The following is a 57,671-nucleotide window of genomic DNA, read 5'->3' on the forward strand; positions in this document are numbered from 1 at the left end:
CTGAAGGGTGCTCCTGGCTTCTGCGTGTATTCAACCTTCGACAAGTCGAATTATCGCAGGTCGGAGCACCCTTCTTCGGCATTCACGCACGGGTGTTCCTCAAAGCGGTGAAAGCCCGAGGCTAGGTGCAGGCGACAACCTTTACGCCATGGGTAAGCTGCTGGACTTGCCATCGCCGATGCTGGTATCGCCAGCGGTTCTCGCACGCGCGACCGCAGAGTACGCCAGTCGCGCTTACTACCTCGCTGACGCGTCCGAGTCTCCATACCTGCGCATGTCCAAGATGGCAGCTCTCATTGGAGATGGTTTCAAGAGCTACAATATCCATGGCGCCACGGCGGAACCCGAAGAGACTGCTTTGGCAAAAGGAATTCGCGATTGGAGGTCGGCGAACCCAACTTTGCCCAAAGCCAAGGTTCCGCAGTCTTATCAGTCTCTAGTCGATAAGCTTGCACCAGGTCTCGCGCCGAGGGAGTTTCCGCTGCTTCACAGACTCGTGCATGCAAATGCAGTAGCCATATCGATAACGACGCTGTCCGCACAAATGAACTCTCATACGAAGGTCACGGAATCTTGGAGACACGGCCTATTCGCTTCGTTGTGCGGACTGATGGCAATCGCAAAAGTTTCCGAACTGTGGCAATGCGATCGGGAAGCGATACAACATTGTGTCACCCTATATTATGACGCGGAACGCACCTACAACCGCTTCTTATGGGATCTCTCGCATTTTCAGGGGTTCGCACCTTCCGAGCCCAGGCCGTGATCAGACCTGGATTTTCGCTACTAACCTATGGGCGACGCCGACAACAAGCGGTAGTGAAGTTTCGAACTGGAGGCTCTCGCGTTTCGGGACCTGACGAGCGCGGAGTCACCCTTGTCATAAGCCGAACTAGAGGCGCGCGGTGCCCCGACGTTGTGTTCGACGAACAACCCGGGCTACGGATTCAAAACTCGCCGTTCAGTGCTGGTCTGGGCGGCAACCGACTTTAGGCGCGGATCAAGTCCCGGGCTAAACAGTTCACGGTGCCCGCTCGACCCAGCAACCTGCACGCAGTCGTCCGTAACCTCCAGTACCATTGACTGTCACTATCGAGTATTGGCATTTCAGGAGTAAACGGGCTGGCAGGAGTCAATCAGTGTCGCGGTCGCAAAGTGTATGTCGGTTTTTCCTTCAGTCGAGCGATGGCCACGCACGGTCTAGCGTCTGGCGGGTCTGGCTAGGCAAGTGCGGGGAGGACGTATATGTTGCGCCTTCGCGCCTAGCCGGTGAGCTCAAGCTTAGTATCCACCGAGACGGTATGAACCAAATCGGATACTACGGCAACATTCGTTCGCAGATCAGGGCAGCTGACAAGCATTACTTAGATCGCTGGCCGCGAGATAACGTTCCGTTCTTGGTCGACGGCTGGAATATCATCTGCACAATCGTCTTCAATGCATCCGAGTTCGAGTCGGTCTCGTTAGACGAACGAACGCTCAACCAGGCATGTATTCTCAACGCGCCACCGATTGATCAGGACGTCGTGGTATTAGTGTTGACTACCGACAATCGAAATGAGGCGGGCCGTCTTACTTCGCCAATAATAAAAGAGATGCCCCGTGGGGCGAGCGGAAGTGTCGTCGTCACCGCTGCGCCGATTCCGCACAATCCGTCACTACTTGTTGCCATCGACACCGACAGTCGGGGCTTTGGATGGCAAGCACCTGGACGAAAGGGGTCCGATGAACCGTACGGCTTTGTCTGCGCGATCGGGCCTTTCCCTAGATTTACAGAGTATTCGTCTCGCCGCCATTTACCCCCGCCACTGGTGCGAAACCTGCCGAACTCGCTAGCCGAGATACGTCCTTGGACAGACGCGCCCGAACATTTTGCCGGGAGTGAAATCTTTTGCGGTGTGGTGGCGTGCGACAGCAGGACCGCGATCTTGTATATCGATGATCGCGCGCACTGCAACCATGATCACCTAATTTCAGACGCAAACGATCTGATCACCGCGGTCAGGACAAATAATGTCGACCCGCAGTGGGTTTTGTTACCAAACGGCCTTCTAGCCACCGGGATCACGATGGCGGCAACCGCCGATTCCGCAGGCGTGACCGGCTACCTACCCAATCCCCTAAAGTAGCCTCATGTTAACAGACTCGGGAGATTGTCCTTGAGCGGCGCATTTGATATCCCGCTGACCCAGCGGCGAAGGGTCGACCGCCGGCAAGCCACGCACCACGGCTGACACAACGGTCGGCCGCCGCCCGTAAATCGGCTGCAGGGAGTCGCCCGGTCACAGCGCTTCAGAGATATCAGCCATCCGTTCGAACGGCAGTTATTTTGACTTGTGACATTCTGTGACATCGAACCGGGTGTTCGAACGTCCACTCACGTCCGCCACCACCTCTGAGCTGCGCCTTAGTGGTGCCCCCAGTCGGACTCGAACCGACACTGTGCGGATTTTAAGTCCGCTGCCTCTGCCAATTGGGCTATAGGGGCGACCGCTGGAGCCTGGGCTCCAGCGGTGACGATCATATCGGCCCAGCCCTACCCCGGGATCACCGGCGGCACGAACTGGAATGTCGTACCCAGCAGCCAGACGAGCAGCAGCACCACCGGGAAGTGAAAGATGAACTGTAGGAACGTGAATCCGATCAGATCACGTGCCCGCAGGCCCAGTACGGCGAGCAACGGCAGCATGAAGAACGGGTTGATCAGGTTCGGCAGAGCCTCGGCGACGTTGTAGATCTGGACGGTCCAGCCGAGGTTCATCTGCACGTCCGTCGCGGACTGCATGACGTAGGGCGCCTCGACGAGCCATTTGCCGCCACCCGACGGCACGAACAACCCGAGCACGACGGTGTAGATCGCGATGACCACGGCGAATCCCCCGCCGCTGCCGACGTCGGTGAAGAAGTGCGCAAGGTGCTCGGAGATCGTGACGCCACCCCTGCCCTCGGCCTCCGTCAGAATCGCCGCCATCGCGGCGTACAGCGGAAACTGCACCAGGATGCCTGCCGTCGCCGGAACTGCCTGCGCAACGGAATCGAGGAAGCGTCGCGGAGTCCCGTGCAGCACGAGGCCAAGCATGAGGAATACCAACAGGTAGCCGTTCAACGACGACACCACAGTGAGTACCGGCAGTGTCAACAGCTGCGACACAAGCCAACCCAGCGTCATCGCACCTGCGAACCACGGCAGAATGCGACTGTATTCCAGCCACTCACCGGGGCGACTGCGTGGCGCGGGCTCGGCAACGGTGTCGTCGAGATCGACATTCATCGACTCCGCGGTCTTGATCGCCGCACCCTTCGGCGCGGAGAAACGCGCGATGACGACGGTCAGCACGGTGATGATGAAACACGTCAGCAGCGACTGCCACGTAAAGATCGTCTTGCCGAAATCGAGGACGCCGGTGATCTGCAGCAACGACGCGGGCAACGAGCTCGCGGTGGCCTGCAACTGCGCGGCCGACGACGACATGCCGAGCGCCCAGACCGCTCCGAGCCCCATGAATGCGGCCGCGCCGAGGGCCCGGTAGTCGACCCGAAGATCGTCCCGACGGGCGATCGCTCGCGCCAGCAGACCACCGAACACCAAACTGAGTCCCCAGTTGAGGAACGACACCGAACACGACAGCAGTGCCACGAAACTGACTGCGCTGCTGGGAGAATTAGGAATCCGCGCGAGGCGCGTGATGAGCCGAGCAACGGGCGGCGACGTCGCCACCACGTACCCGGTCAGTACCACCATCGCCATCTGCAGCGTGAACGCCGTCAGATCCCAGAAACCGTTACCGAAGGCATCGACGACATTCTGCGGCGACGACCCGTTGACGAACGCCGCCACGGCGACGACGACCACTCCGGCGAGGGCGAAGATGTAGGCGTCGGGGAACCATTTCTCGGTGGCGCGGGCAAGAGCCTGCGCCGCACGCGCCAAACCTTTTTCGGACGGAGCCTGCGTCGTTGTCATCTATGATCCTCGCTTCGGAAGTTGTGACCCCCAGCACAGAGAACACCGAAACGTCATGCGATGCAAGGCACACCGCCGCAGACCCAATCTGCAGTTTTGCAGCTACGCTACCCGTGCGCACAAAATTGGCACAGAGACCAACTATCCGCGCACGGATGGCGGAGCCACACTGAGAGCGATGCCGTCGAGAATGTCGTGCTCACTGACGACGAGTTCGTCGATCGCTGCGCGCCGAGCGAATTCGTCGGCAAGCGCTAGCGTGACCAACGATCCGCCGCCGATGACGTCGACCCGCCCCGGATGCATCGGGCCGAGCGCGGCACGTTCGTCGTGCGTCATGTGCAACAGTCCGTCGCAGACCTCACGCAACTTCGCGAAAGAGATGCGGGACAGGTGAATTGCGTTCGGATCGTACTGCTCGAGTTCGAGGCCCAGCGCGGCCAGCGTCGTCATCGTGCCTGCGACGCCGACCCACGTCCTCGCCTTCTCGACGGGCACGGCATCGAATGCGACCTGCAGTCGCTCACCAGCGAAAGCCCGTGCGGCAGCGATCTCTTCGTCGGTCGGAGGATCGGACGGAAGGCACCGTTCGGTCAGTCGAACACAACCGATGTCCGCGGAGTACGCCGCCTCGACACCGTCGGAATCGCCCAGGACGAGTTCGGTCGACCCACCACCCAGATCCACCACCACGAAAGGCGCGTCGCCCGAACTCAATTCGCCGACAGCACCCGCGAACGACAGCCGCGCTTCCTCGTCGCCGGTGATCACCTCGGCGACGGATCCAGGCACGATAGGGTCGAGGATCTCGCGCGTCATCGCGAAGAAGTCCTCGCGGTTGGACGCGTCGCGCGTCGCTGAAGTCGCCACCATCCGCAATGCGGAAGCACCGGAGGAACGGATGATCTCGGCGTACTCGGCCAACGCAATCCGCGTGCGCTCGATGGCTTCCGGCGCAAAGGATCCCGTTGCGTCGACGCCCTGGCCGAGCCGGACGACGCGCATCTCGCGGGCGACGTCCGTCAGGACAACGTCGTCGATATCGGCGACCAGAAGCCTTATGGAGTTGGTACCGCAGTCGATGGCGGCGACGCGAGTCATGCTGTCTCTCCGCGTAGTTCGGCGATGGTGGGCCAGTCGGCTGGAATCGCGGTGCCGCGCAACGACGATTCGGCAGCGAGCGCCACAGCCTCGTCGCCGAGTGGATTCAATCCCGGGCCTTTGGCCAGAGAATGCGCGATGAGCACGTGCAGGCACTTCACCCGGTCAGGCATTCCGCCGCCGGTGAAATCCGTTCCGAGAGACTCGATCTCGTTGCGCTCGGCGAGGTAGGACTCGTGGGCACGCCGGTAGCCGGCCGCGAGGTTTTCGTCCTCGGCCAAGCGAGACGTCATCTCCCGCATCACACCCGCCGACTCCTGCCTGCTCGCCTCTGCGGTGAGCCGCGGATCGGTCAGGTAGTACAGAGTGGGGAACGGAGTGCCGTCGGGAAGCTTCGGCGCAGTCTTGACGACGCCGGGCTTTCCATCCGGCGACCTGTATGCGATCTCCAGAACGCCGCGCGGTTCACGCCCGAGCTGGGCTGCGACTGCGTCGAGATCTTCTTGCGAGACTGCCGGACTCACCCGACCGGTCCTCCTTCTGCTGCTGGAGCAGGTGCAGGCACGAGCGCCGGGAGCGGAGGGGTCTCCGGCTCGTCGGTCGGTTGCGGCTGCACTGCCGATTCCCACAGGTCTCGATACCACGGACCCGCAGATTGCTTGTTTGCTTCGTCTTCTCGATCCGACTTCGCGACGTCGCCGGGCAGCTGCACCGTGTACGGCGTCTCCCCCGGCATGACCCAGAACAGCCGGGTACGAGCTGCGGCAGCGATGCGCGCAGGCTCGTTCAGCTGAGACTTCTCGAGCTCCAGATTTCTGACGTCGTTCTCCAGATTCTCGCGTTCGGCGAGCACCTGCTGAAGCTCGGCGCGCTGCGAGAAATACGTGCGCAGCGGCATCGCGAGCGTCAGAGCCAACGCACAGACGACGACGGCGAGAACGACGGCTCGCCCCGTCGACAATCCCAGAAACGTGCGGTCACTTCGTGTCGACTTCCGGGCGCCGACGCGTTTCGGCGCTGCCCTACCGGCAACGACGGCGTCGCGCGCCTGCTCGGATGTTTCCGGTGCGGGTGCACCGGAGCTGCGCTGGTCGCCCGACGCAGCTCCGGCCTGCCGATTACGGGCGGTCGACGTGCGGCCACGAGGCCTGGGATCCCGTCCACCTGGACTGGTCCCCGGTCTTCCTCGTCGTGCCGCCATGTCCCACCTTCACTGTCGAGCCGAAAACTATCCCTCGTAATTGAACCGGGGGAAAGCCAGCTCGCCCGCGTAACGCGCCGCGTCACCGAGAGCTTCTTCGATTCGCAGCAACTGGTTGTACTTGGCGACGCGCTCGGAACGAGCCGGGGCACCGGTCTTGATCTGGCCGCTGCCGACAGCAACCGCGAGGTCGGCGATGGTGACGTCTTCGGTCTCACCGGACCGGTGGCTCATCATCGTCTTGTAGCCGTTGCGGTGCGCGAGGTCGACGGCGTCGAGGGTTTCGGTCAGCGTTCCGATCTGGTTGACCTTGACCAGCAGCGCGTTGGCCGCACCCTTGACGATGCCGTCCTCGAGACGCTCCGGGTTGGTGACGAACAGGTCGTCGCCGACGAGCTGCACCTTGTCACCGATGGTGTCGGTCAGGGCGACCCAACCGTCCCAGTCGTTCTCGTCGAGCGGATCCTCGATCGACACCAGCGGGTACGCGTCGACCAGCTGTGCGTAGAACGCCGACATCTCCTCGGCCGACTTGGTCTCACGCTCGAAGGCGTAGCCGGTGCCAGCGGTGTAGAACTCGGTCGCGGCGACGTCGAGAGCGAGCGCGATGTCGCGGCCCGGCTCGAGTCCGGCCTTCTGGATCGCTTCGAGGATGAGGTCGAGTGCCGCCTTGGTGCCGGCCAGGTCGGGAGCGAAACCGCCCTCGTCACCGAGGCCCGTCGACAGGCCCTGGGCCTTCAGCACGGACTTGAGCGAGTGGTAGACCTCGGCGCCCCAGCGCAGGGACTCCTTGAACGTCGGCGCGCCGAGCGGCGCGATCATGAACTCCTGGACGTCGACGCCGCTGTCCGCGTGCGCGCCGCCGTTGATGATGTTCATCATCGGGACCGGCAGGATGTGCGCGTTCGGTCCACCGAGGTAACGGAACAGCTCGAGCCCAGCCGACTCGGCAGCAGCCTTGGCGACGGCCAGGGACACACCGAGGAGCGAGTTCGCGCCGAGGCGGGACTTGTTCGGGGTTCCGTCGAGATCGAGAAGAGCCTGGTCGACGGCACGCTGCTCGATCGCGTCGAGGCCGATGACGGCCGGTGCGACCTCGTCGAGAACAGCGTTGACGGCCTTCTCGACGCCCTTGCCCAGGTAGCGGTCGCCACCGTCGCGCAGCTCGACGGCTTCGTGCTCACCGGTGGATGCACCGGAGGGAACTGCCGCGCGGGTCAGAGTTCCGTCGTCCAGTGCGACCTCGACCTCGACCGTGGGGTTGCCACGGGAGTCGAGAATCTCGCGAGCTCCGACCTGCTCAATGATGGCCACGAATGCATCTCCTTGTAACGGGGGCGGGCTGATGTCTGCCGGGTGTCAGACTAGCCGCTCGACGACGACCGCCGCATGTCACGCTCGCGTGCCCACGGAATATGCCGCGGCCGCGTCGCGCACGTCCCGTAGATAGACCCCGGACTGGTTGTAGGCCATGAGGGCTCGCTCCCATCCCTCGGGAGTGCGGAGGTTGCCGCCGCGCGCGCAGAGGTAGCGAGCCGCGGTCAGGGCCGCGTCGTCGAGATTGTCCGGGTTGGCTATGCCGTCGCCGTTGGCGTCGACGCCCCACTTGCGCCAGGTCTCGGGGATGAACTGCATCGGGCCCATCGCGCGGTCGTGTTCGGGGTCGCCGTCCATGAGACCGCCGTCGGTATCGGGGATCTCGGCGACGCCCGGTGCGCCGTCGAGCGGGATTCCGCGGATCGGCGGGGACACGGTCCCGTCCGGTGCGACCGACGATCCCTGAAAGGTGCCGTGCCTGCTCTCGATGTACCCGATGCCGGCGAGCGTCGTCCACGCGATGCCGCAATCCGGTGACGTCGCCTCCATGATGGCCGCGGCATGCGCATACGCGGCGAGGGCCGGTGCCGAGATGTTCAACTCGGCCGACTGCGGTTCTGCCCACGCGAGCAGCAGGTCGGCGGTCCGGCCGGGCGCATTGAAGTCGATCATCGGCACGGGGGTGCCGGGACCGGGCGGGATGCCCTCGGGGATCTGACGCGGCGGTTCGGTCGAGCCACAGGCAGCGGCCACGAATCCCACCGACACGACGGCGGCGACCCAGCCCAGACGGTTCTTCACTCAATCCATCCTGCACATCAAAAGTAATAGAAACCTAAAGCGGGGAGAATGCGCAGTTCAAGGGGGTTTTCTGGGCCGAAAGAGGGTGTATGTTGCTCACAACCGCATGTAGGGTCGCCTACCCTTGTTTAGCCGTTCAGGAGCACCAGACGTTGTCCGTACTCGCCGCCTCAGGATCCGCTCCGTCGATCGCCACGCAGATGTTCGGGAGCGGACTCATCGGACTCCGTGAAGGACTGGAGACGGGCATTGTCGTCATGATCCTCGTGGCGTTCCTCGTGAAGGCTCAGCGCCGCGACGCCCTGAAGTGGGTCTGGATGGGCGTGGGCATCGCGGTGGCGATGGTTGCGGTCATCTTCTTCGTCATCCACTACGGCACCTCGACCGTCACCGGTCTGACCGCGGAGGTCATTGCGGGCCTCGCCTCGCTGGTCGCCGTCGCGATCGTCACGACGATGGTGCTGTGGATGCGGACGGCCGCCAAGGACATGTCCGGGGAACTGCGCAGCGGCATGGAACGCGCATTGTCCGTCGGACCCATCGCGGTGCTGACGCTGTCGTTCTTCGCCGTCGGACGTGAAGGCGTCGAAACTGCGTTGCTGATGGTCGGGTACGCCGAGAACGCACACGGCAGTTCGTGGCCGTTGCTCGGACTGCTGCTCGGCATCGTCGTCGCCGCAGTACTGACGGTATTGCTCTACTTCGGTGCGATCCGCATCGATTTCGCCAAATTCTTCCGGTACACCGGCATCTTCCTCATCGTCGTCGCCGCGGGCATCCTCGCGTACGGCATCCGCGCACTGCAGATCGGCGGGCTACTCCCCGGCGGCGGCACAGTCGCATTCGACATCACCTCGCAGTTCGACGCCTCGAGCTGGTACGGCACCGTGCTCGCAGGCATCTTCAATTTCCGTCCCGAACCGACCGTGTTGCAGGTCGTCGGCTGGGCGCTCTACCTCGGTGTCGTTCTGTTTCTCTTCCTGCGTCCGGTTCGAGTTCCCGAACCCGCACTCACCTCATGAAAGGCGTCGTCTCGATGCGTCGTACCACCTACGCTCTCGCCGCTGTCGCGGTTCTGCCCCTGGCGCTCGCCGGCTGTACGGAGAAGTCGTCCTCCGAAGCCAGCGCAGGAGACATCGCGGTAGCAGCGACCGACACCACGTGTGACGTCGCCAATACCGAAGGCGCGACGGGCAACTCGACGTTCCAGATCACGAACAACGGAACGAAGGTCACCGAGTTCTACGTCTACGGCGAGGGCGACCGCGTCATGGGCGAAATCGAGAACATCGGCCCCGGGCTGACGCGTCAACTGATCGTGTCGCTGCCCGACCCGGGCACGTACCACACGGCATGCAAGGCAGGCATGGTCGGCGACGGCATCCGCGGCGACTTCGTCGTCACCGGCGACGCGGTCCGCCAGGCCGACGACGACGGTCTGCTCGAGGAGGCCGCGTCGGGATACAAGCGCTACGTCGTCAGCCAGGTCGACGCGCTGCAGGAGACCGTCGCTCAGTTCGTGACCTCGGTCAAGGCCGGTGACATCGACGCCGCAAAGGCTCAGTTCCCCGTCACCCGTAGCTACTACGAACGCATTGAGCCTGTGGCCGAGAGCTTCCCCGACGACCTCGATCCGCGCATCGATCTGCGCGAACCCGACGTCGAGCCCGGGGACACGTGGACCGGTTTCCACCGGATCGAAAAAGACCTGTGGGCGCAGGGAATTCAGCCCGACACGAACGCCATGGCCGATCAGCTGCAGGCCGACATCGCCGAACTCGCCGAGAAGGTGAAGGCCGACGACTTCACGGTCGATCCGATCCAGGTCGCCGGTGGTGCACAGGGCCTGCTCGACGAGGTCGCGAAAACCAAGATCAGCGGTGAAGAGGACTTCTTCTCGCACACCGACCTGTGGGACTTCCAGGCCAACGTCGACGGTTCGCAGGCTGCCGTCGCCGCGGTGCGTCCGATCATCGATCAGCGTGACGCCGCACTGGGAACGCAGATCGACGCCCGGTTCGCCGAGCTCGATGCAGAACTCGCCCAATACCGCCAGGGTGACGGCTTCGTCTCCTATGACACCGTCACCGAACCCCAGCGTCAGGAATTGTCGAACAAGATCGACGCCCTGTCCGCAGAAGTGAGCCAGGTGCAAGGTGTCGTCGCAGGAACCTAGGAACAACGGCTTTTCCCGACGGCGCCTCTTCGGCGCCGTCGGGGCGGGGGCAGCTCTCGTCGGAGCCGGGGCCATCGCCGGCGGTTGTGCCGGGCCCCGTGAGGAAGGCGCGGCGTCGGACGTCGTCGCCTTTCGCGGCGACCACCAGGCAGGCATCGTCACGCCTGCACAGGACCGCATGCACTTCGTCGCCTTCGACGTCACGACGGATTCGCGCGACGACTTCGTGACAATGCTCCGTGAGTGGACACTCATGGCCGAGAGATTGACGCGGGGCGAAGAGACGTTCGACGGCGGCGCAGTCGACGCGGGCGAATACAAGCCGCCGACGGATACCGGTGAGGCACTCGGCCTTTCGGCCTCGTCGTTGACGTTGACGATCGGGTTCGGGCCGGGATTGTTCACGCGGTTCGGACTCGACGACATGCGGCCTGCGTCGCTGGCCGATCTGCAGCACTTCCCCGGCGACAATCTGGATCCGACGCGGTCGGGGGGCGACCTGTGCATCCAGGCGTGCGCCGACGATCCGCAAGTTGCGGTGCACGCGATCCGGAACCTCGCGCGCGTCGGCTTCGGCACCGTGTCGGTCAAGTGGTCGCAGCTCGGGTTCGGCCGGACGTCGTCGACCTCCACGTCACAGGCGACCCCGCGAAACCTGTTCGGGTTCAAGGACGGAACGGCCAACTTGAAAGCCGAGGACCCCGGCGCCCTGGACGAATTCGTGTGGGTCGGCGACAGCGACCAGGAGTGGATGCGGGGCGGGTCGTTCCTCGTGGCGCGACGCATTCGCATGCTGATCGAATCCTGGGACCGCACCGTGCTGAACGAACAGGAACGAGTGATCGGCCGCAGCAAGGGAACCGGTGCACCGCTGGGTCTTCGCGACGAGTTCGACGACCTGGATCTGGAGTCGAAAGGGCCGCACGGGTTTCTGATCGACAAGGACGCGCACGTACGGCTGGCGTCGAAGGAAGAATTGGGTGGGGTGCAACTGCTGCGCCGCGGCTACAACTTCACCGACGGATCCGACGGCTTCGGCCACCTCGACGCCGGACTGTTCTTCATCGCGTACTGCCGTGACCCGCTGACGCAATTCGTGCCCATGCAGTTGAACCTCGCTCGCCACGACGCGATGAACGAATACATCCAGCACGTCGGGTCGGCTGTGTTCGCCTGCCCACCTGGATTGGGTCAGTCGGACTATTGGGGTTCCACGCTGTTCGGCTGACAGCATCGAGCTCCCAGGTTTCTCCCAGCTGAGCCCCAGGGTCCTCACCGGTTCGAGTACGAACATTGGCTCTACCAAACCGACAGCCCCGGCAAGGAAGAGACCGAAGATGACCCGTTCACCAGAACCCACAAACACTCCCGATGGTCCGGAATACGAAGGGCGCCTGCTGGATCGGCCCGACGAAGACGTCGTCGATCAGGGTGCGGGCTTCGACATCACCACACTCGTCACACGTCGACGAGTGTTGGGCATAGTCGGCGCCGGAGCCGGCGCGCTGGCGCTCGCCGCCTGCTCCAACTCGTCCGATGCGAGCACCTCGACTGCATCGACGACGTCGGCCACCTCGTCGACTGCCGCCGCGACCAGCGAGATCCCGGACGAAACGAACGGCCCCTACCCCGCTGACGGATCGAACGGCGTCAACGTGTTGGAAGAATCGGGGATCGTCCGCAGCGATATCACGTCCAGTCTCGACGGCGGCGCGGTCGCGGACGGAGTGCCTCTCTCCTTCACATTCACTGTCACCGACATGGCGAACGGTAACGTTCCATTCGAGAACGTCGCCGTGTACATGTGGCACTGCGATGCGGACGGCAAGTACTCGATGTATTCCGAAGGAATCGAGGACGAGACCTACCTTCGGGGCATCCAGGCCACCGATTCCAATGGCACCGCGACGTTTCGGACGATCGTGCCCGCCTGCTACTCCGGTCGGTGGACTCACATTCACTTCGAGGTGTACCCCGATACCGCCTCGGCGACCACCGCGGACAACGCAATTGCCACGTCCCAGATCGCATTTCCGCAGGACATGCTCGAGACGATCTATCAGCTCGACACCTATGCGGGGTCCAGCGAGAACCTCGCACAGATCGGCAGCCTGGACAACGACAACGTCTTCGGCGACGGGTACGAGCTCGAGATGGGAACGTACTCCGGGGACGCCACCTCCGGGTACGTCGGATCGCTGGCAGTTGCGATCGACACCACCACCGAGCCCACGGCAGGCGCAGCTCCCAGTGGCGGAGGACCGGGTGGCGGCATGGGTGGCGGCATGGGCGGTGGCCCCGGCGGTGGGCAGCCCCCGATGGGCGGCACTCCCCCCTCGAACTGACCCTCTCCACTTCGAATTTCGAACCACACGTAAGGAAACATCATGTTGCACAATCTCACTGGGTGGCACGCGCTCATCGTTCTGGCGATCCTCCTGCTCATCTTCGGTTCGACCAAGCTCCCGTCACTCGCCAAGGGCGTCGGCCAGGCGATGCGCATTCTGAAAGACGAAGTGCGAGAGGACAAGGACTCGACCTCGGCACCGACTGCGCCGGTCCGCGACGTGGACACGAACGCAACGGTTCCGTACCGCCACGCGTCATGACCGCAGCCACTGCCGCGCGTGGAACGATGCCGATAGCCGGACATCTTCGCGAGGCACGCCGCCGCGCGACTCGCGCGGCGGTGTCGTTGCTCGTCGGCGTCGTCCTCGGGTTCCTGCTGACCGTTCAGATACTCGACATCCTGCGCGCACCGGTCGAAGAACTCGCCCAGTCGCGCCAGGCCAGTCTCAACTACGACACCGTTACCGGCGCGTTCGACCTCGAATTGCGGATTGCCCTGTTCACCGGAGTCATCGTCTCGAGTCCGGTGTGGCTGCGCGAGTTGTTCGCGTTCCTCACGCCCGGACTGACGCGTCGGGAAAAGAAGTACGTCCTCGGATTCTCCGCTGCGGCTGCGCCACTCTTCGCTGCCGGGTGCGTGTTCGGGTTCCTCATCTTTCCCCGCATGGTGAGTGTGCTCGCAGGCTTCTCGTCAGACCAGGACAGCACGATACTCAACGCGTCGTATTACGTGGACTTCGTCATGAAGATCGTGCTGGCCACCGGCATCGCCTTCGTCCTGCCTGCCCTGCTGGTGATGCTCAACTGCCTCGGAATCGTGCCCGCACACAAGCTCCGGAGCAGCTGGCGCATCATCGTCGTCGTCATCGCACTGTTCAGCGCTCTGGTGACACCGGCTGCGGATGTCATGTCCATGTTCATCGTCGCGTTACCGATGGCCGTTCTGTTCGGCGCCGCTGTCGCCATCACCACGCTGCACGACAAGCGAGCCTCCAAGCGCGCACTCGCAGACACTTCATCGACCTTTTGAAACGCGGAGCCATTCATGTTCGGCTTGTCCTTCGAAAAGCTGTTTCTGGTAGCCATCATCGCCGGGTTGGTACTCGGCCCACACCGACTACCCGGATACGCACAGCAACTCGGCCAGTACGTCCGTAACCTACGCAACTTCGTCGACGCCACCCGCAGCGCAGCGGAACGCGACATGGGAATTCCGTTGCAGCGCACCGAATGGGAGTCGTTCGACCTTCGTCAGTACGACCCCCGCCGCATCGTCAGCGACGCACTCCAGGAGCCCGATGCCGGACGACCGGAAATCGTGGTCACGCAGGAGCTACTCGACGAGGCCAGCCGTGTGAGGCCGGGCCAGAAGTACCTGATCACGGGCACGTCGTCGCATCCGCGGCGAATATCGGTCGACTCGCTTCCGGTCGACGACCCGAGACGTATCGCCGCTCAGTCGGTGCCGGTAGCGCCGTCGGAGTGAACCTCGACCGCCGATGAGTTTCGGGTGCCTGCTCGGTCCATTTCCCGTACTTCAATCATCTACGACGGGAGCGCACGTGCTACAGCTAGTACGAGTCCAGAATTTCAACGTCTCCAGCGACGGCGTCGCGGCGGGGGTGAATCAGAGCTTCGAGAGCCCGTTCGGATTCGACCACTCCGGCATGTTCGCGTGGGCCGGTGCCACCGCAAGCTGGCCGAATCGCACCGATCCGGGCGGCACCCGCGGTCTCGACGACTATTTCACACGGGACTTCGCGCACAACATCGGCGCCGAGATCATGGGCCGCAACAAGTTCGGGCCGCAACGGGGGCCGTGGGAGAACCTCGAGTGGGAGGGCTGGTGGGGTGACGAACCGCCCTTCCACACACCCGTTTTCGTTCTCACGCACCACGAACGCCCGTCGATCACGCTCGGCGAGACGACCTTCCATTTCGTCGACGCCGACGCCGCAACCGTGCTCGACCAGGCGAAGAAAGCGGCCGACGGCCGGGACGTGCGATTGGGTGGTGGCGTCACCACCATCCGCGAGTTCCTCGACGCGGACCTCGTCGACACCATGCATGTAGCCGTGTCCGACTTGGAGCTCGGGGACGGACTGAAGCTCTGGGAATCGCCCGACGAGCTGAACGACCGTTTCGAACACGAGATCGTCCCCAGCCCCAGCGGCGTCACGCACCATCTGTTCTGGCGTAGGTAGTCGGGGCCGCGATCCCTTGAATGGTTCATCCATACGATCTGATGGCTTGGAAGCGCCATCGATGCGGGGGTGGCCGCGCGCCCGGCCGGAGCGAGGGCGTCCCTTGGTCACTCCGAGTGACCGAATGTCACCCTCGCTCCGGAAAGCCCGGGGAAAGCAAAAGCCCCTACTTCCGGCCCCAATTCTCGATCCACTCGATGGCGGTGAGCTTTCCCGGCTGCGCGCCGTGGAGCTTGGCGGATTCCTCGGCACCTCGGACGCGCCGGGCGAAGTCGAGGACGTTCCGACGCAACAGGTCCTCGGCGCTCTCGCCGCCGTGACTGTGGTCGACCCCGATGTGGACGGTGCGCAGGTCGTCGGGGACGAGTTCGTCGGGCAGCCCGGCCTTCGTAGCACGCGCAACGACCTTCTGCGCCAACGCGAGTGCGGGCTGGGCCATCGCGATGCCGTCGAGGCAGGATCCGCGGGCCTTCTCGGCCGCCTTGCGTTCCTCCCACGCCTTCTCCTGCGTGGCGACGTCGATCGGACCCGTCGAACCGTCGGTCAGATGGGGTGTCCGGTGGGTCAGTTTGGTCACCAACCCGGCGGCGACGTCGTCGACGTCGAACGCGTTCTCCTCGGCGTCCTGCGCGATGCGCGAGTGGAAGAGTACCTGCAGCAGGATGTCGCCGAGTTCCTCCTTCAGATCGACGAGGTTGCCGCTGTGGATGGCGTCGAGCAGCTCGTAGGTCTCTTCGAGGAGGTAGCCACTGAGCGACGCATGTGTCTGCTGCGCTTCCCATCCCCCGATCGTGCGGAGGCGATCCATCAGCACCACAGCTGCGATGAGGTCGTCGCCGGGTAGCTTGGGCGACTCGACGACGCGGTCACCGCGCCTGATCCGTTCCAGCACATCGGGATTGCGGGGATCGGTGCTGACGAGCACGGCGGCGGACCCGTCGGCCCGCGCGGTCCCGGAGAAGAGCCATCTGGTCCGCACCGGTACTTCCTCGGTGAATTCCACTACCCCACTGAGGAATTCGATTGCCTCGGCCGGGACCATCGTCGGCCGGGCCGGATCGAGCAGCACTACCGTCATCACACCCCCACAGTCTGCTCCAGCAGCACCGATCGAGACGGCTTGCCGTCCAAGGACAAGATCAGATCGGCGATGAACTGGACCAGTTCGACGTCGCGTACACGGGCGGCGCCGACGCCACCACCCTCGACCCGCGGCAGTGGCAGCTGCACGACGCCGGTGGTGGCACGGTACTGCGCGTTCGGGTAGAGCCGCTTGAGGCGAATCTGTTTGGAGTCGGGAAGATCCATCGGAGCCAGCTTGACCTGGGTTCCCGCGACAGTGATGTCGGTGAGGGCGTACTCCTTCGCGATGAGCCGAAGTTTCGCGACCGACACCAACCGTCCGACTTCCTCGGGCAGCGGACCGTATCGGTCGGTCAGCTCGTCGACGACAGCCTTGATCTCGTCGGAATCCGATGCGGCAGCGAGCTTTCGGTACGCCTCCAGCCGAAGCCGATCGCTGGTGACGTAGTCGGGCGGGATGTGCGCGTCGACCGGAAGATCGATACGTACCTCCTTGGGCGCCTCGTCCGTCGTGATGGGCTTGCCGTCGGCCGCCGCGCGGTAGGCCTCGACGGCCTCACCGACGAGCCGCACGTACAGATCGAATCCGACGCCTGCCACGTGACCGGACTGCTCGGCGCCGAGAACGTTACCGGCGCCGCGGATTTCGAGGTCCTTCATCGCGACGGCCATACCGGCACCGAGATCGGAGTTCTGCGAAATGGTCGCGAGCCTGTCGTACGCGGTCTCGGTCAACGGCTTCTCGGCCGGGTACAGGAAGTACGCGTATCCCCGTTCCCGGCTTCGCCCGACGCGTCCTCGCAGCTGATGCAGCTGCGACAGACCGAGGGAATCACTGCGTTCGACGATGAGTGTGTTGGCATTGGAGATGTCCAGGCCGGTCTCGATGATGGTGGTACACACCAGCACATCGGTCTCGCGCTGCCAGAAGCCCTGCACCGTCTTCTCCAGCGTCTCCTCGTTCATCTGGCCGTGAGCCGTCGCGACGCGCGCCTCGGGCACCAGGTCACGAATACGCTTGGCTGCCTTGTCGATCGAGCTGACACGGTTGTGGACGAAGAACACCTGGCCGTCGCGCAGGAGTTCGCGTCGGATGGCCGCGGCCACCTGCTTGTCGTTGTACGCACCGACGTACGTGAGGATCGGATGGCGCTCCTCGGGCGGGGTGAGGATGGTCGACATTTCCCGGATGCCGGCGAGGCTCATCTCCAACGTACGGGGAATAGGCGTCGCCGACATCGTCAGGACGTCGACGTGCGTCCGCAGCGACTTGATGTGCTCCTTGTGCTCGACGCCGAATCGCTGCTCCTCGTCGACGATGACGAGACCGAGGTCCTTCCACGTGACACCGGTCTGCAACAGGCGGTGCGTTCCGACGACGATGTCGACGGTCCCGTCGGCGAGACCGGTCATCACCTCTTTGGCGTCGGCGCCGTGGGTGAAGCGGGACAGACCTTTCACCGTCACCGGGAACGACGCCATACGCGCCTGGAACGTCTGCAGATGCTGCTGCGCCAGAAGGGTTGTCGGCACGAGCACGGCGACCTGCTTCCCGTCCTGCACTGCCTTGAACGCCGCGCGCACCGCGATCTCGGTCTTGCCGTATCCGACGTCGCCGAGGATGACGCGGTCCATCGGAACCGCCTTCTCCATGTCGGCCTTGACTTCGGTGATGGCCGTCATCTGGTCCATCGTCTCGGTGAACCCGAACGCGTCTTCCATCTCGCGCTGCCAAGGCGTATCCGGACCGAATGCGTGACCTGGCGCGGCCTGGCGTGCGGCGTACAGCTGCACGAGCTCGCCTGCGATCTCGCGAACGGCTTTGCGCGCCTTGCGTTTCGTGTTGGCCCAGTCGGATCCGCCGAGCTTGCTCAGCGCAGGCAGCTCACCGCCGACGTAGCGCGAGAGCTGGTCGAGCGAGTCCATCGGCACGAACAACCGGTCACCGGGATGACCGCGCTTGCTCGGTGCGTATTCGATGACGAGGTACTCCCGACGCGCACCGCCGACCGTCCGCTCGATCATCTCGACGAACCGGCCGATGCCGTGCTGATCGTGTACGACGCTGTCGCCCGCGACCAGTGCGAGCGGGTCGACCTGATTCCGCCTCTTGGCGGGCATCTTTCGGCCTTCGGCCGCGGTGACGCGGTTGCCGGTGAGGTCGCTTTCGGTGACGACGACGAGCCCAGCGTCGGGCAGAATCAGTCCCTCGTGCAGCGAACCGCACAGGACGCTGACGACGTCGGGCAGCGGCTCGGCACCCGAGTCGATGTGCGCCGCAGGCACATCCGCCTCGCCGAGTCGCTCGATGATGCGCGTAGCGGTGCCTGCCCCGGCGACGGCGATGACGGCGCGACCGCCCGTCGACACATGTCCGCGCAACATCGCGAAGACACCGGCCAGTAGTTCCTCGGAGCCGCGGACCTCGGGGACACCTTCGATGGCGAGTTCGACCTCGTCGTCACTGCCCGATGCCAGCGGACTGATGGTCCACCACGGGCGACCGTGTGCCTCGGCGGATTCTCGAACCTGCCGCAGCGAGCGATAGGCGGATGCACCGAGATCGAGGCCGACACCGCCCAGGCTGGACGTATCGAGTGTCGACGCGTCGAGCGGGGCCGCGCCGCCGACGGACGCCGCCGTCCACGACGCTTCGAGAAATTCCTGCCCGGTGCGCACCAGATCGGTTGCGCGCGTACGGATTCGCTCGGGATCGCAGAGCAGGACGTGAGCACCGCGCGGAAGAATGTCGGCGAGTAGTTGGAGTTCGCCGTGCTGAAGCAACGGCAGCAGCGCCTCCATACCTTCGACCGGGACGCCACCGGACAATTTGTCGAGCATCTCGACGAGGGCCGCGTCGGCCTGGTTGTCCGCGCTCAGCGCCGCGGCGCGATCGCGGACTTCCTGCGTCAGGATCAGTTCGCGACACGGCGGGGCGATGACCGAATCGACCTGGACGTCGGCCAGAGATCGCTGATCGGCGACGGAGAACGCGCGGAGCTCGGTGACCTCGTCGCCCCAGAATTCGACGCGCACCGGGTGATCGGCCGTCGGCGAGAAGATGTCGAGGATGCCGCCGCGGACGGCGAACTCTCCGCGTTTGCCGACCATGTCGACGCGGGTGTAGGCGAGCTCGACGAGGCGGTGGATCAGGCCGTCGAAGTCGGTCTCGACGCCGACCTTCAGCGTGATCGGCTCGATCTCCCCCAGCCCCGGAGACATCGGTTGTACGAGGGAGCGGACCGTCGTGACGATGACCTGGATGGGCGGGCCGTAATCGGCGTCGTCGGGACGCGCGAGGCGGCGCAGCACCTGCAGTCGCTTGCCGACGGTGTCCGCGCTGGGCGAGAGACGCTCGTGCGGCAGCGTCTCCCATGACGGGAACTGCACCACCGAGTCACCGAGGATCTGCTCGAGTTCGGCGGTCAGCTCGTCGGCTTCACGCCCGGTCGCGGTGACCACCAAAACCTGCGTCCGCTCGGCCATCGCTGCCGCGACGAACGGCCTCGACGCGTTGGGGCCGACCAGAGTGCGTTCGGCGGCACCCACCGCCTCGGCGACGGACTGCAGCGTCGCGTCAGCGAGAGCGACGCGCGCGAGACCCGACAGATGAAGCGAAGAATCGGAAGGCAACTGCGGGGCTCCTGAGCAAGATCGGCACGACTGTCAGTCCGGCATCTACCCCGCAGGACGGGGCGGAAAACCGGCGATCGCGCTCGATCCTATCCGGCCCTACCGGGCGAAGCGGAAGCCCTAGTGCCGGATGACCCGTCGTGCTGCGAACTCACGGAAGTACTCGAGCTTGCCCGGCGTCACGAGAGACGGCAGCAGGTAGTACCACAGACGTTCCATGCGCGACGGCAACTCGGCGGTGTTGGCCGTGGCCACAGCCACCATGTGTACGCCGGTCAGGATCTCGAGAACCAGCGAGCCGATGGTCCTGGAGTCGGCGGTCGAATCGATGTCGCCCTGCTTGATGGCCTTGGCCGCCAGGGTGTCGAACGCATCCGCCCACCCGGCCATGACGTTGCCCTGGGTTCCGCGGTAGTCGCCGATCTGGTGGCTGAGCCGCAGCATGGCCGACACCATGGGATCGCTGACCGACAGATCCACCACGATGTAGGAGATACCGATCGCTGCTTCGAGCGCGGGGATGCGGCCGTCGTTGAACTGCCTGCACGCCGTCGTCAGTCGCGTGTTTCCCTCGTCGATGACCGCGCGGGCCAGCTCTTCCTTCGACCCGAAGTGGAAGTACAGAGCACCCTTGGTGACCTGAGACTGGGAGATGATCTCGCTGAGACTCGCATTCGCGTAGCCGAGACGCAGGAATACGTTCGCTGCGCCCGCCAAGACGGTGTCGCGAGTTATCTCGGCGCGGGCCTGTCTGACCATTGATTCCGCCTTCGCAATACTGGGCCGCCACTGCGCAAATTACGAACGAACGGTACCACCCGGTGGCTTTACGGCCTCTCTCAACTTGCTTCCGGTCCGAACAATTATCACCTGCACGTGTGACGTGCACCTCACCGCAGTGAAAGCGACTGTACTCGCTCTTTTGCTCACGAGAGTGAAAATGGACCGCTCATTCCTCGCCCAATTGCGGTGCAGCCTCCAGATTGGTGAGACCGTTCCAACACAGATTGACAACGTGAGCCGCTACCACTTCCTTGGACGGTTCACGGACGTCGAGCCACCACTGTGCCGTCATCGACACCATGCCGACGAGTGCCTGCGCGTACAGAGGAGCGAAACCGGCATCGAATCCGCGACGCGTGAAGTCGCCCGCGAGTATGTGCCCGACCTTGCTGACGGCGTCGTTGAGCAGGGACGAGTACTTGCCGTCGGCAGCGGCGACGGGAGAGTCTCGCACCAGGATGCGGAAGCCGTCGGTGCGCTCTTCAACATACGTGAGCAGGGCCAACGCGACACGTTCGACGCGGATGCGGGACCTGTTGTTCTCGAGCGACGACGTGATCATCCACAACAGAGTGGACATCTCGCGGTCGACGATAACGGCGTAGAGGCCTTCCTTACCGCCGAAATGTTCGTAGACGACGGGCTTGGACACGTGCGCGCGACCGGCGATCTCCTCGACCGACGTCGCCTCGTACCCGCGCTCGGCGAACAACGAGCGACCGATCTCGATCAACTGCTCGCGGCGCTGCGTACCGGTCATGCGGACGCGCGGCGGACGCTCGGGTTCGGACATGACAGCCTCCCACGGTTCTCGCTCGTCCCCCCGACCGTCGCGGAGCCTCTGTCACGAGCCTAATGGTGCGTCGGACACGTTTTACGGCAGCGGTTCGACTGACAACCACATCTCATGCGAGACTCGTTGCGCTCGGCGGTGGAGCCGTGGCTGCGTAACCTGGGTGATCGGGTCGCGGGGTCACTACGAAACCGCTGGTCATGATCCGCCGTGGTGTAATGGCAGCACCTCTGATTTTGGTTCAGATAGTTCAGGTTCGAGTCCTGGCGGCGGAGCGAAGAAGCCTTTGGATCAGTCATGCGCGATTTTCGCCGAGGAGCTCAGTTGCCAGTGCACACCGCCGTGGTCGTTCTCGCAGCGGGTGCAGGCACCCGAATGCGGTCGAAGACTCCGAAGGTTCTCCACGCACTCGCCGGCCGCACGATGCTCGCCCACGCGCTGCACGCAGCCGCCGACCTGGGGCCGGACTACCTCGTCACCGTCGTCGGCCACGACCGCGAGCGTGTCACCGAGGCCGTCGACGAGCTCGGCGTCGAACTAGGACGCACCATTCACACGGCCGTCCAGGACAAGCAACTCGGTACCGGCCATGCGGTGCAGTGCGGCCTGCAGGCACTGCCCGAGGACTTCGAGGGCACCGTCGTCGTCACCGCCGCGGACGTGCCCCTTCTCGACGGCCACACCCTGAAGGCTCTGCTCGACGAGCACCTCAGCGCTCCGACCAAGGCCGCCGCGACGATCCTGACGTTCGTCCCCGCCGACGCCAACGGATACGGGCGCATCGTGCGTACCGACGACGGTGAGGTCGGCGAGATCGTCGAGCACTCCGACGCCACCCCCGAGCAGATCTCGATCACCGAAGTCAACTCCGGTGTCTACGCGTTCGACGCGGCCGCACTGCGTACGGCACTCGGACGGATCAGTACGCAGAACGCGCAACAGGAGCTGTACCTGACCGACGTGGTCAAGATCAGCAAGAGCAGCGGCTTGTCCGTCTACGGCACGCAGCTCGCCGACCCCGACCTCGTCATGGGCGTCAACGACCGCGTTCAGCTCGCGCGCGTGACGGCCGTGCTGAACCGCCACATCGTCGAGAAGCACATGCGGGCGGGCGTGACCGTCGTCGACCCGTCGACGACGTGGATCGACATCGACGTCACTCTCGGCGCGGACGTGCGTCTCGAGCCGGGAGTGCAGTTGCTCGGCAACACGCACGTCGGCGAGGACGCCGTCGTCGGCCCGGAGACCACGCTGCGCGACGTCGTCGTCGGCGATCGCGCCTGCGTCGTTCGCACGCAGGCAGAGCTGGCACACATCGGGCCCGGCGCCACCGTCGGGCCCTTCGCATATCTCCGTCCGGGGTCGGAGATCGGCACCGGCTCCAAGGTGGGCACGTTCGTCGAGACGAAGAACTCCACCATCGGCAACCATTCCAAGGTCCCGCACCTGACCTACGTCGGCGATGCGACGATCGGCGAACACTCCAACATCGGAGCGTCGTCGGTCTTCGTGAACTACGACGGCGTCAACAAGGCGCGGACCGTGGTCGGCTCTCACGTACGCACGGGATCGGACAACATGTTCGTCGCTCCCGTCCGCGTGGGCGACGGCGCCTACACCGGAGCAGGAACAGTGCTCCGCAACGATGTACCACCGGGGACGCTCGCCGTTTCCGCTGGTTCCCAGCGCAACATAGAGGGCTGGGTCGAGAAGAAGCGTCCAGGCACGGCCGCAGCGGAAGCTGCAGCACGCGCACTGGCCGCCGAGTCGCATGAATCGAAGGACGGCGAACAGTAGTGACCACCCCTAATTGGATCGACAACCAGAAGAACCTCATGCTCTTCTCGGGTCGAGCCCATCCGGAACTCGCACAGCAGGTGGCGAAAGAACTGGGGATCGAAGTCACCCCTCAGACAGCGCGGGACTTCGCCAACGGCGAGATCTTCGTCCGCTTCGAGGAGTCGGTTCGCGGCTCCGACGCATTCGTGCTGCAGAGCCACCCGTTCCCACTCAACACCTGGTTGATGGAACAGCTCATCATGATCGACGCTTTGAAGCGTGGTTCGGCCAAGCGCATCACCGCGATCCTGCCGTTCTACCCGTACGCCCGCCAGGACAAGAAGCACCGTGGCCGCGAACCGATCTCGGCTCGCCTCGTCGCCGACCTGCTGAAGACCGCAGGCGCCGACCGCATCATCACCGTCGACCTGCACACCGATCAGATCCAGGGCTTCTTCGACGGCCCCGTCGATCACATGCACGCGCACAGCCAGCTCGCCGAGCACATCCGCGACAAGTACAGCCTCGAGCACATCACCGTGGTCTCCCCCGACTCGGGCCGCGTCCGCGTCGCCGAGAAGTGGGCCGACAGCTTCGACGGCGCACCGCTCGCCTTCATCCACAAGACGCGTGATCCGTTGGTGCCCAACCAGGTCAAGTCCAACCGCGTCGTCGGTGACGTCGAAGGCCGCACCTGCATCCTGATCGACGACATGATCGACACCGGCGGCACCATCGCCGGGGCCGTCAAGGTCCTCAAGGAAGCCGGCGCAGGCGACGTCGTCATCGCCGCCACCCACGGCGTCCTGAGCAACCCAGCCGCAGAGCGTCTGGCTGCATGCGGTGCCAAGGAAGTCGTCGTCACCAACACCCTGCCGATCACCGAGGACAAGCGCTTCGACACGCTCACCGAGCTGTCCATCGCGCCGCTCCTCGCCCGCACCATCCGCGAGGTCTTCGAAAACGGTTCCGTCACAAGCCTGTTCAACGGATCTGCATAGGCTTCGGCAGTCCGCTCGGTATTTTTTCGCACCGTCCCGCACATCCCCCCTGGTCGAATGAGCTTGATCACTACGGTGATCGAAAAGCGCAGTTCGGCCGGGAGGGGGTGTGCGGGACGGCTTGCGTTGTGCCCTAAGATGGTTCGTCGTGATCGACGCACAAACTCTGGACAGCCCGGCTGCAACTTCTACCGTCCGAATCGCTCGTTGGACCCCGGGTGGGTGCGTCTGGTGCGGAAGCACCGACTCGATCGAGGATTATCGCAACGAGCCTCGCTGCGGCCTGTGCCGTGAAAAAGAGGCCATCATCGACGAGGCCAAGCACTTCATCGGCATGTACGGCCTCCGCCCCCTCGGCGGCACGCTCGCATCGGACGACGAGGAAGAGCGTGAGTACCGCGTCACCGCTCGTGACGCCCGCGCCGTCCTGAACAGCATCCGCCTCGAGAAGCTGCCGGACCCGGCCGCCGTCCGCAAAGCGTTGCGCCCCAGGGCCGCTGCGGCCGTCGCTGCCCCGCGTGTGGCTCCGAGCACCTCGTCGTCTTCGTCCTCGGCACCCGCGAAGGCACCCGCACCGAAAAAGGCGCAGGCCGGTGTCACCGGCATCGACCTGATCGAGCTGCAGTCGCGCGTTCAGAAGCTGCTCGGTCAGCTCACCGGAATCGACGAGCAGATCGCCGCACTCGACGGCCAGCAGAGCCTGCCCGCTCGTGCGCGTCTGAAGGATCTCGACAAGCAGCGCACGACGGTACTGACGACCCTCGCCGCACTCGAGAAGGCTCGTCGCCGCACCAACTGACCTCCCCATTACGCAAATGCATATGCATTTGCGTGGAGTTGTCGGTGAGTAGTGTGGGTCGGGTGTTCAGGTCGCTCACGCGCTTTCAGATCGCCCTCGACGTCGGTTTCGCCGTCGTCTTCATGGTGCTTCTGTCCAGCGCGGCGATCGCACACAACGGTGTCGCCGCCATCGTCGTCCTCGTCGGATACGGTGTGGCACTTGCGTTGCGGAGGCTGTCCCCGGCGTCGGCGCTCGGTCTGTCGTGGATCTGCGCGGTCGGTCAGATGGCCGCGGGCCTCGGCACCCAGGCAGCCAACATCGCCATCCTGTTCGTGCTCTTCGCGACGGCCGCGTACGGATCCACTCGTATCCGTCAGCTCGGCCTGGCGTCGGTGGTGGTGGGCGGTGTCGTCGCCGCACTGTTCCTCACGTTCGTCGGCGGCGACGCAGACTTCCTGTACGCGGGCACGCGCACCGCGGGCGAGTACGTCCGCCAGCTCGTCATCGTGCTCGTCGGCTCGTGGGCGGTACTCGGGCTGTCGTGGTCGCTCGGCCGCATCGCGCTGGCGAATCGCACCACGATCGAGGAGAAACATCAACGGGCCCTGGCCGAGATGGAACAGGCACAGGCGTTGCAGGACATGGCCGTCGAGCACGAGCGCAACCGCATCGCCCGCGACATGCACGACATCGTCGCGCACTCCCTCGCCGTCGTCATCGCGCAGGCCGACGGCGCCCGCTACGCACGCGCCTCGGACCCCGAGTCGGTCGACAAGGCCCTCGGAACCATCGGGGCCACCGCGCGCGACGCGTTGCGCGACGTCCGCGGAGTGCTCGCCCAACTCCGCCACAGCGCCGACGACGTCCCCGCAACCGAGTCGCAGGACCTCGGCACACTCGTGGATCGCATGCGCACGGCGGGGCTGCGAATCGACCTCACCGGCGCAGACGACGTCGAAGCGCTCGGTGCGAGTGGACAGCTCACGTTGTACCGCATCGCGCAGGAGGCGTTGACCAATGCTCTCCGACACGGGGATTCGTCGCACCCGGTCTCGGTACACCTGGCGTCCGACGACGCAGGCACGACCATGACCGTGCGCAACCGCGTCCGCAGCACCGAAGGTTCGGGCGGACACGGCCTGGTAGGAATGCGTGAGCGGGCAGCACTGTCCGGGGGAACGTTGACGACCGGTCTCGACGAAGGAGTATGGACACTCGTGGCACGAATCCCGTTAGCCCGATGACACGGATCCGCGTCGCGCTCGTCGACGACCAGCAACTGTTTCGAGCAGGCATCAGGATGCTCGTGTCGTCGCAACCCGATCTCGAGTTCGTCGGCGAAGCCGGAAACGGCCGTGAGGGAGTCGACTTGGCGACGACAGCATCCCCCGACGTCGTGCTGATGGATATCCGCATGCCCGTGCTGGACGGTATCGCGGCCACCGAGGAGATCGTCGCCGCGTCGGCGACTCCCCCGAAGATCGTGGTGCTGACGACCTTCGACCTCGACGAAAGCGCAGCGCGCGCCATCAAGGCGGGCGCGAGCGGATTCGTGCTCAAGGACGCGGACCCCGAGTTCCTGCTGGCCGCCATCCGCACGGTGCATGCAGGAAATTCGGTGATCGCAGCGTCGGCGACGACGGCGCTGCTGAACCACTTCACCGAGACACCTGCCGACCCGGTCGTTCCGGAGCCGTTCACTCGCTTGACCGCCCGCGAACAGGAGATCTTCCGGCTCGCGGCGAAAGGCATGAGCAACTCCGAGATCGCGACGAGCGAGTACCTCAGCGAGGCGACGGTCAAGACCCACATCAGCCGAATCTTCACCAAACTCGACGTGCGTGACCGAGTGCAGTTGGTGGTGTACGCGTTCGAGCACGGGTTGGTGCGCTGACGCACCCGTACCCACACATCATCCCCGAGATGTACGACGACTGGCCTGCAGCCTGATTCTTCTGCGGCCGCGCAGTTCTAGCGTTTCAGGCATGACAACACATCCGCCCGTCGCTCGGGTACACCAGGTTCGCAAAAGCTACGGGGACTGGGCGAACACCGTCCACGCTCTCGACGGCGTGTCCCTCGACATCCATCGCGGCGAGTTCACCGCGATCATGGGGCCGTCGGGCTCCGGCAAGTCGACGCTGATGCATGTCATGGCCGGCTTGGACTCGGTCACGTCCGGCTGCGTCGCGCTCGCCGACACCGACATCACCGATCTCGGCGACGACGCCCTCACCGAACTGCGGCGTCGGCAGATCGGGTTCATCTTCCAGTCGTTCAATCTCGTTCCGACGCTGGACGTCCGGGCGAACATCATGTTGCCGTTCGAGCTCGACGGCCGCGCACCCAGCGATGCGGAAGCGGCCTGGGTCGAGCATCTGATCTCGACGCTCGGACTCGGTGCACGAACGGGTCATCGGCCACATCAATTGTCCGGCGGACAACAGCAACGCGTCGCGATCGCTCGGGCACTCGGGTCGCGTCCACACCTGATCTTCGCCGACGAGCCCACCGGGAATCTCGACTCCCGCACCGGACGCGAAGTGCTGTCGCTGCTCGCCGCAGCCGTGCGCGAGTACGGACAGTCGATCGTCATGGTCACCCACGACCCCGTCGCAGCCGGATACGCCGATCGCATCGTGTTTCTCGCCGACGGACACATCGTCGACGAGCGTCGCCGATCGACACCCGAACAGATCTCCAGTTACATGCTCGCGATGGAGACGGCGGCATGAGGGCGATGACGAACTCGTCCGGACGACGAGAGCACGGTGCGAGCATTCTGGTGACGGCATTGGCGTCGTTCTTCGGTGTCGTCCTGATCCAGGCGACGGCGTTCCTGCTCGACATCTTCGGCGACGACGGCGAGGGCTCGGTCGCGATCGCACTGTACTGCGTCGCCATGGTCTTCATTCTGCTGGCGTTGTACGTTGCTGCGGTCGTCACGGCCAACACCTTCGGGGCCATCGTCGCGGGACGCACCAAAACCATTGCGTTGCTCCGACTTCTGGGCGCGTCCGGCCGCGAGCTACGCCGTTCGGTGTCGCGCGAAGGACTGTCCGTCGGATTCTTCGGAGCGGCAGTCGGACTCGTGGTGGGCGTCGCATCCAGCCACCTCGCGCGGGCGATTGCCGTGTCTGCCGGCAAGCTGCCCGACGTCGCCTACACGACGGTTCAGCCCCTGGTTGCGATGCCCGTCGTCATCGTCGTCGGAACCACGTGGGCCGCGTCGTACATCGGGGCGAAACGGGTACTGGACGTCACGCCGATCCAGGCCACCGGTGCCGTCGTCGACGTGCCAGGAGGCAATGCGCCACGACGCACCGCGCGTACGGCGTCGGCGATCGTCCTGATCGCGGGAGGCGTGATTCTGCTCGGCCTGGGTGTCGTCGTCGGAACCGTCACGCCCGCAGGTGTTCTCGTTGCGTTCGCCGGCGGGGCCGCGTCGTTCACGGGAGTCATGGTGGGTGCGCATCGGATCGTGCCGTGGTTGCTGCGGGTGGTGGGTCGACTGTTCGGAGCCTCGCCGTCGGCGCGGCTGGCGTCAGCCAACGCCACGCGGTACCCCGGACGGAGTACGCGCACCGCGCTGGGTCTGCTGATCGGCGTGACGCTGGTGGTGACGTTCTCCGTCGCGATGTACAGCTACCGGTCGATGCTCGAGAACGAGTTCAGCGCCGAGTCGCTCGATCAGGTTCTGACCGTCACCGTCGGCATCATGACCGGCTTGATCGGGTTCTCCGGTGTGATCGCCGCGGTCGGAATGGTCAACAACTTGTCGCTCAGCGTCATGCAGCGGACCCGCGAGCTGGGGCTGTTGCGCGCACTCGGCTTCACGCGCAAGCAGATTCGCAGCATGATCGTGTCCGAGAGCGCGCAGATGGTGATCGCATCGATGGGGTTCGGGCTGCTGCTCGGCATCGTCTACGGGTGGGCCGCGGCGCAGTCGCTGCTGGGGTCGATCGCGCAGTCGGGCATCACGGTGCCGACACTCCCGTGGGCCGTCATCGCGGGGACGGTGCTGTGCGCCGCAGTGCTCGCCCTCGTCGCATCGCTGGTCCCGTCGCGTCGAGCCACCAGGATCTCGCCGGTCGTCGCGCTGAGTGAGGCATAGCCACCCGTGCGTGGAAAATCGTAGCCCAGGCCAACTATTCGCGCACGGGCGGCGCAGCCGCCCTTCGCGCAAGGATCAACGCGAATCGATCCTGCGGATCGGTCCAGAACTCGTCGACGCGGAAGCCCGCGTCGACGAGTTCCTGTTCGATACCGTCGCGCCGGAACTTCGCCGAGATCTCCGTCCGCAGTTCCTCGCCGTCCTCGAAGGTGACGTCCAGATCGAGATCGTCGATCCGGACGTATTGTGTTCCCTTGGCACGAAGGCGCATCTCGATCCACTCGGCCTCGGGGTTCCACAGTGCGACGTGCTCGAACTTCTCGGGATCGAAGTCGGCACCCAGGCGAGAGTTGAGTACCGACAACACGTTCCGATTGAATTCGGCCGTGGTACCGATCGAGTCGTCGTAGGCCGGAACGAGAACGTCGGGCTCGATCACCAAACCCACTCCCAGAACGAGGAATTCGTCGGCGACGAGTGCCTGCGCGATGTCGGCGAGAAAGACCGCTCTCTCGTCGGGCACGAGGTTGCCGAGCGTGCCGCCGAGGAATGCGATGGTCCGACGTCCGTCGGCAGGCAAGTTGTGCAGCGTGTCGGTGAAATCGCTGACGATCCCCTGTATCTCGAGCGCGGGAAACTCCTGCGAGAGCTGCTCGATCGCTCCCGTCAACGCGGACGGTGACACGTCCTGCGGAACGTACTTGCGCAGCGAGCCGTGCTTCGTTCCGGCGGCAAGCAGCAGACGGGTCTTGTCCGACGAGCCGGAACCGAGCTCGACGAGAATCGCGGCGTCGGTGCGCTCGGCGATGTCGTACGCGTGCGCTTTGATGAGAGCACGCTCGGTGCGGGTCGGGAAGTATTCGGGGAGTTCGGTGATCTGCTCGAACAGCTCGCTGCCCGCGGCGTCGTAGAACCATTTGGGCGACAACCACTTCGGCGACGCCGTCAGACCCTGCCGCACATCGGCGCGTAGATCGTCGAGCAGCCGTTCCGGCGAGATGTGGACGTCGAGCGCGGTGTCGGACATGAGTCTCCTTCGGTCAAAGATCGGTGATGTCGATGTGACCCGGTCGAGCGCACACGAATCTGTGATCGCCGATCGGGGTCCACGCGGGGTTGTCGTCGAGCGGTTCGGACGCCACGGTGACGGAGTCGCCGGTGTCCAACACCGCGAGCGAGTGATACATGGTGGTGGCGTACAAGGTTCGGCCGTCGCCGAGAAGGAGATTGAGCCGAGGTTTCGGCGACGCGGCCTGAACTCGGGATGCCAACTCACGCAGGGCCTTCTCGGGTTCGTGGTCGCGCAGAAGGTGCCTCAGGATGACCCACAATGCGGCGGAATCCGTCGGAGCGGGCAGCGTCAACAGATCGAGCGTCGGGACCTCGGACGCGAGTTCGACCAGTACCTCGGGAAACCCGAACACGACCCCGTTGTGACTGAAGGCCCACGTGTCGTCGGTGAACGGCGCGCAGGCGCTGCGGTCGACCGGCATGCCGACCGTCGCGGACCGTACTGCGGCGACGACCGCCGTGGATTCGACGCCGGCCAGAACGTCGTCGACGGCAGGATCGGACCAGATCGGCATCGCATTGCGGTAGGAGGACACACCACCTCGACCCCACCACGCGGCACCGAAACCGTCGGCATTGATGGTTCCCCCGCCACGCATGTCCTTCGGTGCGTAGGACTGCACACGCAGAGAATGGGAACCGGCCGTCAGTACGTCACCGACCCCACGGAGGGGTCCGAGATAGCCCAGATGCCTACACATCGACGACGTCTCGCGCACAACGGATTCCGGAGAATATCTGCCTGCGAATCGGATGGTCCCAGTTGCGGAACGTGCCGCGGCAGGCGACCTCGTCGGTGCCGAAGGAACCACCGCGCAGCACGCGATAGTCCCCACTCCAGAACACCTCGGAGTACTCCGCGTACGGGAACGCCTCGAATCCCGGATACGGCTCGAAGCTCGACGACGTCCACTCCCAGACGTCGCCGATCAGCTGCTGCACGCCCTGTGCCGACGACCCTGCCGGGTAAGCGCCGACGTCGGCCGGCTCGAGATGTCGTTGACCGAGATTGGCGTGCGCCTCGGTGGGTTCGGCGTCGCCCCACGGGTATTTGCGCACTGTCCCCGACGTCGGGTCGAACCGCGCGGCCTTCTCCCACTCGGCCTCGGTGGGCAGACGCTTGCCTGCCCATCGCGCATACGCCTCGGCCTCGAAGAAGCACACGTGCACGACTGGCTGATCCGGACGTACCGGCGCCGAGACACCGAACGCCCGACGCCACCACGCACCGCCCGAGTCGCGCTCCCAGAATTGCGGTGCCTGCAGCTTCTCGGCGGTCCGATGCGCCCAGCCGCGTTCGCTCCACAGTTCGGGCCGTTCGTAGCCGCCCGCATCGACGAACGCGGTGTACTGCGCGTTGGTGACGGGGGCGACGTCGATCGCGAACGACGGCACGTACGTCGAATGTGCAGGCCGTTCGTTGTCGAGCGCCCACGGGTCGAGCGAGGTCCCCATCGTGAACTCCCCACCTGCGATGACGACCTCCCCCGACGCGGGCACACGGGCGGGCGGGGGCGGAGGCGCCGTCAGCACGGCAGGGCCGACGCGCAACTGATGCGTCGCCAACATCGTCTCGTCGTGCTGCTGTTCGTGCTGCGCGATCATGCCGAACGCGAACCCGTCGCGTTCGAGTCGACGGCCGTCCAGCGGGCTGGTGTCGAGCACGTCCCACACCTTGTCGCGCACCGTCGAGACGTACGCGCGCGCTTCGTCGGGCGTCAGAAGCGGTAGCGACGGTCGGCTCGACCTGGAGTGCTTGAACGCGTCGTACAGTTCGTCGATGTCGCAGCGCACCGGCTCACGGCCGCCGACGTCGCGAACCAGCCAGAGCTCTTCCTGGTTGCCGATATGCGCGAGGTCCCACACCAGCGGGCTCATCAGCGGCGAATGCTGTGCGATCAGATCCGTCTCGTCGACGCACTGAGTGAGGGCTTCGCTGCGGGCCCGGCTGCGCGTCAGGACCTTCTCGACGGCACTTCTCAGCTGCTCGGTCTCGGTCATACCGGCTCCCTGTCGGTCGAACGTCTCGGAATGGTCGACGTCGGTGTTTCGCCGCGGCGACATCGCTCGGCGGTGAGCATGAGCATCTCGCCGTACTCGACGGAATGTTCGGCGGCGAGGCGCAGCACATCCTCGGCCCCGTGCCGGAATTCGGCGTCGGCGAGGCCGACGCGGGCTGCGTCCGTCCACCGGCCCGACGTCGGACCTGCAATCGAACAGGCCGCGTCGGTGACGGCCGGGCTGGACAACAACGCGTCGAACGCGGCGGCAGGAACGACCCACTGATTGTCCGGCTGCGCGTCGAGATATCGGATCTCGAGATGCCCGCATGCCCGTACGTGCGGAAACAGCGTCGTGAGGTGGTAGTCCAGGTCGGCTTCGGTGGGACGACGGCCGATCGGTGCCTCGTCGGCGATCCAGTCCGCGAACGACATTCCGTCCGGGGCCTCCCAGTTCTCGGTCTCCCCGCGAATACACAGCAACGGCACGTCGACGGCCCAGGCTGCGTAGTCGGTCATGGGGTCACCGGTGCTCGGAACGTCGGTGCGCGACCCGTCCAATTCCAGCCATGTGCGCATGCGCTGCGACGCCCACCCGTCGTCCGGCGCGCCGTGCAGCCGCGGCGAACACGCGAAGGCCGCGACGAATGCAGGACCGATGGCCTCGAGCATCTGCCACCTGCGCGTGACGTCGGCGCGGTCCACCCCGGCGTCGACGCTGATCTGCGTCGCTGCGGTGTTGCACATCATCAATTTGCCGAACGGGCCGATGGTGGTGAAGCGGTTCTCCATCGCGCAGTAGCGCGGCAGAACCAGAAGGCGCCTCGCGGCACGCTCGGTGTCGGCGGGAATAGACGACAGGGCGACGCCGTGAGTGCGGAGCAGATCCTCGACGTGGAGGACGTCGGAATCGACTGCGTCCTGTAGTTCGCGCACCGAAGCGAACGGCGAGCTGGAAAGTTCTATCTGGCCGCCCGGTTCGATCGTGACGGCGCTTCCGCCCCGCAGAGGCGAGGCGGGTGAATCAGGTGAGATGCTGCGCGGCGCGAACTCCCCCAGAGCGGTCGCGAGATGGTCGATCGACGGCCTGTCGCCGTCGGCAGTGTGTGTCAGAAATTCCAATTCGGCACCGATGAGCTGCGGTGGACCGAGTTTGAAACAGACACTTGCGACATATGCTTCGGCCGCTGGGCGCGAACTCAATTCGAGGGACTTCTCGTTGGACGACATGGGAGCCTCCTAGCTCTCGTCTCCACTACCCCGGGTGGTTTCACCGAAAACGCGCGGGCCGTTGGCGCCCGCACGGCTTCCCGTGTGAAAGCCTGTCCTCGACACTAGCCACGAGTTCACCACAGCGCACCGACAAATACCGTCTCCGGAAGGCGCCGAGATGTTCGACCTGGACCGAATCCGTCGCGACACCCCCGCTGCAGAGTCCACCGTGTTCCTCGACAGCGCAGGATCCTCGCTCCCACCGACACCGGTCGTCGAGACCGCCGTCGCGCATCTGCGTCGGGAAGCGGAAGTCGGCGGCTACCGGGCAGCGAACGAACGCATGTCCGATCTCGCGGGCGTCAAGAGTTCGATCGCGACGTTGATCGGAGCACACGCGTCGGACATTGCTTTGAGCGACAGCGCAACTCGCGCGTGGAGCGATTTCTTCTATTCGATCCCGCTGGCCGAGGGCGATCGAGTGCTGCTGTGCGAGGTCGAGTACGCGAGCAACGCGATCGCGGCGCTGCAGCGGGCCGAGGCTGTCGGAGCCGTCGTCGAGTTCGTGCCGAGCGATCCGAGCGGGCAGATCGACCTCGACGCGTTCGAGAAGATGCTCGACGATTCCGTCCGCGTCGTCTCGCTCGTGCATGCACCGACCAACGGTGGACTGGTCAATCCGGCGCGTGAGGTCGCCGAACTGGCTCACCGCCACGACGCGCTCGTACTGCTCGATGCGTGCCAGTCGATCGGCCAGATACGCGTCGACGTGGACGAACTCGGTGTCGACGCACTCAGCGCGACCGGCCGAAAGTGGTTGCGAGGACCGCGCGGCACCGGATTTCTGTACATGCGTCCCGAGTTGGCGACGACCCTCGAGCCGCCCGCTCTCGACTTGCACAGTGCGCAGTGGACGGGCGAGAACGACTTCCGGCTCGCGCCCGACGTGACGCGCTTCGAGTTCTGGGAATGCGACGTCGCGGCCCGGCTGGCGTTGGGTACTGCCGTCGACTATCTGCTCGACATCGGCATCGACGACGTCCAGGACGCCGTCGTCGAACGCGCCGAGTATCTGCGCGCGGCGCTGCGCGGTGTGAGCGGGGTGACCGTGCACGACCTCGGTGAGCGCAAGAGCGGCATCGTCTCGTTCACCGTCGACGGCAAGGCGCCGATCGACGTACGCGACGCCCTCGCCCAGCGAAACGTGACGGTCACCGTCAGCCATCGGCGTTCGACGCTCGTCGACATGACACAGCGTGGGCTCGACGCCGTCGTCCGGGCGTCGCCGCACTACTTCGTCACCGTCGAGCAGTTGGACGAGATGGTTGCGGCGCTTCGCGCCTCGTGAGCGCGAATGTACAGCGGGCTATGTATTCGCGCGCACAGACGACGGAGGCGCCGATCACCGCCAACCATGTGATCGAGGCGTCGAACATCAGGAAAGCCCACACCATCGTCGTCGCGGGCGTCAGAAGCAGCAGACTGCTCGCGGTGGTCGCGCCGCGGCGTCGCACCACGAACAGGTAGACGCCGTACGCACCGAACGTCGACAGCACGACCAGCCAGCCGACGGCCACCCAGAATCCCGACGTCATGGGAGGCGCAACGTCGTCGGTGACGACGTTCCATGCCATGAACAACGTCGCCGCGACCGCGCCCTGAACGAACATCGCGAGCGGGATCGGATCGTTCGTCTGCATCCTGCGCTCGAGCACGGTGCCGACGGACAACGAGAGCATCCCGACGACCGGGAGCAGATACGCCGGCCACGCCGCGCTGCCGCCACCGAGGTCACCCGCGACGACGAGCATCACCCCGCCGAAGCCGACGGCCATCGCGACCGCACGCTCTCGCCCGAACCGCTCGCCGAGCAGACGCGTCGACAACGCGGCGACGACGAGTGGCTGCATCGCGGCGATCAGTGCGGACGTGCCGGCGGGGACCCCGGCCGCGACACCCGCGAAGATGCACGCGAGGTAGAGGAACTGGCAGAAGAAGCCGAGCACCACCTGTCTGCGAACGCTCGTCCACGTCGGGCGCAGTCCCCTGAACCAGCACCACAGCCCCAGGATCACGACGGCGACCATGTATCGCCAGCCCAACAGCGTGTTCGCCGACGTGTAGGCCGTCCCCAGTTCCGCGCCGATGAACCCGGAGCTCCACAGGATCACGAGAGAGATCGAGGCAACAACGTCCGTTCGAGTCATACCAGCGAGGTAACCATACAGGTCTGTATACTTGCAGTGGACCTGTGAAGGAGACCACATGACGAAGGCGCTCACGCCTGCCGGCGAACGCATCCTGACCGTCGCCAGCGCGCTGTTCTACGACCGCGGAATTCGTGCTGTCGGCGTCGACCTCATCGCCGACGAGGCAGGCACGACGAAGAAGACCCTCTACGACCGGTTCGGATCCAAGGACGGCCTGGTCATGCATTACCTGCAGCGGCGCTTCGAACGGTGGTGCTCTTTCGTCCTCGACTACCTGGAGCCACTGCCCGTGGGATCCGAGCGCATCCTCGGCGTCTACGACGCGTTGGCCGCGTGGATGCGCGACAACCATCGCGGATGCGGGTTCGTCAACGCGTTCGCCGAATACGGCGGCACGGACCACCCGGCACTCGACGTCATCCGCTCGGAGAAGGAGTGGACGCGGGCACTGTTCGAGCGCTTGGCCACCGAAGCAGGCCTGGCGTCGCCCCACGAACTCTCGGTGCGACTGTCACTGATCCACGAGGGTGCCGTCGTCATGAGCACCGCGGGAGCACGCGACGACGCCGTCCAAGTGGCGCGCGATGTCGCGACGCGACTCGTGCACGAAAATACGTAGCCACTGTGCATTTTCGTGCACGTGCGCCGCAGGCGCCCATGGTGTAAAGTACTCCGGGTTGTCTCGGCGAGGGTAGGTCCCCGACAGGAACTACCGTGATCGACGCGGCTCGGCCCCTGGGCCTTGCTCGTTCGTGTCTGCCCCGACGAAGCCAAGTCCACCCAGTGAATGCAGGAGCCGTTCTTCATGTCTGACACCAACAACCTCAAGGCGATCGTCCGCACCGAATTCGGCAAGGGCGCAGCTCGTCGCACGCGTCGCGACGGCCAGGTCCCCGCAGTTCTGTACGGACACGGCACCGACCCCCAGCACCTCGCGGTCGACTACCGCGCATTCGCCGCCATCCTGCGTAAGGACGGCACCAACGCCGTTCTGTCGCTCGACATCGACGGCAAGGATCAGCTGGCTCTGACCAAGTCGGTCGTCGTTCACCCGATCAAGCGCACCATCGAGCACGCCGACCTCCTCGTCCTGAAGAAGGGCGAGCGCGTCACCGTCGAGGTCAACATCGTCGTCGAGGGCGATGCAGCTCCGGGCGCACTCGTCACCACCGACACCGCAGCCGTCGAGATCGAGGCAGACGCGCTGTCCATTCCCGAGTCCCTCGAGGTCTCGGTCGAGGGCGCCGAGATCGGCACCCAGATCACCGCAGCCGACCTGACGCTGCCGTCCGGCGTCACCCTGGTGTCCGACCCGGAGACGCTGCTCGTCAACGTCGTCGAGGCTCCGTCCGAGGCTGCACTCGAGGCAGAGGCCGAAGGCGACGAGGCTCCGACCGGCGACGTCGTCGACGAAGAAGGGGCATCCGAGGAAAGCTCCGACGAGAGCTGATCTCACCTGCTCGAAACGCGCCGCTCCCCATGGTCGGGAGCGGCGCGTTTTTCGTTTCGCCGCTCGATGAGAAAGTATGAACACCGTGAACGACACCGCGCTGATCGTCGGCCTCGGCAATCCGGGCCCGCAGTACGAGACAACTCGCCACAACGTGGGCTTCATGGTCGCGGACGTACTCGCGGCACGCATCGGCGCGAAGTTCTCGTCGCACAAGAAGTCGAATTCCGATGTCGTGCAGGCACGTTCGAACGATCGCCCCGTCGTCGTCGCGAAGCCTCGGACGTTCATGAACCTGTCCGGCCAACCCGTCGCGGCGCTGGCGCGCTTCTTCTCCGTCGAACCGGCGAACATCATCGTGATTCACGACGAGCTGGACATCGACTTCGGCACCATTCGACTCAAGGTCGGCGGCGGCGAGGGCGGCCACAACGGATTGCGGTCGATCTCACAGCACCTGTCGACGAAGGACTACCAGCGCGTGCGCGTCGGCGTCAGCCGCCCGCCGGGCCGGATGGATCCGGCCTCCTACGTTCTCAAACCGTTCTCGGCCGCGGAACGCAAGGACCTCGGCGTCATCTGCGAGGAAGCCGCCGATGCGGCCGAACTGATCCTGCGCGTCGGACTGGAGGCCGCGCAGAATCAACTACACATGCGCTGACGCGCTCGTGCGTGCGAATGTGTAGCCCTCTATACATTCGCACGCACGACTAGCCCAGCAACGCAGCCGAATTCGCGCGACGCAGCTTCCCCGACGACGTCTTCGGAATCGAACCCGGCCCGAGCACGGCGACGGTACGCGGACGCACTCCGACCTCCGAGTACACCGCGTGCACGAGTTCGCGCTCGATGCGCTTGACCTCGTCGGGATTCTGATAGTCGTTCGTTTCGACTGCGACCGCGAAGCTTTCGCGCTTCTCCCCCGCGTCGAGCCGGATCGCGACGGCGTTACCCGGCCGCACTCCCTCGACCGACGCGGCGGCCCGCTCGATGTCGGTCGGATAGATGTTGCGGCCGCCCATGATGATGACGTCCTTGATGCGACCGCACACCACGACGAGTCCTTCTTCGGTGAAGTAGCCGACGTCGCCGGTATCGAGCCACCCGTCGGCATCCTGGGTGGGCACGGGACCCTCGACGGTGATGTACCCCGGCGTGACGGCCTTGCCGCGCACCTCGATGATGCCGACACCGCGCGGGGTGAGAACCTGCCCCTCCTTGTCGACGACGCGTCCCTCGAGCCCGGGAACCATCTTGCCGAGCGTCGCCATCCGCCGGACGTTGCCCTTCGTCGCGGGAACGGCACGGCCCATGGCTTCGAGCAGGTCCGCGTCGACGACGTCGAGAACCTGTCCCTGCCCCGGATCCGGAATGGACACTGCCAGCGTCGTTTCCGCCATTCCGTAGACCGGAGCAAGGGCATGTGGATCGAGCCCGTACGGCGCACCGGCCTCCGCCAACGCGATCATGGTGTCGGGGTCGACCGGCTCGGCACCGTTCCACGCGTACCGCAGTGTGCTGAGGTCGAGATCCATACCGTCCTCGGCCTGACGTAGTCGGCGAGCCAACAGCGAGTACGCGAAATTCGGTGCGGCCGTGACGGTTCCGCGATATTTGTGAATCAGCTTGGCCCACAACAGCGGTGAACGCAGGAAGTCGAGTGGCGTCACACTGACGACCTCGGCACCGACCTGCATCGGCACGGTCAGGAACCCGACCATCCCCATGTCGTGGAACAGCGGGAGCCAGCTGATCATGACGTCGGAGTCGACGTCGAACTTGATGCGATCGATCATCGCGTAGGCGTTGACGTAGAAGTTCTCGTGCGTGATCCGCACGGCCTTCGGCGACCCGGTGGATCCGGAGGTCAACTGCTGCAACGCGATATCGGACTCGTCGGTCGGAATCGGGTCGACGTCGCGACCGCCCCCCATGTCCTCGATCTTCAGCACCGTGATGCCGCGCTGCTCGAGCACCGGCGCGGCGATGTCGAACGGCGCGCCGAGGATCACCGCTTTCGCCTCGATCATGGTCACGACCGTCTCGGTGTCCTCACCCCACACCGCCAGATCGGTGCGCGGCGTCGGCTGATGCAGCATGGTGACCGAACCACCGCGCATCCACGCCGCCTGACACGCAGGGGCGATGTCGACGGGTTGACCGGCGAGAATGCCGATGGCGTCACCGTGGCCGATGCCCGCGTCGGCAAGCGCTCCCGCCATCTTGCGCGCCACCCGATGGATCTCGCCCCACGACTGCCGCAACGCCTCGTCGGGTTCACCAGTGACGAGCCCGCGGGGACTGCTCGCCGCCGTGGCGAACATTTCTTCCGTGAACTTGCTCATGGGCGTCTCCTCGCTCGTCCAGCGTCGCGCTTACGGGTATTCCATCGAAGCTCCGTACGGGAACCGTTACCGCTCCTGGCTCCGAGTACCCTGGTACCGGCAACAAACCCCACTCCACCCAAGAAGAGGTTCGCTTGAGTACGCCCGATTCGGTAGACGTCGGCACTACCCCCACCGAGTCGGCACCGAGCCAGCCGAAGAACGCGCACAAGGAACTCGCGTCCGAAGTCGCCCGTCGTCGCACGTTCGCCGTCATCTCGCATCCGGACGCCGGTAAGTCGACGCTCACCGAAGCGCTCGCACTGCACGCCCGTGTCATCTCCGAGGCCGGTGCCATTCACGGCAAGGCCGGTCGTCGTTCGACGGTGTCCGACTGGATGGAGATGGAGAAGGCCCGCGGTATCTCCGTCAGTTCCACGGCGCTGCAGTTCAACTATCAGGTCGATCCGACCGTGGACGACACCAACGTCATCAACCTCGTCGACACCCCTGGTCACGCCGACTTCTCCGAGGACACCTACCGCGTGCTGACGGCCGTCGACGCGGCCGTCATGCTCATCGACGCCGCGAAGGGCCTCGAACCGCAGACCCTCAAGCTGTTCCAGGTCTGCCGCCAGTTCGGTATCCCGGTCATCACCGTGATCAACAAGTGGGACCGCCCCGGCCAGTCGCCGTTGGAACTGCTCGACGAGATCGAGCAGCGCATCGGCCTGACGCCCACGCCGCTGTACTGGCCCGTCGGTATCGCGGGCGACTTCCGCGGGCTTCTCGACGTCCGGGCAGGCAACTACATTCGCTTCACGCGCACGGCAGGTGGCGCGACCATCGCCCCCGAGGAACTGCTCGACGCCGACGCTGCCCTCGCGCGCGAGGGCTCGGAGTGGGAGACCGCGCTCGAGGAGAGCGAGCTGCTCGTCTCGAGCGGACAGGCTCACGATCAGGAATTGTTCCTCGCCGGGCAGACGTCGCCGGTCATCTTCGGCTCCGCGATGCTGAACTTCGGTGTCCGCCAAATCCTCGACACGTTGGTCGCCCTCGCACCCGCGCCCGGCGCACGTGAGGACAACAAGGGCGGCACGCGCGAGGTCACCGACCCGTTCAGCGCCGTCGTCTTCAAGGTGCAGGCGGGCATGGACACCGCACACCGCGACCGTCTCGCGTTCATGCGCGTCGTCTCCGGCGTGTTCGAACGCGGCATGGTCGTCACCCACGCACAGACCGGGAAGCCGTTCACCACCAAGTACGCGCTGACGGTGTTCGGCCGCGAACGCTCCACCGTCGAGAACGCCTACCCGGGCGACGTCGTCGGCCTCGTCAACGCGACCGCGCTGGCGCCCGGGCACACGCTGTTCACCGACAAGAAGGTCGAGTACCCGCCGATCCCGTCCTTCGCGCCCGAGCACTTCGCGGCCCTGCGCGTCGACAGCGCGGACAAGTACAAGAAGTTCCGACGTGCCGTCGAGCAGATGGACTCGGAAGGCGTCGTACAGGTGTTGCGCAACGACATTCGCGGCGACGCCTCCCCCGTGCTCGCTGCCGTCGGCCCGATGCAGTTCGAGGTCGTCACGGCCCGCATGAAGACCGAATTCGGCGTCGACGCCCGTCTCGAGCCGCTCGGTTACTCCGTCGCGCGCCGCACCGACGCCGAGTCGGCCACCGAGCTGGGCCGTCAGCGCGGCGTCGAGGTCTTCACGCGCACCGACGGGGCGTTGCTCGCGCTCGTCAGCGACAAGTGGCGTCTGCAGTATCTCGAGAAGGAAATGCCGGAACTGACGCTAGAGCCACTGGTCGCCGCAGGCGAATAGTGCTCATCCAGCTGCTCGACGCGCAGGTATCCATCGCGGGTCATGCGATTCTCTGGCGGGAGATCATCGGAAACGGGTTCGGGTTGGCGTCGGCGATCGGCGGGATGCGACGCGTCGTCTGGGCGTGGCCGGTGGGCATCGTCGGCAACGCCCTGCTGTTCACGGTGTTTCTCGGCGGCGTGTTCCACACTCCGCAGGCACTCGACCTGTACGGCCAGGCCGGCAGGCAGCTGCTGTTCATCACGGTCAGCGTCTACGGCTGGTGGCGTTGGGCGCGAACCGCACGAACCCACGCACGGCCGGTGATGCCCCACTGGGCGTCGACGCGGGAACGCGTGGCGATGATCGCCGTCATGGTGGTGGGTACCGTCGGCTTCGCGCAGCTCTTCGACTACCTCGGCTCCTACGGAAAGTGGGCCGACGCCTGGATCTTCACCGGCTCGCTGCTGGCCACGTTCGGGATGGCCCGTGGTGCCACCGAGTTCTGGCTGATCTGGATCGCCGTCGACGCCGTGGGCGTTCCGCTCCTGTTCAGCGCCGGTTTCTACCCGTCGGCTGTGCTGTATCTCGTGTACGCCGCATTCGTTCTGTGGGGCTTCACAGCATGGTTTCGCATCCAGAATCGGAAAGAACGCGAGAAGATCACCCCTTAAACAGACGAAGTGTTATTCTTCCGAGGTCCGAACGGGCTTCGAGTTTGTTTAGAGCTCGAAGCCGAAGGGTTCATGCCGACGACTCGGGGTTGAAGATGACACAGGGATCCAGCTATCCGCTGGCGGGTATCAAGATCGGCCAAGCGCCGGCTCACCGGTTGACCACGCCCACTCCCACACTGGCTCCGGGAGTCTCCGCGGCCAAGTCCGACACTCCGGAATCGGTGGATCGCACGAGCACTTCGGCGCCCGCAGAAGCATCGCTCGACAAGGTGAAGCCCCAGGCGTCGGAGTCGAGTTCCCGCACGTCCGACGCGAAGAAGCATGTCGACACCACCAAGACCGAGCAGCCATCCCAGGAATCGAACGAGGTTGAAGTGACCAGTAGCGAGCAGATCTCCGAGCACGGCCTGCCCACCAACGGCCGGTCGAACACGCATGCATCGAACAGCACGAGCTCCTCGTCGAGCATCGGCCGCAGCGGTGCACCCGACCGTCGCACCGCCATGGGCGTCGCATCGGTCCGTATCGCCGGACGCTTGACGCAGAACGAGTTGGGCAGCCGCACCGGCGACATCCGCACTCCCGACACCTCCGTCGGCCCCGACGAGCTGCTGCAGCTCCTCGGTGAGTACCTCGTCTCCGGCGGACTTCAGAACCCGGAAATCCACGTCCGCTCCAACGGCCAGACCATCGTGCTGGATCTGCTCAACCCCGCCAAGGGATATCGCTGACCCTCCCCCTGAACGGGTGTGGACCTTCCGTCCGAGGGGGCCGGAAGGTCCACACCCGTGTGGGAGCTACTCCCGGCGTTCGAGCCGCGTCGGCTTGGCGGACGCGGGAATGTCTCCCGCCGGGCACGGCCGCTCCTCGGCCGTGAACCACCCGCGGTAGAGGAACAGACGACCCATCACCGGTGACGTCACCTCGATCTGGATGCGGTGTCGCTCCTCGTGTTCGTCCCACCATTCGCGACCGATGGTCGTCGCCGACGCGAGGTGTGGAGTGGGCACGCCCAGCACTTTCGGGGCGCCGCTCTCCAGAACCAGGCCACCGTCGTCGTCGACGCTGCACGTCGTGCGCACGATCATGTCCGAGTGAAATCCCAGGTAGTCCAGCGCATGCCCTGGACTCGTGGATACGGTCGGCGTCACCATCACCGAATTCATCCCCTGTGGCGAACCGGCGAACGAGAAGCGACGCACGAACGAGAGGGTGTCACGCCCGAGCTCGTCCACGTAGGCGTAGTTGACGATCGTGAACGGAACGTCGCGGGCCTTGCCTCCGGGGAACAGACCCCGTCGCGCCCCCAGCCACAACATCGGAGGCGGAATCAGCGCCGAGTGCGTCATCTCCTCCATGACGCCGACCCCGACCTGGCAACGCTCGTCGGACGCCGACAATCCGAAGCGCCACTGCACCTTCGGATGAAGTTCGTCGAAGGCATCTCCCAGGGCGGTTCGGACGACCGACGTCGTTGCTCGGGCCGTCGCGGCCGGTGTGTGCGATTCGCCAGATCCCATCTTCACACCGTACGCAACGATGCGACCACGCACGTCAGTCGAGTTCGGCGGCGAGCTCCATCCATCGCTCCTCGGCGACGTCCTTGTCGGCGACGACCTTCTTCAGTTCCGTGTCCAGCTCGACGAGCTTGCCCGGATCCGTCGCGGCCGCAGCGAGTTCGGCGTGCAGCGCCACTTCGCGATCGGACAGCCGTACGACGAGCTTTTCCAGCTTGCTCAGTTCCTTGCGCGCCGCGCGTTCCGATGCCGCGTCGCGCACGGCCTTCTTCGCCGGGCCACCGGTCGTCAGGGAATCCGGGGCCGCGTCCGCCGCCAGCACCGCGCGCCTGCGGAGGTACTCCTCGATGCCGCCCGGAAGATTGGTCAACTTGCCGTCGCCGAACAGTGCCCACGTCGAGTCACAGATGCGCTCGATCAGGTACCGGTCGTGACTGATGACGACGAGCGTGCCTGCCCAGCCGTCGAGCAGATCTTCGAGCTGCTGCAGCGTGTCGATGTCGAGGTCGTTGGTCGGCTCGTCGAGCAGCAGCACGTTGGGCTCGGCCATCAGCACACGGGTGAGCTGCAGGCGGCGTCGTTCGCCACCGGACAGATCGCCGACAGGAGTGCGCTGACGCGCAGGCGTGAACCCCAGCCGCTCCGCGAGCTGGCCTGCCGAAATTTCCTTGTCGCCCAGCGTGATTCGCTCGGCGACCTCCTTGACGGCTTCGAGTACCCGCAGGGTCTTCGGCAGGTCGTCCAACTCCTGCTTCAGCCAGCCGATCTTGACGGTCTGGCCCTGAATTCGCTTGCCCGCCGCGGGTTCCAATTCGCCGGCCAGCGTGCGCAGCAGAGTCGTCTTTCCCGAGCCGTTGACGCCGACGAGGCCGACGCGTTCTCCCGGCGCGAGACGCCACGTGAAGTCCCGCACCAGGACCCGGCCGTCGGGCGTCTCCAGACGCGCATCCTCGAGTTCGATGACGACACGTCCCAGCCTGCGGGTCGCGAACGACGCCAGCGCCACGGAGTCACGGGGCGCGGGGACGTCGGCGATCAGCGCCTCGGCGGCTTCGATGCGGTACTTCGGCTTCGACGTTCGAGCGGGCGCACCGCGGCGCAGCCACGCAAGTTCCTTGCGCGCCAGGTTGCGTCGACGTTCCTCCGACGCGTCGGCCTGACGAGCGCGTTCGGCCCGCGCGAAGATCCAGTCGTTGTAGCCACCCTCGTACGCTTCGACGCGGCCGCCGACGACCTCCCACGTCCGCGTCGCGACGGTGTCGAGGAACCAGCGGTCGTGTGTGACGACGACGAGTGCACTGCGTCGCGAAACCAGGTGCGCCGCAAGCCATTGCACACCTTCGACATCGAGGTGGTTGGTGGGCTCGTCGAGTACGAGAAGGTCGAGATCCTGTACGAGAGCTGCAGCCAGTGCGACGCGTCGGCGCTCGCCTCCGGACAGGTTGTCGATCGACGCGTCGAGACCCGAACTGCCCTCGGGACCGAGATCGGCGATTCCGATGCCCGTCAGGATGTTTCGAACGCGTGCGTCACCGGCCCATTCGTGTTCTGCCATGCCGAGCGGATCCAGAACCACCTGTCCGACGGTCGATCCGGGCGGCAGGACACCACGCTGCGTGACGACGGCCATCCGCAGTCCCCCGACGCGGCTGACGCGGCCCGAGTCCGGCGGTTCGAGCCCGGCGAGCACCTCGAGCGTCGTCGTCTTCCCGCCGCCGTTGAGGCCGACCATTCCGATGCGTTCGCCCTCCTGCACGCCGAGGGAGACACCGTCGAGAAGTGGCTTGACGCCGAAGGACTTCGAGACGTTTTCGAGGTTGACGAGATTGACCATCAGGAAAAACCAATCGATTCACTAGTAACGACACGAGCGCCGGGAACCGGACCGCTCGCAACACGCACGGTGCGGCACACGCCTGCACCGGACAGTTCGGCACCGACCGCGACGGCAGTGTCGGAGTCGGCACACAGAAACGCACACGTCGGGCCCGAACCCGACACGATGCCCGCCAACGCGCCTGCCGCGACACCCGCGCGCAAGGTACGACGCAATTGCGGGAGCAACGACACCGCGGCGGCCTGCAGATCGTTGCCGAGCAACGGCGCCAACGCCGTCGCATCCCCGGATGCGAGGGCATGCATCAGCTCTTCGGGTTCACCGATGCGCGGCGGTGAGCCCTTCTCGCGAAGTTCGTCCAGTTCGCGGAACACGGCGGGAGTCTGCAAGCCGCCTTTGGCGAGCGCGAGCACCCAGTGGAACGTGTTGCGCGACAACACGGGAAGCAGTTTCTCACCGCGTCCGGTTCCGACGGCGGTGCCGCCGTGCAGAACGAACGGCACGTCGCTGCCGAGCTGGGCGGCCAGGTCGGTCAGTTCCTCACGCGACAGATCGAGCTCCCACAGCGCGTTCAATGCGACCAACGTCGCCGCCGCGTCGGTGCTGCCACCCGCCATGCCACCGGCGACGGGGATGCCCTTGTCGATGGTGATGTCGACGAGCGGCTCGCGGCCGACCGCGCCGGCAAGCAGGACCGCGGCCTTCCACACGAGGTTGCGCTCGTCGGTCGGAACGGACGACGCGTTCTCGCCCCGCACGGACACCCTCAGAGCTTTCGCGGGCACGACCGAGACCTCGTCGGACAGCGACAGCGCCTGGAACACCGTCGTCAGCTCGTGATAGCCGTCGGCGCGCTGGTCACCGACCGACAGGTGGAGGTTGACCTTCGACGGCGCCCGAACGACGACGGGGCTGGGAACGACTGAGAGCACGAGAGTCAACAGTAGTGGAGAAATGCGACGACACTCCTCCTGCCCGCTGATCGAGGACGGCAATCGTCCGCGATCGGTGCCATCATCTGAGCTATGCGGGAAACATCAGCACGACTGCTCAGATTGTTGTCGCTGCTCCAGACGCGTCGCGACTGGGCAGGCGCGGACCTCGCCGAGCGCCTGAACGTCACGCCGCGGACCGTGCGCCGCGACGTCGACAAGCTCCGCGAGATCGGCTACCCGGTCAACGCCACCTCGGGCGTCGGCGGCGGATATCAGCTGGGTGCGGGCGCCGAGATGCCCCCACTTCTTCTCGACGACGACGAAGCGCTCGCCGTCGCGTTCGGCCTGCAGAGCGCGGCCGGCGGGTCGGTCGCGGGCATCGGAGAGGCCTCGCTGCGGGCGCTGACCAAATTGCGCCAGGTGATGCCGTCGCGCATCCAACATCGACTCGACGCGTTGCGGATCGACGTCGTCGAGCGGCCCGCGCGCTCGGCCGTCGACGCGTCGGTTCTCGCGACCGTGGCGGGCGTCTGTCACAACCGTGAACGCCTGCGCTTCGACTACCGCAGGCACGACGGCACCGAAGCAAGGCGCGAGGTCGAGCCGTACAGCCTCGTGCGTGCCGGTGCCCGCTGGTATCTGCTCGGGTGGGACATCATGCGCGACGATTGGCGGTCCTTCCGCGTCGACCGAATGGACCCGAAGATCCCGACGGGTCCGCGGTTCACGCGTCGCGAGCTCCCCGACGGCGGTGCCGCGGCGTTCGTCGCGAAAGGAATCGACCACGCGTACACGCAGGTGAAAGCGCGAATCCTGTTGCACGCGGCCATCGAGACGATCGCGCCGATGGTCGACGAGTACTGGGGCACACTGGAATCCGGCACCGACGACACGTGCACGATCGTGTTGTCGGGCGATTCGCTGCAGTCGATCGCGCGGTGGCTGTACGCCTTCGACACCGATTTCACCGTCGTCGAACCCGCCGAACTGCGCGACGAGTGCCTGAAGGTCGCCGAGTGGCACAGCAGGGTGAGTGAGCGGTACCGCGCGAGCACCGCTTCCCCCGTCGGCATCGATGGTCCGTAGCGACTGTCTATCGGATGCCGCGTGACATCGATGCCGATCAGGTAGACGGGGTGACGCCGGCAAGACGCACGTACGCGGCCGCGTCGAGAGTCTCCCCACGCGCCGACGGGTCGATGCCCGCCGCACGCAGCCGACGCTCGGCTTCGACTGCCGACCCTGCCCAACCGGACAACGCCGCACGTAACGTCTTGCGCCGCTGCGCGAATGCCGCATCGACGACCGAGAACACGCGACGGCGATGTTCGTCGTCCATCGACCACGGCGGGTTCTCGTACCGGTCGATACGCACGAGCCCGGATTCGACCTTGGGCACCGGCCAGAACACCGAACGACCAACGGAGCCTGCACGTTTGACGGTGCCGAAGAAGTTGGCCTTGACGCTCGGGATGCCGTAGATCTTGCTGCCCGGGTCCGCGGCGAGACGGTCGGCGACCTCTGCCTGCACCATCACCAGCGCGGTGCGTAGCGACGGCAACTCCGAGAACAGGTGCAGCAGAACGGGAACCGCGACGTTGTACGGAAGGTTGGCCACCAGCGCGGACGGCTCGCCAGGAATGTCCGACGCACGCACCTTCATCGCGTCGGACAGAACGACGGTGAGCTGATCGGCCTGCGACGGCGCACGTTCGTCGGCAGTGATCGGCAACCGCGCGGCGAGTTTCGGGTCGATCTCGACGGCGACGACCGCGTCGGCGACATCGAGGAGTGCAAGCGTCAGCGATCCGAGACCGGGGCCGACTTCGAGAACGGTGTCGGCGCCACCGACGCCTGCCGACGCGACGATGCGACGCACGGTGTTGGCGTCGTGCACGAAGTTCTGTCCGAGCGTCTTGGTGGGACGGACGTCCAATTCTGCGGCGAGAGATCGCACTTCCGCGGGCCCGAGCAACGCCGCGGGTTCCCTCACATGTTCTGACACTTCGAAGACTGTACGCACCCGCTACCGGTAGCCGAGACGGCTGGTGCAAGCAGGCCACGCGCCCCAGCCCTGCGACTTCTGGGTGACCGACGCAATCGCGATCTGCTCCTCGCGCGTCGCGAGGTCGGCACGAGGCGCGTAGCGGAGGCCGCCCTGGCGCTCCCACGTGTTCTGGTCGAACTGCACGCCGCCGTAGAAACCGTTGCCGGTGTTGATGGCCCAGTTACCGGTGGCCTCGCACTGTGCGAGCGCATCCCAGATGGCACCGTTCTCGACGGGAGGGACTTCGGTGCCGGGTTTCGCGCCGACACGGACGACCTTCGGCTGCGCGGGGACCTTGACGTCCTCGGTGACCTTCTCGCGTCCGACTTCCTGGCCGTTGACGAGGTTGATGTTCCACGTGATGTCCGAGACGCCCGGCGAACCAGGGTTCTCGACGACGGTGCGGCTCATGTTCATCGTCGGATCCTCGATGCGCTGCTCGGGGGCTGCGACCTCGGTGGTCTCCGACTTGGTCTCGGTACGGTCGCGCGTGACGACGATCTGGGCACCCTCGGTGACCTTCTCGTCGGGACCCGGCGTCACGGTGTCGGCCTGCTCGAGCGGCATTCCCGCTTCCTCGAGGAACTCGCGCACGGTCGGCGCGGCCACGGTCAGAGGCGTCGGCGCCGCGGCACCGTCGACGACGGAGACCTCCTTCGGCGTCGCGACGTCGAGATTCGTTCCCTCGAGCGGCAGACGCTCACCGCGCGAGGCGGACACATGTACGTCCTCGGCGAGATCCATCTGTGACAACGCCTCGTCGACGGTCAGCGCCGTCGTCCAGATCTGCTCTTCCTGGCCGTCGACGGTCACGTTCAGCTCACGCGCGCGACGCAGGACGACGGTTTCGCCGTCGGATAGCTCGGTGTCACCGGCCGGGGCGACGAGATCCTTGTCACCCGGGGCGTAACCGGCGGCTTCCAACGCTCCGTTGACGTCGGACGTCATCGTGCTGAGCGAGATCAGTTCACCGTCGACGTCGATCGTCACCGTCTTGTGCCGTGCGACCGCGACAGCGCCGCCGACGATGAGAGTGGCCAGCAGTGCGGCGACTACCAGGTACAACGTGAGCGACCTGGTCGAATTCAGGCGGGTAATACCAGACAAAGCAATTCCTGGACTCGGGAGCGTTACCGTTTCGCGAAACGCCCGGCGGGGGGATCACGGTACGGTAACGAAAAGGTGGAGTTCCCGCAACCGAGGTGCGGCTACGCCACCCGTGCGCGCTTGGTTGGCCCAGGGTCCGACTGTTCACGCACGGGTGCGCAGCGCATACACCCGCTCGGCGTTCTCGGTGACGTGCGACGCCAGCTCGACAGGATCCTGGCCACGAATCTCCGCCAATGCCCGCGCCGTGTACGGCAGGCAGTACGACTCGTTGGGCGCACCCCGGAACGGGTGCGGCGTCAGGAACGGCGCATCGGTCTCGACGAGCAGTTGGCCGTCGGGAATCAGCACTGCCGCCTCACGCAGAGCGTGCGCGTTCTTGAAACTGACGGTTCCCGACAGACTGAGCACGTAGCCCGCGTCGATGCAGGCTCGCGCGATTTCGGGTCCCGACGAGAAGCAGTGGAAGATCACGGTCTCGGGAGCGCCTTCGTGCTTCAACACGGACAGCAGATCGTCGTCGGCCTCGCGGTTGTGGATCATCAGCGGCTTGCCGAGACGCTTCGCGAGATCGATGTGCCAGCGAAAGCCCTCGTGCTGCTCGTCGACGGTCGCGCAGCCGTCCAGCTTGCCCGGCCAGTAGTAGTCGAGACCGGTCTCCCCGACCGCGACGACGCGGGGATCGGAGGCCAACCGCTCGATCTCGGCCTTCACGGCGTCGTCGAGCACGTTGGCGCGAGTGGGATGAATGGCAACGGCCGCCCACACCCGCGGATCCCACTGGGCTGCGTCGACGGCGAACTGTGCGGCGGCCAGGTCGTCGGCCACGGTCACCACGCGTCCGACGCCGACGGACTCGGCGCGATCGAGAATCTCGGCCGTCGACGCGGCGTCGGTGGCACCGCACGCGTCGAGGTGTGTGTGCGCGTCGACGAGGCTGTGCAGCGGCTCGGGCAAAGGTGGCGCGGGACGTTCTCTTCTCACGCCGATAGAGTAGGCGCCACCATGACTGCGCCAGCTGATGCCTCACGGCCCACCTTCTACGTCACGACCGCGATCGCGTACCCGAACGGTGCCCCGCACATCGGGCATGCGTACGAGTACATCTCGACCGACGTCATCGCGCGCTTCAAGCGCCTCGACGGATTCGACGTCATGTTCCTGACGGGCACGGACGAGCACGGCCTGAAGATGCAGCAGACCGCAGTCAAGGAAGGCATCGACGTCCGCGACCTGGCAGCACGTAACTCGGATGTGTTCCAGGAGCTGGACAAGACGCTCGACATCTCCTACGACCGGTTCATCCGTACGACGGACGCCGATCATCTGGAGGCGAGCAAGGCCATCTGGACCAAGATGGTCGAGCGCGGAGACATCTATCTCGACACGTACGCGGGCTGGTACTCGGTGCGCGACGAGGCCTTCTACACCGAGGGTGAGACGACGGTCGTCGACGACGGATCGCGTGTCGCAACCGAGACGAAGACGCCCGTCGAGTGGACGGAGGAGTCCACCTACTTCTTCCGGCTGTCGGCCTATCAGGACAAGCTGCTGGAGCTGTACGAGACGCAGCCGGAGTTCATCGCACCTGCGACGCGTCGCAACGAGATCGTCAACTTCGTCAAGAGTGGACTGAAGGATCTGTCGATCTCTCGGACGACGTTCGACTGGGGCGTCCAGGTTCCGAACGACCCCGACCACGTCATGTACGTGTGGGTCGACGCGTTGACCAACTACCTCACCGGCGTCGGCTACCCCGATACGTCGTCGGAGAAGTTCCGAAAGTTCTGGCCCGCGAGCCTGCACATCATCGGTAAGGACATCACGCGGTTCCACACCGTGTTCTGGCCTGCGTTCCTGATGTCGGCGGGTATCGAGTTGCCGCAGCGTGTGTTCGTGCACGGCTTCCTGAACAACAAGGGCGAGAAGATGTCGAAGTCGGTCGGCAATGTCGTCGACCCGTTCGATCTGGTCGCCGAGTTCGGTCTGGATCCGCTGCGCTTCTTCCTGCTGCGCGAGGTGTCCTACGGCCAGGACGGCAGCTACAGCCCCGAGGCCATCGTGACGCGGATGAACGCGGACCTGTCGAACGAACTCGGCAACCTGGCCCAGCGGTCGCTGACCATGGTCGCGAAGAATCTCGAGGGCAAGGTTCCGACGCCCGGCGAGTTCACCGCGGACGACGAGGCTCTGCTGGCCCGCGCCGACGCGCTACTGGACATCTGCCGCAAGGAGTTCGACGTCCAGGCGCTGCATTCCGCACTAGAGGCGATCTGGTCGGTGCTCGGCGAGACCAACCGGTACTTCTCGCAGCAGGAACCGTGGGTGCTGCGCAAGACCGATCCGGCCCGCATGGCGACCGTCCTGTACGTGACGCTCGAGGTACTGCGCATCGTCGGCATTCTCGTGCAGCCGGTGATGCCCGGTTCGGCGGCGAAGATCCTCGAACAGCTCGGCAACCCGGCGCACCAGTTCAGCGACATCGCGACGCGCATCGTGCCCGGTGAGGCATTGCCCGCGCCGTCGCCGGTGTTCCCGAAGTACGAGTAGGCACTACGCGCCGTGCGTGCGAATGTGTAGCGGGCTATACATTCGCGCGCACGTGCGGCTACGCCGCCTTCTCCAACTCCTGCAGTGACGTCTCGAGATGCGTCAACATCCGCTGCAGATGCGGGACGCTACGACGACATCCGACGAGCCCGAAGTTGAGCGAATCCCCGTTGCTGGCGACGGTGATGTTGAGCGCCATGCCGTCGCACACGATCGATGCCGGGTAGATGCCGTCGAGACGTGCTCCGTTCCAGTACAGCTCCTTCGGCGAGCCCGGAACGTTGGAGATGATGACGTTGAACGGCGGCGGGGTGCTACGCACGAATCCCGGAACCGGACCGAACAGCAACGGCAGCATCGTCACGGCCCCGAATGCCAAGGACTCCAACGTGTTCAGCTCGCGCATCATGTCCTTGCCGCGCGTCGTCGATTCGGTGATGCACTGCAATCGGGTCATCGGGTCCGACTCGTGCGTGCCGAGATTGCACAGAATGGTCGTCACCGAGTTGCCTGCCGCGTCGCCCTCACCCGGCTTGCGCAGCGACACGGGAACCATTGCGATCAAAGGAGATTCAGGGAGCGCGTTCTCGCCGAGCAGGTAGGCACGTAGGGCGCCTGCACACATCGCCAGCACCACGTCGTTGAGCGTGATGTCCAATCCCTCTGCCACCGAACGCATTCGCTCGATCGACCACGTATCGGCGGCGAATCGTCTCGCACCACCGATCGGAACGTTGAACATCGTCCGCGGTGCGCGCAGCGGCAGCTGCGCACCTTCGTCACGCAACGCACGCAGTCCGATGCGCGCCGCGGCCGGGACGAAATCGAACATGTCCCCCGCGAGTCCGAGCCCCGTCGACAGACCTCCGGTGATCCGTTCGAGAGTCGACGGACTGCGACGCTGCGGCTTGCCGTCGAACAGGCTCGGGTCCCACGTCGCGACGCCGTTTCGGTCGTCCGGATCCTCGGTCAGCGTGTTCAGCATCAGCTTCAGAGCGGACACGCCGTCGACGAGCGAGTGGTGCACCTTGGTGTAGAGCGCGATCCTCCCGTCGGCCAACCCCTCGACGATGTGCAGCTCCCACATCGGACGGTATCTGTCAAGAGGCGTACTGTGGTGAAGAGAGAGGAATTGGAACAATTCTCGAATCCTCCCGGGAGACGGAAGAACCACGCGTCGTACGTGGTATTCGAAGTCGATGTCGGTCTCGCGAGACCACGCGAGTTTGCCGACGATGTCGACTGGCCTGCCTGGCCGTTTGCGGAACAAGTCGTGCACCTCACCGCCTGTGAACCTGCGGTGGATCTCGTCTGCGAGATCATGCGGTTCACCTGCGGGAACGAACAGTTGGAGACCCCCGACGTGCATCGGGTGCTCCCGCGATTCCGCGATCAGGAACATGGATTCGGTAACGGGCATCAGGGCCATGTGCGATCACCTTTACACCTAGTTTGCATAACGGTGTGACGTCGAACACGACTCTACGTTTAAAGGACCTAAGTCTCTGGTTATTGTCCGTTACCGATGGTCCTACGCAACTGCAGATCGGAGGCGAGCGCATGACAACGGTGCTCACCGCTACGCCAAGGCCGGGATTCACCCCGGCTACCCACACGTCGAGCCGGGCCGACATGCCCAGCGGAAGCCTGGCGTCGAAGGCACTCGCCGCGTATCTGCAGCACACGGTCCGTCCGTTTCTGTCCGTCTGGGCCAGGACGGCACATCTTCCGTGGCCGTTTCACGTGATCGATTACGCCGGACGGTTGGTTCCCCAGCTCAAGGGCACCAGGAGCCGACGCGTCGAACTCGCCGACTGTGGGGCGGAATGGGTCACCGCCGACGGCGTCTCCGAGGACAACGTCGTGCTCTACCTGCACGGAGGCGCGTTCGTCTGTTGCGGCATGAACACCCACCGCCGACTCGTCTCCCGTGTCTCGCAGAGCGCCGACGCGCCGGTTCTGTCGGTGGACTACCGCATGATGCCGAGAAACCCGATCTCACACGCGGTCGAAGACGGCGTCGACGGCTACCGTTACCTGCTTGCGGCCGGCTATCGGCCCGATCAGATCTTCATCGCAGGTGACTCCGCCGGCGGTTATCTGGCGTTCATGGTCGCGTTGGCTTTGCGGACCGTGAACCTGCCCAGACCTGCGGGCATCTTCGTCATGTCACCACTGACCGACATGGACCCGACGCGCAAGATCGAGCACGAGAACGCGCGGAAGTGTGCCGTGTTCCCGGCCGGTGCGGTTCCGGCGCTGACGGTGATGGCCGACCGGGTCGACGCGAAGATCGTCGTCGAGGGCAAGCGCGGGCCTCGCATCTCGCCGGTCGACGCCGATCTGACCGGTCTTCCGCCGGTATTGATCCAGGTCGGTTCGACCGAAATGGTTCTCGCCGACGCCGAACTCATGGCCATCCGCCTCGAGGAGGCGGGCGTCGAGTGCGAACTGCAGGTGTGGGACGAGCAAGTGCACGTCTTCCAGGCGGCCGATTTCCTGCCGGAGGCACGTCGGGCGATGATCGAGATCGGCGAGTTCGTGCGATCGCACTGCGCATTCGACGCCGCCCCGAGCACTGCGTGAGTAACGTTGCAACCATGGCAGTAACAGGAAACAAAGAGGTCGACATCGCGGCCGAACCCGCAGCTGTGCTCGAGGTTCTCGCCGACGTCGAAGGGTTGCCGTCGTGGTCGCCGGTCCACAAGAAGATCGAGGTCGTGGATCGGTACGACGACGGGAAGCCGCACCACGTCAAGATGGCCGTGTCGATCCTCGGTATCAACGACGATCAGGTCGTCGAATACACCTGGTCGGACGACAAGGTGTCGTGGGATCTCGTCGAAAGCTCGCAGCAGAAGGCGCAGCACGGCGAGTACACGCTGACGGCGACCGAGAAGGGCACGCACGTCGCGTTCTCGCTGACGGTCGACCCGAAGATCCCGGTGCCCGGTTTCCTCGTCAAGAAGGGCACCAAGACGGTGCTCGAAGCCGCGACCGAGGGGCTACGGCAGCAGGTCGTGGGTTAGACGTAGGTCCTGGTCATTCCGCAGGCTCCACTCCCGCCCTGGTGTAGATCTGGTCATTCCACAGGCTCCACTCCCGCCCGCGATGCGAGGACTGCCTCGTACAGTTCCCGCTTGCCGACGCCGTTCACCGCCAGCTGGGCGCACGCGTCCTTGAGCCGCATGCCCGACGCGACCAGCTCTTCGACGTCGTCGACCAGGTCCTCGGGGTTCTCGACGACGCGTTGCGCGCCGGCGAGAACCACGGTGATCTCGCCGCGGACCCCGTCGGCGGCCCACGTCGCGAGTTCGCCGAGGGTTCCACGCTTGACCTCTTCGTAGGTCTTGGTGAGCTCTCGGCAGACGGCGGCGCGTCGTTCGGAGCCGAGCACGGCGACCGCGTCGGCCAGGCACGCATCCAGACGATGCGGCGCCTCGAAGAACACGCACGCCCGCGGTTCGGTCTTCAGGGTCTCGAAGAACGCACGACGCTGGCCCTGTTTGCGCGGCGGGAAGCCGTCGAAACAGAAGCGTTCGACGGGCAGACCGGAGAGCGCAAGGGCCGTCGTCACCGCGGAGGGGCCAGGGAGGCACGTGACCGGCAGGTCGTTCTCGACGCACGCGGCGACGAGTCGATAGCCGGGATCGCTGACCGACGGCATGCCCGCATCGGTGACGAGAAGGACTTTCTTCCCTTCGCGGACGGCGTCGACGAGCATCGGCAGACGGTTGGACTCGACCTGGTCGTAGAAGCTGACCACCTTGCCGGTGATCGTCACCCCGAGCGCCGACGCCAACTGCTTGGTGCGACGCGTGTCCTCGGCCGCGACGACCTCGGCCGTCGCGAGCGCGTCGCGCAGTCGTGGCGACGCGTCGCCGACGTCGCCCATGGGGGTTGCGGCAAGGATCAGCATGCCTCCATCGTCCCGTATCGCGGCCCGCCGCCTACCATCGGCATGTGACCTTGTTGACCGAGCGGTACGTCGTCAGTCCCGGTCCGACGTCTCGGGCTGCCGATCTCTACCGCGACGTCGACCGCATGCGGGGTTGGATCGTCACACTGGTCATCACGGCCATCGCCGCCGTCACACGGTTCGCGATGCTGCGCTACCCGACCGACGCCGGCACTCCGGTGTTCGACGAGAAGCACTACGCGCCGCAAGGATGGCAGGTCCTCACCGGCGGCGGAATCGAGGACAACCCGGCGTACGGGCTCGTCGTGCACCCGCCCGTCGGCAAGCAGTTGATCGCGGTCGGCGAGGCGATCTTCGGCTACAACGGCTGGGGGTGGCGATTCTCGGCCGCGCTGCTCGGAACGTTGTTGGTGCTGATCGTGATTCGCACGGTGCGACGCTTGGCACGGTCGACTCTTGTAGGTGCGATCGCCGGAATCCTGCTGATCGTCGACGGAGTCACGTTCGTGTCGTCGCGCATCGGGATGCTCGACATCTTCCTGGCGTTCTTCGTCACCGCGGCGATGGGATGTCTCGTCGTGGACCGCGACGACGTACGCGCGCGCATGGCCAGGGCCCGACTCGAAGGACGCATCGACGCAAGCGAATTCGGCCCCCGACTCGGCGTGCGGTGGTGGAGGTTCGGCGCGGGCATACTGCTCGGACTCGCATGTGGCACCAAGTGGTCCGGCGTGTACTTCATCGCCTTCTTCGGACTGCTGTGTGTCGCTTTCGATCTCGCGGCCCGCCGCGCGAACGGTGTTCGACGCCCCTGGCTCGGCACTGCAGTGCGCGACATCGGTCCGGGCCTCTACGCACTCGTCGTGATCCCCGTATTCGTCTATTTGTGCACGTACGCAGGGTGGTTCGCGAGCGAGAACGGCGTCGATCGTCACGCCGTCGGAAATCAGATCGGGACGGGCGGGCCGTTCTCGTTCGTGCCGGGCGCGCTGCGGTCACTGTGGTACTACAGCGGCAACGTGCTGGACTTCCACTCCGGTCTGACGAACTCGGCCGGCAATCACCACCCGTGGGAATCGAAGCCGTGGACGTGGCCGATGGGTCTGCGGCCCATGCTGTACTACTTCGCCGACGGCGACACCGTCCAGGGCTGCTCGGCGGGGTCGTGCGTCAAAGCCATCATGTTGATCGGTACCCCGGCCATGTGGTGGCTCGCCGTCCCGATGCTGCTCTGGTGCATGTGGATGGTGTTCGTGCGACGCGACTGGCGCTTCGCCGTCGTGCTCACCGGTTACGCCGCGGGTTTTCTGCCGTGGTTCCTGACGCTCGATCGTCAGATGTATTACTTCTACGCCGTCGCCCTCGCGCCGTTCATGGTGATGGGCTTCGCGCTGATACTCGGGCAGATCATCGGATCGGCGCGTGCCTCGGCCGAACAGAGAGGCACCGGACTGCTGTTGGTGTGCCTCTACGTCGGCCTCGTCATCGCGAACTTCATCTGGTTGTGGCCCATCCTGACGGCCATGCCCATCACGCCCGAGATGTGGCAGCGGCAGTTGTGGCTGCCCAGTTGGCGCTAGCGCGCCACGTGCGCGCGAATGTACAGCGGGCTGTACATTCGCGCGCACGGGTGCGAAGCGCCTGTGCCGCAAGCGCTATGCGCGAGCTTTCGAGAAGCTCGTCTTACCGCCGAAGACACCGTCGAGGCTGAAGCGTCCGGCACCGACAGCCGCGAGCAACAGCGAGCCGACGCCCAGCGCGACGACGAGTTCGTAGCCACCCTCGGACACGAAGACTCCGAGGTCGTAGTGCACGAACGCGAACGCACCGACCATGTCGAGGAACAGCAGGATGCCGACGATCGGGGTGAAGATGCCGAGCAGAAGCGCGATGCCGCCGATCAGCTCGACGAACGTCGCGAAGTAGGCGG

Annotated in this window: 54 protein-coding genes and 2 tRNA genes (1 of these 56 running past the window's edge); 30 read left to right on the forward strand and 26 right to left on the reverse strand. The window is 65.2% G+C overall.

The features are described from left to right. Window positions 1-148 precede the first annotated feature (148 nt). The gene (locus DK926_RS08860; RefSeq protein ID WP_207890780.1) at window positions 149-766 is read left to right on the forward strand and encodes a hypothetical protein; all 618 of its coding nucleotides are present in this window, start codon (window positions 149-151) and stop codon (window positions 764-766) included. 535 nt (window positions 767-1,301) lie between these two features. Then, window positions 1,302-2,129 carry a hypothetical protein gene (locus DK926_RS26445; protein ID WP_125833393.1) on the forward strand — a complete coding sequence of 276 codons (828 nt, stop codon included), beginning with the start codon at window positions 1,302-1,304 and terminating at the stop codon, window positions 2,127-2,129. 282 nt (window positions 2,130-2,411) lie between these two features. On the opposite strand, the gene DK926_RS08870 is transcribed toward DK926_RS26445, so the two are convergent. The 7 genes from DK926_RS08870 to DK926_RS08900 form a co-directional block, all read right to left on the reverse strand. Continuing rightward, window positions 2,412-2,488, reverse strand: a tRNA-Leu gene (locus DK926_RS08870). 48 nt (window positions 2,489-2,536) lie between these two features. Then, window positions 2,537-3,964, reverse strand: a complete 1,428-nt coding sequence (locus tag DK926_RS08875; RefSeq protein ID WP_114330124.1) for a TIGR00366 family protein — start codon at window positions 3,962-3,964, stop codon at window positions 2,537-2,539. A gap of 141 nt (window positions 3,965-4,105) precedes the next feature. Beyond that, window positions 4,106-5,065, reverse strand: coding sequence for a Ppx/GppA phosphatase family protein (locus tag DK926_RS08880; protein WP_114330125.1), 960 nt, complete (start codon window positions 5,063-5,065; stop codon window positions 4,106-4,108). After that, a complete protein-coding gene (locus tag DK926_RS08885; protein ID WP_114330126.1) occupies window positions 5,062-5,589 on the reverse strand; it encodes a DUF501 domain-containing protein in 528 nt (175 codons plus the stop codon). The genes DK926_RS08880 and DK926_RS08885 overlap by 4 nt, the downstream gene beginning before the upstream one ends. After that, the gene (locus tag DK926_RS08890; protein WP_114330127.1) at window positions 5,586-6,266 is read right to left on the reverse strand and encodes a cell division protein FtsL; all 681 of its coding nucleotides are present in this window, start codon (window positions 6,264-6,266) and stop codon (window positions 5,586-5,588) included. Before DK926_RS08890 ends, DK926_RS08885 begins: the two co-directional genes overlap by 4 nt. Before the next feature lie 27 nt (window positions 6,267-6,293). Further along, entirely contained in the window at window positions 6,294-7,580 is a 1,287-nt protein-coding gene (gene eno / locus DK926_RS08895) for a phosphopyruvate hydratase (protein WP_114330128.1), read from the reverse strand. Between the two features lie 78 nt (window positions 7,581-7,658). Next, on the reverse strand, window positions 7,659-8,384 hold the full coding sequence (locus DK926_RS08900) for a lytic murein transglycosylase (protein WP_114330129.1): 726 nt from the start codon (window positions 8,382-8,384) through the stop codon (window positions 7,659-7,661). 152 nt (window positions 8,385-8,536) lie between these two features. Between DK926_RS08900 and efeU the strand changes: the two genes are divergently transcribed. From efeU to DK926_RS08940, 8 genes are all read left to right on the forward strand, one after another. Beyond that, window positions 8,537-9,406, forward strand: a complete 870-nt coding sequence (gene efeU, locus DK926_RS08905; protein WP_114330130.1) for an iron uptake transporter permease EfeU — start codon at window positions 8,537-8,539, stop codon at window positions 9,404-9,406. A gap of 14 nt (window positions 9,407-9,420) precedes the next feature. Continuing rightward, a complete protein-coding gene (gene efeO / locus DK926_RS08910) occupies window positions 9,421-10,560 on the forward strand; it encodes an iron uptake system protein EfeO (protein WP_207890781.1) in 1,140 nt (379 codons plus the stop codon). After that, window positions 10,541-11,788, forward strand: coding sequence for an iron uptake transporter deferrochelatase/peroxidase subunit (efeB, locus tag DK926_RS08915; RefSeq protein ID WP_114330132.1), 1,248 nt, complete (start codon window positions 10,541-10,543; stop codon window positions 11,786-11,788). Before efeO ends, efeB begins: the two co-directional genes overlap by 20 nt. Window positions 11,789-11,897: 109 nt before the next feature. After that, window positions 11,898-12,905, forward strand: coding sequence for an intradiol ring-cleavage dioxygenase (locus tag DK926_RS08920; RefSeq protein ID WP_114330133.1), 1,008 nt, complete (start codon window positions 11,898-11,900; stop codon window positions 12,903-12,905). A gap of 42 nt (window positions 12,906-12,947) precedes the next feature. Further along, entirely contained in the window at window positions 12,948-13,169 is a 222-nt protein-coding gene (locus DK926_RS08925; RefSeq protein WP_114330134.1) for a twin-arginine translocase TatA/TatE family subunit, read from the forward strand. Beyond that, entirely contained in the window at window positions 13,166-13,939 is a 774-nt protein-coding gene (tatC, locus tag DK926_RS08930) for a twin-arginine translocase subunit TatC (RefSeq protein ID WP_114330135.1), read from the forward strand. Before DK926_RS08925 ends, tatC begins: the two co-directional genes overlap by 4 nt. A gap of 15 nt (window positions 13,940-13,954) precedes the next feature. After that, window positions 13,955-14,395 carry a twin-arginine translocase TatA/TatE family subunit gene (locus tag DK926_RS08935; protein ID WP_114330136.1) on the forward strand — a complete coding sequence of 147 codons (441 nt, stop codon included), beginning with the start codon at window positions 13,955-13,957 and terminating at the stop codon, window positions 14,393-14,395. A gap of 76 nt (window positions 14,396-14,471) precedes the next feature. After that, window positions 14,472-15,113, forward strand: coding sequence for a dihydrofolate reductase family protein (locus DK926_RS08940; protein ID WP_114330137.1), 642 nt, complete (start codon window positions 14,472-14,474; stop codon window positions 15,111-15,113). A 166-nt stretch (window positions 15,114-15,279) separates the two neighbouring features. On the opposite strand, the gene DK926_RS08945 is transcribed toward DK926_RS08940, so the two are convergent. The 4 genes from DK926_RS08945 to DK926_RS08960 form a co-directional block, all read right to left on the reverse strand. Continuing rightward, window positions 15,280-16,191 (reverse strand): MazG family protein, encoded by a 912-nt coding sequence (locus DK926_RS08945; protein ID WP_114330138.1) that lies wholly within the window; start codon window positions 16,189-16,191, stop codon window positions 15,280-15,282. Continuing rightward, window positions 16,191-19,829 carry a transcription-repair coupling factor gene (mfd, locus tag DK926_RS08950; RefSeq protein ID WP_114330139.1) on the reverse strand — a complete coding sequence of 1,213 codons (3,639 nt, stop codon included), beginning with the start codon at window positions 19,827-19,829 and terminating at the stop codon, window positions 16,191-16,193. Before mfd ends, DK926_RS08945 begins: the two co-directional genes overlap by 1 nt. Before the next feature lie 120 nt (window positions 19,830-19,949). After that, a complete protein-coding gene (locus tag DK926_RS08955; RefSeq protein WP_068423989.1) occupies window positions 19,950-20,588 on the reverse strand; it encodes a ScbR family autoregulator-binding transcription factor in 639 nt (212 codons plus the stop codon). A gap of 190 nt (window positions 20,589-20,778) precedes the next feature. Next, window positions 20,779-21,405 (reverse strand): TetR/AcrR family transcriptional regulator, encoded by a 627-nt coding sequence (locus DK926_RS08960; RefSeq protein WP_084423669.1) that lies wholly within the window; start codon window positions 21,403-21,405, stop codon window positions 20,779-20,781. Window positions 21,406-21,609: 204 nt separating this feature from the next. Between DK926_RS08960 and DK926_RS08965 the strand changes: the two genes are divergently transcribed. The 8 genes from DK926_RS08965 to DK926_RS09000 all read left to right on the forward strand — a co-directional run bounded on the left by DK926_RS08965 (window position 21,610) and on the right by DK926_RS09000 (window position 29,080). Beyond that, a tRNA-Gln gene (locus tag DK926_RS08965) sits at window positions 21,610-21,680 on the forward strand. 49 nt (window positions 21,681-21,729) lie between these two features. Next, window positions 21,730-23,202 carry a bifunctional UDP-N-acetylglucosamine diphosphorylase/glucosamine-1-phosphate N-acetyltransferase GlmU gene (glmU, locus tag DK926_RS08970; RefSeq protein WP_165839541.1) on the forward strand — a complete coding sequence of 491 codons (1,473 nt, stop codon included), beginning with the start codon at window positions 21,730-21,732 and terminating at the stop codon, window positions 23,200-23,202. Beyond that, window positions 23,202-24,185 carry a ribose-phosphate diphosphokinase gene (locus DK926_RS08975; protein WP_084423662.1) on the forward strand — a complete coding sequence of 328 codons (984 nt, stop codon included), beginning with the start codon at window positions 23,202-23,204 and terminating at the stop codon, window positions 24,183-24,185. The genes glmU and DK926_RS08975 overlap by 1 nt, the downstream gene beginning before the upstream one ends. Before the next feature lie 148 nt (window positions 24,186-24,333). Beyond that, window positions 24,334-24,984 (forward strand): hypothetical protein, encoded by a 651-nt coding sequence (locus DK926_RS08980; protein ID WP_174551390.1) that lies wholly within the window; start codon window positions 24,334-24,336, stop codon window positions 24,982-24,984. A 62-nt stretch (window positions 24,985-25,046) separates the two neighbouring features. Further along, window positions 25,047-26,210 (forward strand): histidine kinase, encoded by a 1,164-nt coding sequence (locus DK926_RS08985; RefSeq protein ID WP_114330140.1) that lies wholly within the window; start codon window positions 25,047-25,049, stop codon window positions 26,208-26,210. Next, window positions 26,207-26,860 carry a response regulator transcription factor gene (locus DK926_RS08990; protein WP_114330141.1) on the forward strand — a complete coding sequence of 218 codons (654 nt, stop codon included), beginning with the start codon at window positions 26,207-26,209 and terminating at the stop codon, window positions 26,858-26,860. Before DK926_RS08985 ends, DK926_RS08990 begins: the two co-directional genes overlap by 4 nt. A gap of 91 nt (window positions 26,861-26,951) precedes the next feature. Continuing rightward, entirely contained in the window at window positions 26,952-27,701 is a 750-nt protein-coding gene (locus DK926_RS08995) for an ABC transporter ATP-binding protein (RefSeq protein ID WP_114330142.1), read from the forward strand. Then, entirely contained in the window at window positions 27,698-29,080 is a 1,383-nt protein-coding gene (locus DK926_RS09000; RefSeq protein WP_114330143.1) for an ABC transporter permease, read from the forward strand. The genes DK926_RS08995 and DK926_RS09000 overlap by 4 nt, the downstream gene beginning before the upstream one ends. 34 nt (window positions 29,081-29,114) lie before the next feature. On the opposite strand, the gene egtD is transcribed toward DK926_RS09000, so the two are convergent. The 4 genes from egtD to egtA are packed head-to-tail and all read right to left on the reverse strand — an operon-like array spanning window position 29,115 to window position 33,381. Continuing rightward, window positions 29,115-30,107, reverse strand: a complete 993-nt coding sequence (gene egtD, locus DK926_RS09005; protein WP_114330144.1) for an L-histidine N(alpha)-methyltransferase — start codon at window positions 30,105-30,107, stop codon at window positions 29,115-29,117. A gap of 13 nt (window positions 30,108-30,120) precedes the next feature. After that, window positions 30,121-30,852, reverse strand: coding sequence for an ergothioneine biosynthesis protein EgtC (egtC, locus tag DK926_RS09010; protein WP_114330300.1), 732 nt, complete (start codon window positions 30,850-30,852; stop codon window positions 30,121-30,123). Beyond that, the gene (gene egtB / locus DK926_RS09015; protein WP_165839542.1) at window positions 30,845-32,152 is read right to left on the reverse strand and encodes an ergothioneine biosynthesis protein EgtB; all 1,308 of its coding nucleotides are present in this window, start codon (window positions 32,150-32,152) and stop codon (window positions 30,845-30,847) included. Before egtB ends, egtC begins: the two co-directional genes overlap by 8 nt. Further along, window positions 32,149-33,381, reverse strand: a complete 1,233-nt coding sequence (gene egtA, locus DK926_RS09020) for an ergothioneine biosynthesis glutamate--cysteine ligase EgtA (RefSeq protein ID WP_114330146.1) — start codon at window positions 33,379-33,381, stop codon at window positions 32,149-32,151. Before egtA ends, egtB begins: the two co-directional genes overlap by 4 nt. Before the next feature lie 160 nt (window positions 33,382-33,541). Between egtA and DK926_RS09025 the strand changes: the two genes are divergently transcribed. After that, complete coding sequence (locus DK926_RS09025) at window positions 33,542-34,711, forward strand: aminotransferase class V-fold PLP-dependent enzyme (RefSeq protein ID WP_114330147.1); 1,170 nt, start codon at window positions 33,542-33,544, stop codon at window positions 34,709-34,711. On the opposite strand, the gene DK926_RS09030 is transcribed toward DK926_RS09025, so the two are convergent. Then, on the reverse strand, window positions 34,662-35,570 hold the full coding sequence (locus tag DK926_RS09030; protein ID WP_114330148.1) for a DMT family transporter: 909 nt from the start codon (window positions 35,568-35,570) through the stop codon (window positions 34,662-34,664). The two genes, DK926_RS09025 and DK926_RS09030, sit on opposite strands and share 50 nt — an antisense overlap. Before the next feature lie 58 nt (window positions 35,571-35,628). On the opposite strand from DK926_RS09030, the gene DK926_RS09035 reads away from it, so the two are divergent. The 3 genes from DK926_RS09035 to pth all read left to right on the forward strand — a co-directional run bounded on the left by DK926_RS09035 (window position 35,629) and on the right by pth (window position 37,684). Beyond that, entirely contained in the window at window positions 35,629-36,192 is a 564-nt protein-coding gene (locus tag DK926_RS09035; protein WP_114330149.1) for a TetR/AcrR family transcriptional regulator, read from the forward strand. A 186-nt stretch (window positions 36,193-36,378) separates the two neighbouring features. Continuing rightward, on the forward strand, window positions 36,379-37,023 hold the full coding sequence (locus DK926_RS09040; protein WP_174551389.1) for a 50S ribosomal protein L25/general stress protein Ctc: 645 nt from the start codon (window positions 36,379-36,381) through the stop codon (window positions 37,021-37,023). Window positions 37,024-37,099: 76 nt separating this feature from the next. Further along, window positions 37,100-37,684, forward strand: coding sequence for an aminoacyl-tRNA hydrolase (gene pth / locus DK926_RS09045; RefSeq protein ID WP_114330150.1), 585 nt, complete (start codon window positions 37,100-37,102; stop codon window positions 37,682-37,684). Window positions 37,685-37,733: 49 nt separating this feature from the next. On the opposite strand, the gene DK926_RS09050 is transcribed toward pth, so the two are convergent. Continuing rightward, on the reverse strand, window positions 37,734-39,368 hold the full coding sequence (locus DK926_RS09050; protein ID WP_114330151.1) for a fatty acyl-AMP ligase: 1,635 nt from the start codon (window positions 39,366-39,368) through the stop codon (window positions 37,734-37,736). Between the two features lie 134 nt (window positions 39,369-39,502). Here DK926_RS09050 and DK926_RS09055 point away from each other — a divergent pair, with 134 nt between their 5' ends. The 3 genes from DK926_RS09055 (at window position 39,503) to DK926_RS09065 (ending at window position 42,560) form a co-directional block, all read left to right on the forward strand. Beyond that, complete coding sequence (locus DK926_RS09055) at window positions 39,503-41,173, forward strand: peptide chain release factor 3 (protein ID WP_114330152.1); 1,671 nt, start codon at window positions 39,503-39,505, stop codon at window positions 41,171-41,173. Beyond that, complete coding sequence (pnuC, locus tag DK926_RS09060) at window positions 41,173-41,826, forward strand: nicotinamide riboside transporter PnuC (protein WP_114330153.1); 654 nt, start codon at window positions 41,173-41,175, stop codon at window positions 41,824-41,826. Before DK926_RS09055 ends, pnuC begins: the two co-directional genes overlap by 1 nt. A 95-nt stretch (window positions 41,827-41,921) precedes the next feature. Further along, window positions 41,922-42,560 carry a hypothetical protein gene (locus tag DK926_RS09065; RefSeq protein WP_068424040.1) on the forward strand — a complete coding sequence of 213 codons (639 nt, stop codon included), beginning with the start codon at window positions 41,922-41,924 and terminating at the stop codon, window positions 42,558-42,560. 66 nt (window positions 42,561-42,626) lie between these two features. Here the strand turns inward: DK926_RS09065 and DK926_RS09070 are convergent, their stop codons facing one another. From DK926_RS09070 to DK926_RS09080, 3 genes are read right to left on the reverse strand one after another with little or no spacing between them, the layout of a single operon-like run. Further along, window positions 42,627-43,349: a DUF4166 domain-containing protein gene (locus DK926_RS09070; protein WP_114330301.1), complete on the reverse strand. Its 723-nt coding sequence runs from the start codon at window positions 43,347-43,349 to the stop codon at window positions 42,627-42,629. A 34-nt stretch (window positions 43,350-43,383) separates the two neighbouring features. Further along, window positions 43,384-45,180 (reverse strand): ABC-F family ATP-binding cassette domain-containing protein, encoded by a 1,797-nt coding sequence (locus DK926_RS09075; protein ID WP_068423957.1) that lies wholly within the window; start codon window positions 45,178-45,180, stop codon window positions 43,384-43,386. Further along, window positions 45,180-46,115, reverse strand: coding sequence for a 4-(cytidine 5'-diphospho)-2-C-methyl-D-erythritol kinase (locus DK926_RS09080; RefSeq protein WP_114330154.1), 936 nt, complete (start codon window positions 46,113-46,115; stop codon window positions 45,180-45,182). The genes DK926_RS09075 and DK926_RS09080 overlap by 1 nt, the downstream gene beginning before the upstream one ends. 93 nt (window positions 46,116-46,208) lie before the next feature. On the opposite strand from DK926_RS09080, the gene DK926_RS09085 reads away from it, so the two are divergent. Continuing rightward, window positions 46,209-47,204 carry a YafY family protein gene (locus DK926_RS09085; RefSeq protein WP_114330155.1) on the forward strand — a complete coding sequence of 332 codons (996 nt, stop codon included), beginning with the start codon at window positions 46,209-46,211 and terminating at the stop codon, window positions 47,202-47,204. Between the two features lie 37 nt (window positions 47,205-47,241). On the opposite strand, the gene rsmA is transcribed toward DK926_RS09085, so the two are convergent. The 3 genes from rsmA to DK926_RS09100 all read right to left on the reverse strand — a co-directional run bounded on the left by rsmA (window position 47,242) and on the right by DK926_RS09100 (window position 50,256). Then, a complete protein-coding gene (gene rsmA, locus DK926_RS09090) occupies window positions 47,242-48,123 on the reverse strand; it encodes a 16S rRNA (adenine(1518)-N(6)/adenine(1519)-N(6))-dimethyltransferase RsmA (protein ID WP_114330156.1) in 882 nt (293 codons plus the stop codon). A gap of 21 nt (window positions 48,124-48,144) precedes the next feature. After that, a complete protein-coding gene (locus DK926_RS09095; protein WP_114330157.1) occupies window positions 48,145-49,272 on the reverse strand; it encodes a resuscitation-promoting factor in 1,128 nt (375 codons plus the stop codon). 144 nt (window positions 49,273-49,416) lie between these two features. Further along, window positions 49,417-50,256, reverse strand: coding sequence for a TatD family hydrolase (locus tag DK926_RS09100; RefSeq protein ID WP_165839543.1), 840 nt, complete (start codon window positions 50,254-50,256; stop codon window positions 49,417-49,419). A gap of 21 nt (window positions 50,257-50,277) precedes the next feature. On the opposite strand from DK926_RS09100, the gene metG reads away from it, so the two are divergent. After that, a complete protein-coding gene (metG, locus tag DK926_RS09105) occupies window positions 50,278-51,822 on the forward strand; it encodes a methionine--tRNA ligase (protein ID WP_068423947.1) in 1,545 nt (514 codons plus the stop codon). Window positions 51,823-51,880: 58 nt separating this feature from the next. Here the strand turns inward: metG and DK926_RS09110 are convergent, their stop codons facing one another. Continuing rightward, a complete protein-coding gene (locus DK926_RS09110; RefSeq protein ID WP_114330159.1) occupies window positions 51,881-53,251 on the reverse strand; it encodes a wax ester/triacylglycerol synthase family O-acyltransferase in 1,371 nt (456 codons plus the stop codon). A 131-nt stretch (window positions 53,252-53,382) separates the two neighbouring features. On the opposite strand from DK926_RS09110, the gene DK926_RS09115 reads away from it, so the two are divergent. After that, entirely contained in the window at window positions 53,383-54,408 is a 1,026-nt protein-coding gene (locus tag DK926_RS09115; protein ID WP_068423943.1) for an alpha/beta hydrolase, read from the forward strand. A gap of 14 nt (window positions 54,409-54,422) precedes the next feature. After that, the gene (locus DK926_RS09120) at window positions 54,423-54,851 is read left to right on the forward strand and encodes an SRPBCC family protein (RefSeq protein WP_068424035.1); all 429 of its coding nucleotides are present in this window, start codon (window positions 54,423-54,425) and stop codon (window positions 54,849-54,851) included. Window positions 54,852-54,904: 53 nt separating this feature from the next. Here the strand turns inward: DK926_RS09120 and rsmI are convergent, their stop codons facing one another. Continuing rightward, window positions 54,905-55,741, reverse strand: a complete 837-nt coding sequence (gene rsmI / locus DK926_RS09125) for a 16S rRNA (cytidine(1402)-2'-O)-methyltransferase (RefSeq protein ID WP_114330160.1) — start codon at window positions 55,739-55,741, stop codon at window positions 54,905-54,907. Window positions 55,742-55,866: 125 nt separating this feature from the next. On the opposite strand from rsmI, the gene DK926_RS09130 reads away from it, so the two are divergent. After that, window positions 55,867-57,321 carry a phospholipid carrier-dependent glycosyltransferase gene (locus DK926_RS09130; protein ID WP_165839552.1) on the forward strand — a complete coding sequence of 485 codons (1,455 nt, stop codon included), beginning with the start codon at window positions 55,867-55,869 and terminating at the stop codon, window positions 57,319-57,321. Between the two features lie 75 nt (window positions 57,322-57,396). Here the strand turns inward: DK926_RS09130 and DK926_RS09135 are convergent, their stop codons facing one another. Continuing rightward, window positions 57,397-57,671: the 3' portion of a DoxX family protein gene (locus DK926_RS09135; protein ID WP_114330302.1), read on the reverse strand. It continues 157 nt past the right edge of the window; only the last 275 of its 432 coding nucleotides appear in the window; the start codon falls outside the window, past its right edge; it ends in the stop codon at window positions 57,397-57,399.

This window comes from Rhodococcus sp. Eu-32 (assembly GCF_003336925.1).
Classification (GTDB): Bacteria; Actinomycetota; Actinomycetes; order Mycobacteriales; family Mycobacteriaceae; genus Rhodococcoides; species Rhodococcoides kyotonensis_B.

Coding starts and splice junctions, on each gene's coding strand:
- DK926_RS09115 (WP_068423943.1), top strand. CDS start 53,383: ATGACAACGGTGCTCACCGCTACGCCAAGGCCGGGATTCACCCCGGCT.
- DK926_RS08935 (WP_114330136.1), top strand. CDS start 13,955: ATGTTCGGCTTGTCCTTCGAAAAGCTGTTTCTGGTAGCCATCATCGCC.
- DK926_RS09050 (WP_114330151.1), bottom strand. CDS start 39,368: ATGAGCAAGTTCACGGAAGAAATGTTCGCCACGGCGGCGAGCAGTCCC.
- tatC (WP_114330135.1), top strand. CDS start 13,166: ATGACCGCAGCCACTGCCGCGCGTGGAACGATGCCGATAGCCGGACAT.
- DK926_RS08990 (WP_114330141.1), top strand. CDS start 26,207: ATGACACGGATCCGCGTCGCGCTCGTCGACGACCAGCAACTGTTTCGA.
- DK926_RS09085 (WP_114330155.1), top strand. CDS start 46,209: ATGCGGGAAACATCAGCACGACTGCTCAGATTGTTGTCGCTGCTCCAG.
- egtC (WP_114330300.1), bottom strand. CDS start 30,852: ATGTGTAGGCATCTGGGCTATCTCGGACCCCTCCGTGGGGTCGGTGAC.
- DK926_RS09000 (WP_114330143.1), top strand. CDS start 27,698: ATGAGGGCGATGACGAACTCGTCCGGACGACGAGAGCACGGTGCGAGC.
- efeO (WP_207890781.1), top strand. CDS start 9,421: ATGCGTCGTACCACCTACGCTCTCGCCGCTGTCGCGGTTCTGCCCCTG.
- DK926_RS08875 (WP_114330124.1), bottom strand. CDS start 3,964: ATGACAACGACGCAGGCTCCGTCCGAAAAAGGTTTGGCGCGTGCGGCG.
- egtD (WP_114330144.1), bottom strand. CDS start 30,107: ATGTCCGACACCGCGCTCGACGTCCACATCTCGCCGGAACGGCTGCTC.
- DK926_RS08955 (WP_068423989.1), bottom strand. CDS start 20,588: ATGGTCAGACAGGCCCGCGCCGAGATAACTCGCGACACCGTCTTGGCG.
- DK926_RS09110 (WP_114330159.1), bottom strand. CDS start 53,251: ATGGCCCTGATGCCCGTTACCGAATCCATGTTCCTGATCGCGGAATCG.
- DK926_RS09130 (WP_165839552.1), top strand. CDS start 55,867: ATGCGGGGTTGGATCGTCACACTGGTCATCACGGCCATCGCCGCCGTC.
- DK926_RS26445 (WP_125833393.1), top strand. CDS start 1,302: ATGAACCAAATCGGATACTACGGCAACATTCGTTCGCAGATCAGGGCA.
- egtA (WP_114330146.1), bottom strand. CDS start 33,381: ATGTCGTCCAACGAGAAGTCCCTCGAATTGAGTTCGCGCCCAGCGGCC.
- DK926_RS08890 (WP_114330127.1), bottom strand. CDS start 6,266: ATGGCGGCACGACGAGGAAGACCGGGGACCAGTCCAGGTGGACGGGAT.
- DK926_RS09065 (WP_068424040.1), top strand. CDS start 41,922: ATGACACAGGGATCCAGCTATCCGCTGGCGGGTATCAAGATCGGCCAA.
- DK926_RS09120 (WP_068424035.1), top strand. CDS start 54,423: ATGGCAGTAACAGGAAACAAAGAGGTCGACATCGCGGCCGAACCCGCA.
- DK926_RS08960 (WP_084423669.1), bottom strand. CDS start 21,405: ATGTCCGAACCCGAGCGTCCGCCGCGCGTCCGCATGACCGGTACGCAG.
- DK926_RS09030 (WP_114330148.1), bottom strand. CDS start 35,570: ATGACTCGAACGGACGTTGTTGCCTCGATCTCTCTCGTGATCCTGTGG.
- DK926_RS08925 (WP_114330134.1), top strand. CDS start 12,948: ATGTTGCACAATCTCACTGGGTGGCACGCGCTCATCGTTCTGGCGATC.
- DK926_RS08945 (WP_114330138.1), bottom strand. CDS start 16,191: ATGACGGTAGTGCTGCTCGATCCGGCCCGGCCGACGATGGTCCCGGCC.
- egtB (WP_165839542.1), bottom strand. CDS start 32,152: ATGACCGAGACCGAGCAGCTGAGAAGTGCCGTCGAGAAGGTCCTGACG.
- rsmI (WP_114330160.1), bottom strand. CDS start 55,741: ATGCTGATCCTTGCCGCAACCCCCATGGGCGACGTCGGCGACGCGTCG.
- DK926_RS09035 (WP_114330149.1), top strand. CDS start 35,629: ATGACGAAGGCGCTCACGCCTGCCGGCGAACGCATCCTGACCGTCGCC.
- DK926_RS08995 (WP_114330142.1), top strand. CDS start 26,952: ATGACAACACATCCGCCCGTCGCTCGGGTACACCAGGTTCGCAAAAGC.
- DK926_RS09075 (WP_068423957.1), bottom strand. CDS start 45,180: ATGGTCAATCTCGTCAACCTCGAAAACGTCTCGAAGTCCTTCGGCGTC.
- pth (WP_114330150.1), top strand. CDS start 37,100: ATGAACACCGTGAACGACACCGCGCTGATCGTCGGCCTCGGCAATCCG.
- metG (WP_068423947.1), top strand. CDS start 50,278: ATGACTGCGCCAGCTGATGCCTCACGGCCCACCTTCTACGTCACGACC.
- DK926_RS09070 (WP_114330301.1), bottom strand. CDS start 43,349: ATGGGATCTGGCGAATCGCACACACCGGCCGCGACGGCCCGAGCAACG.
- DK926_RS08880 (WP_114330125.1), bottom strand. CDS start 5,065: ATGACTCGCGTCGCCGCCATCGACTGCGGTACCAACTCCATAAGGCTT.
- DK926_RS08920 (WP_114330133.1), top strand. CDS start 11,898: ATGACCCGTTCACCAGAACCCACAAACACTCCCGATGGTCCGGAATAC.
- DK926_RS08860 (WP_207890780.1), top strand. CDS start 149: ATGGGTAAGCTGCTGGACTTGCCATCGCCGATGCTGGTATCGCCAGCG.
- DK926_RS09025 (WP_114330147.1), top strand. CDS start 33,542: ATGTTCGACCTGGACCGAATCCGTCGCGACACCCCCGCTGCAGAGTCC.
- DK926_RS09040 (WP_174551389.1), top strand. CDS start 36,379: ATGTCTGACACCAACAACCTCAAGGCGATCGTCCGCACCGAATTCGGC.